This is a genomic window from Rhizobium sp. YS-1r (assembly GCF_000757525.1).
GTDB classification, from domain to species: Bacteria; Pseudomonadota; Alphaproteobacteria; order Rhizobiales; family Rhizobiaceae; genus Neorhizobium; species Neorhizobium petrolearium.
In genome coordinates this window covers 57,672-115,342 of the sequence record NZ_JPYQ01000055.1, presented here as the reverse complement: position 1 = coordinate 115,342, position 57,671 = coordinate 57,672, and the positions used below count along the sequence as shown (strand labels likewise).

The 57,671-nt window shown below is 59.8% G+C and carries 52 protein-coding genes (2 of these 52 cut by a window edge); 29 read left to right on the top strand and 23 right to left on the bottom strand.

The window, feature by feature from the left end; translation table 11 throughout:
• The 5 genes from JL39_RS23410 to JL39_RS23390 form a co-directional block, all read right to left on the bottom strand.
• Positions 1–975, bottom strand: the 5' portion of a protein-coding gene (locus JL39_RS23410) for a 4-oxalomesaconate tautomerase (protein WP_081952967.1). It extends 81 nt beyond the left edge of the window; only the first 975 of its 1,056 coding nucleotides appear in the window; its start codon is at positions 973–975; its stop codon lies off the left edge, out of view.
• Positions 976–1,150: 175 nt separating this feature from the next.
• Positions 1,151–1,822, bottom strand: a complete 672-nt coding sequence (locus tag JL39_RS23405) for a 4-carboxy-4-hydroxy-2-oxoadipate aldolase/oxaloacetate decarboxylase (RefSeq protein ID WP_037156481.1) — start codon at positions 1,820–1,822, stop codon at positions 1,151–1,153.
• Positions 1,822–2,550, bottom strand: coding sequence for a PIG-L deacetylase family protein (locus tag JL39_RS23400; RefSeq protein ID WP_037156479.1), 729 nt, complete (start codon positions 2,548–2,550; stop codon positions 1,822–1,824). Before JL39_RS23400 ends, JL39_RS23405 begins: the two co-directional genes overlap by 1 nt.
• A gap of 17 nt (positions 2,551–2,567) precedes the next feature.
• Positions 2,568–3,524 carry a VOC family protein gene (locus JL39_RS23395; RefSeq protein WP_037156477.1) on the bottom strand — a complete coding sequence of 319 codons (957 nt, stop codon included), beginning with the start codon at positions 3,522–3,524 and terminating at the stop codon, positions 2,568–2,570.
• 269 nt (positions 3,525–3,793) lie between these two features.
• A complete protein-coding gene (locus JL39_RS23390; RefSeq protein WP_037156475.1) occupies positions 3,794–4,468 on the bottom strand; it encodes a TerC family protein in 675 nt (224 codons plus the stop codon).
• A gap of 497 nt (positions 4,469–4,965) precedes the next feature.
• Between JL39_RS23390 and JL39_RS23385 the strand changes: the two genes are divergently transcribed.
• On the top strand, positions 4,966–5,784 hold the full coding sequence (locus JL39_RS23385; RefSeq protein WP_037156473.1) for a sugar phosphate isomerase/epimerase family protein: 819 nt from the start codon (positions 4,966–4,968) through the stop codon (positions 5,782–5,784).
• A gap of 42 nt (positions 5,785–5,826) precedes the next feature.
• Here the strand turns inward: JL39_RS23385 and JL39_RS23380 are convergent, their stop codons facing one another.
• Positions 5,827–6,513, bottom strand: a complete 687-nt coding sequence (locus JL39_RS23380) for a GntR family transcriptional regulator (protein WP_037156471.1) — start codon at positions 6,511–6,513, stop codon at positions 5,827–5,829.
• 242 nt (positions 6,514–6,755) lie between these two features.
• On the opposite strand from JL39_RS23380, the gene JL39_RS23375 reads away from it, so the two are divergent.
• Positions 6,756–8,033, top strand: a complete 1,278-nt coding sequence (locus JL39_RS23375; protein ID WP_037156469.1) for a cysteine desulfurase-like protein — start codon at positions 6,756–6,758, stop codon at positions 8,031–8,033.
• 40 nt (positions 8,034–8,073) lie between these two features.
• Here the strand turns inward: JL39_RS23375 and JL39_RS23370 are convergent, their stop codons facing one another.
• The 3 genes from JL39_RS23370 to JL39_RS30620 are packed head-to-tail and all read right to left on the bottom strand — an operon-like array spanning position 8,074 to position 10,378.
• Positions 8,074–8,583 carry a flavin reductase gene (locus JL39_RS23370; protein WP_052183081.1) on the bottom strand — a complete coding sequence of 170 codons (510 nt, stop codon included), beginning with the start codon at positions 8,581–8,583 and terminating at the stop codon, positions 8,074–8,076.
• Entirely contained in the window at positions 8,580–9,674 is a 1,095-nt protein-coding gene (locus JL39_RS23365) for an LLM class flavin-dependent oxidoreductase (protein WP_037156467.1), read from the bottom strand. Before JL39_RS23365 ends, JL39_RS23370 begins: the two co-directional genes overlap by 4 nt.
• Positions 9,671–10,378, bottom strand: coding sequence for a GntR family transcriptional regulator (locus tag JL39_RS30620; protein WP_052183080.1), 708 nt, complete (start codon positions 10,376–10,378; stop codon positions 9,671–9,673). Before JL39_RS30620 ends, JL39_RS23365 begins: the two co-directional genes overlap by 4 nt.
• A gap of 252 nt (positions 10,379–10,630) precedes the next feature.
• On the opposite strand from JL39_RS30620, the gene JL39_RS23355 reads away from it, so the two are divergent.
• Genes JL39_RS23355 through JL39_RS23345 form a run of 3 tightly spaced genes read left to right on the top strand, consistent with a single transcriptional unit; the run spans position 10,631 to position 13,286 of the window.
• Complete coding sequence (locus JL39_RS23355) at positions 10,631–11,386, top strand: aldolase/citrate lyase family protein (protein WP_037156465.1); 756 nt, start codon at positions 10,631–10,633, stop codon at positions 11,384–11,386.
• 9 nt (positions 11,387–11,395) lie between these two features.
• Complete coding sequence (locus JL39_RS23350; RefSeq protein ID WP_037156463.1) at positions 11,396–12,355, top strand: C-terminal binding protein; 960 nt, start codon at positions 11,396–11,398, stop codon at positions 12,353–12,355.
• A gap of 4 nt (positions 12,356–12,359) precedes the next feature.
• On the top strand, positions 12,360–13,286 hold the full coding sequence (locus JL39_RS23345) for an NADP-dependent oxidoreductase (protein ID WP_037156461.1): 927 nt from the start codon (positions 12,360–12,362) through the stop codon (positions 13,284–13,286).
• A 4-nt stretch (positions 13,287–13,290) separates the two neighbouring features.
• Here JL39_RS23345 and JL39_RS23340 read toward each other — a convergent pair whose 3' ends face one another.
• A complete protein-coding gene (locus JL39_RS23340) occupies positions 13,291–14,097 on the bottom strand; it encodes an aspartate/glutamate racemase family protein (RefSeq protein ID WP_052183079.1) in 807 nt (268 codons plus the stop codon).
• 97 nt (positions 14,098–14,194) lie between these two features.
• On the opposite strand from JL39_RS23340, the gene JL39_RS23335 reads away from it, so the two are divergent.
• Entirely contained in the window at positions 14,195–14,737 is a 543-nt protein-coding gene (locus tag JL39_RS23335) for a winged helix DNA-binding protein (RefSeq protein ID WP_037156460.1), read from the top strand.
• Here the strand turns inward: JL39_RS23335 and JL39_RS23330 are convergent.
• From JL39_RS23330 to JL39_RS23305, 6 genes are all read right to left on the bottom strand, one after another.
• The gene (locus JL39_RS23330) at positions 14,716–15,507 is read right to left on the bottom strand and encodes a cyclase family protein (RefSeq protein WP_037156458.1); all 792 of its coding nucleotides are present in this window, start codon (positions 15,505–15,507) and stop codon (positions 14,716–14,718) included. The genes JL39_RS23335 and JL39_RS23330 overlap by 22 nt on opposite strands.
• Complete coding sequence (locus JL39_RS23325) at positions 15,504–16,748, bottom strand: SDR family NAD(P)-dependent oxidoreductase (RefSeq protein ID WP_037156456.1); 1,245 nt, start codon at positions 16,746–16,748, stop codon at positions 15,504–15,506. The genes JL39_RS23330 and JL39_RS23325 overlap by 4 nt, the downstream gene beginning before the upstream one ends.
• Complete coding sequence (locus JL39_RS23320; protein ID WP_037156454.1) at positions 16,745–17,923, bottom strand: thiolase family protein; 1,179 nt, start codon at positions 17,921–17,923, stop codon at positions 16,745–16,747. The genes JL39_RS23325 and JL39_RS23320 overlap by 4 nt, the downstream gene beginning before the upstream one ends.
• Positions 17,923–18,348, bottom strand: a complete 426-nt coding sequence (locus JL39_RS23315) for an organic hydroperoxide resistance protein (protein WP_280114095.1) — start codon at positions 18,346–18,348, stop codon at positions 17,923–17,925. The genes JL39_RS23320 and JL39_RS23315 overlap by 1 nt, the downstream gene beginning before the upstream one ends.
• A 71-nt stretch (positions 18,349–18,419) precedes the next feature.
• A complete protein-coding gene (locus JL39_RS23310; RefSeq protein ID WP_037156448.1) occupies positions 18,420–20,033 on the bottom strand; it encodes an AMP-binding protein in 1,614 nt (537 codons plus the stop codon).
• Positions 20,034–20,043: 10 nt separating this feature from the next.
• Positions 20,044–20,472: a hypothetical protein gene (locus tag JL39_RS23305; protein ID WP_037156446.1), complete on the bottom strand. Its 429-nt coding sequence runs from the start codon at positions 20,470–20,472 to the stop codon at positions 20,044–20,046.
• A gap of 401 nt (positions 20,473–20,873) precedes the next feature.
• Here JL39_RS23305 and JL39_RS23300 point away from each other — a divergent pair, with 401 nt between their 5' ends.
• From JL39_RS23300 to JL39_RS23285, 4 genes are all read left to right on the top strand, one after another.
• On the top strand, positions 20,874–22,409 hold the full coding sequence (locus JL39_RS23300) for an ABC transporter substrate-binding protein (protein ID WP_052183078.1): 1,536 nt from the start codon (positions 20,874–20,876) through the stop codon (positions 22,407–22,409).
• A 77-nt stretch (positions 22,410–22,486) separates the two neighbouring features.
• A complete protein-coding gene (locus JL39_RS23295) occupies positions 22,487–23,503 on the top strand; it encodes an ABC transporter permease (protein ID WP_037157227.1) in 1,017 nt (338 codons plus the stop codon).
• A 1-nt stretch (position 23,504) separates the two neighbouring features.
• A complete protein-coding gene (locus tag JL39_RS23290; protein ID WP_037156444.1) occupies positions 23,505–24,362 on the top strand; it encodes an ABC transporter permease in 858 nt (285 codons plus the stop codon).
• A gap of 1 nt (position 24,363) precedes the next feature.
• Positions 24,364–26,220, top strand: a complete 1,857-nt coding sequence (locus tag JL39_RS23285; protein ID WP_037156442.1) for an ABC transporter ATP-binding protein — start codon at positions 24,364–24,366, stop codon at positions 26,218–26,220.
• A 30-nt stretch (positions 26,221–26,250) separates the two neighbouring features.
• Here JL39_RS23285 and JL39_RS23280 read toward each other — a convergent pair whose 3' ends face one another.
• The gene (locus JL39_RS23280; RefSeq protein ID WP_037156434.1) at positions 26,251–26,955 is read right to left on the bottom strand and encodes a hypothetical protein; all 705 of its coding nucleotides are present in this window, start codon (positions 26,953–26,955) and stop codon (positions 26,251–26,253) included.
• A gap of 372 nt (positions 26,956–27,327) precedes the next feature.
• On the opposite strand from JL39_RS23280, the gene JL39_RS23275 reads away from it, so the two are divergent.
• Both JL39_RS23275 and JL39_RS23270 read left to right on the top strand, forming a co-directional pair.
• The gene (locus tag JL39_RS23275) at positions 27,328–28,125 is read left to right on the top strand and encodes an ABC transporter substrate-binding protein (protein ID WP_037157224.1); all 798 of its coding nucleotides are present in this window, start codon (positions 27,328–27,330) and stop codon (positions 28,123–28,125) included.
• A 69-nt stretch (positions 28,126–28,194) separates the two neighbouring features.
• Positions 28,195–28,869, top strand: a complete 675-nt coding sequence (locus JL39_RS23270; protein ID WP_037156432.1) for an amino acid ABC transporter permease — start codon at positions 28,195–28,197, stop codon at positions 28,867–28,869.
• Between the two features lie 4 nt (positions 28,870–28,873).
• Here the strand turns inward: JL39_RS23270 and JL39_RS23265 are convergent, their stop codons facing one another.
• Together JL39_RS23265 and JL39_RS23260 are read right to left on the bottom strand one after the other, a co-directional pair.
• On the bottom strand, positions 28,874–29,389 hold the full coding sequence (locus JL39_RS23265; protein ID WP_037156430.1) for a MarR family transcriptional regulator: 516 nt from the start codon (positions 29,387–29,389) through the stop codon (positions 28,874–28,876).
• A 67-nt stretch (positions 29,390–29,456) separates the two neighbouring features.
• On the bottom strand, positions 29,457–31,034 hold the full coding sequence (locus tag JL39_RS23260) for an NAD(P)/FAD-dependent oxidoreductase (RefSeq protein WP_037156428.1): 1,578 nt from the start codon (positions 31,032–31,034) through the stop codon (positions 29,457–29,459).
• Positions 31,035–31,355: 321 nt separating this feature from the next.
• Here JL39_RS23260 and JL39_RS23255 point away from each other — a divergent pair, with 321 nt between their 5' ends.
• The 3 genes from JL39_RS23255 to JL39_RS23245 are packed head-to-tail and all read left to right on the top strand — an operon-like array spanning position 31,356 to position 34,332.
• Positions 31,356–32,141, top strand: coding sequence for a cyclase family protein (locus JL39_RS23255; RefSeq protein WP_037156426.1), 786 nt, complete (start codon positions 31,356–31,358; stop codon positions 32,139–32,141).
• A gap of 60 nt (positions 32,142–32,201) precedes the next feature.
• Positions 32,202–33,791: an NAD(P)/FAD-dependent oxidoreductase gene (locus JL39_RS23250; protein WP_037156424.1), complete on the top strand. Its 1,590-nt coding sequence runs from the start codon at positions 32,202–32,204 to the stop codon at positions 33,789–33,791.
• A 31-nt stretch (positions 33,792–33,822) separates the two neighbouring features.
• On the top strand, positions 33,823–34,332 hold the full coding sequence (locus JL39_RS23245) for a MarR family transcriptional regulator (protein WP_037156422.1): 510 nt from the start codon (positions 33,823–33,825) through the stop codon (positions 34,330–34,332).
• A 1-nt stretch (position 34,333) separates the two neighbouring features.
• Here JL39_RS23245 and JL39_RS23240 read toward each other — a convergent pair whose 3' ends face one another.
• The 4 genes from JL39_RS23240 to JL39_RS23225 all read right to left on the bottom strand — a co-directional run bounded on the left by JL39_RS23240 (position 34,334) and on the right by JL39_RS23225 (position 42,092).
• A complete protein-coding gene (locus tag JL39_RS23240) occupies positions 34,334–35,707 on the bottom strand; it encodes a virulence factor family protein (RefSeq protein ID WP_052183077.1) in 1,374 nt (457 codons plus the stop codon).
• Positions 35,704–38,286: a bifunctional lysylphosphatidylglycerol flippase/synthetase MprF gene (mprF, locus tag JL39_RS23235; protein ID WP_037156420.1), complete on the bottom strand. Its 2,583-nt coding sequence runs from the start codon at positions 38,284–38,286 to the stop codon at positions 35,704–35,706. The genes JL39_RS23240 and mprF overlap by 4 nt, the downstream gene beginning before the upstream one ends.
• A 94-nt stretch (positions 38,287–38,380) precedes the next feature.
• Positions 38,381–39,928, bottom strand: a complete 1,548-nt coding sequence (locus tag JL39_RS23230; protein ID WP_037156418.1) for an indolepyruvate oxidoreductase subunit beta family protein — start codon at positions 39,926–39,928, stop codon at positions 38,381–38,383.
• Between the two features lie 10 nt (positions 39,929–39,938).
• The gene (locus JL39_RS23225) at positions 39,939–42,092 is read right to left on the bottom strand and encodes an indolepyruvate ferredoxin oxidoreductase subunit alpha (protein ID WP_037156417.1); all 2,154 of its coding nucleotides are present in this window, start codon (positions 42,090–42,092) and stop codon (positions 39,939–39,941) included.
• Between the two features lie 329 nt (positions 42,093–42,421).
• Between JL39_RS23225 and JL39_RS23220 the strand changes: the two genes are divergently transcribed.
• From JL39_RS23220 to JL39_RS23155, 14 genes are all read left to right on the top strand, one after another.
• On the top strand, positions 42,422–43,957 hold the full coding sequence (locus JL39_RS23220; protein WP_152601245.1) for an ABC transporter substrate-binding protein: 1,536 nt from the start codon (positions 42,422–42,424) through the stop codon (positions 43,955–43,957).
• Positions 43,958–44,138: 181 nt separating this feature from the next.
• The gene (locus tag JL39_RS23215; protein WP_037156415.1) at positions 44,139–45,146 is read left to right on the top strand and encodes an ABC transporter permease; all 1,008 of its coding nucleotides are present in this window, start codon (positions 44,139–44,141) and stop codon (positions 45,144–45,146) included.
• Entirely contained in the window at positions 45,139–46,035 is an 897-nt protein-coding gene (locus JL39_RS23210) for an ABC transporter permease (protein ID WP_037156413.1), read from the top strand. The genes JL39_RS23215 and JL39_RS23210 overlap by 8 nt, the downstream gene beginning before the upstream one ends.
• A complete protein-coding gene (locus tag JL39_RS23205) occupies positions 46,032–46,892 on the top strand; it encodes an ABC transporter ATP-binding protein (protein ID WP_037156411.1) in 861 nt (286 codons plus the stop codon). The genes JL39_RS23210 and JL39_RS23205 overlap by 4 nt, the downstream gene beginning before the upstream one ends.
• Positions 46,892–47,719, top strand: a complete 828-nt coding sequence (locus JL39_RS23200; protein ID WP_037156408.1) for an ATP-binding cassette domain-containing protein — start codon at positions 46,892–46,894, stop codon at positions 47,717–47,719. The genes JL39_RS23205 and JL39_RS23200 overlap by 1 nt, the downstream gene beginning before the upstream one ends.
• 113 nt (positions 47,720–47,832) lie before the next feature.
• Positions 47,833–50,181, top strand: a complete 2,349-nt coding sequence (locus tag JL39_RS23195) for a bifunctional salicylyl-CoA 5-hydroxylase/oxidoreductase (protein WP_037156406.1) — start codon at positions 47,833–47,835, stop codon at positions 50,179–50,181.
• Positions 50,182–50,191: 10 nt separating this feature from the next.
• Positions 50,192–50,989, top strand: a complete 798-nt coding sequence (locus JL39_RS23190) for an SDR family NAD(P)-dependent oxidoreductase (protein ID WP_037156404.1) — start codon at positions 50,192–50,194, stop codon at positions 50,987–50,989.
• 43 nt (positions 50,990–51,032) lie between these two features.
• A complete protein-coding gene (locus JL39_RS23185; RefSeq protein ID WP_037157218.1) occupies positions 51,033–51,479 on the top strand; it encodes a cupin domain-containing protein in 447 nt (148 codons plus the stop codon).
• A 63-nt stretch (positions 51,480–51,542) separates the two neighbouring features.
• Entirely contained in the window at positions 51,543–52,385 is an 843-nt protein-coding gene (locus JL39_RS23180; protein WP_037156401.1) for an enoyl-CoA hydratase family protein, read from the top strand.
• The gene (locus JL39_RS23175; RefSeq protein WP_037156399.1) at positions 52,385–53,560 is read left to right on the top strand and encodes an acyl-CoA dehydrogenase family protein; all 1,176 of its coding nucleotides are present in this window, start codon (positions 52,385–52,387) and stop codon (positions 53,558–53,560) included. The genes JL39_RS23180 and JL39_RS23175 overlap by 1 nt, the downstream gene beginning before the upstream one ends.
• 8 nt (positions 53,561–53,568) lie before the next feature.
• Positions 53,569–54,000: a thioesterase family protein gene (locus JL39_RS23170; RefSeq protein WP_037156397.1), complete on the top strand. Its 432-nt coding sequence runs from the start codon at positions 53,569–53,571 to the stop codon at positions 53,998–54,000.
• Positions 53,978–54,373: a RidA family protein gene (locus tag JL39_RS23165; protein ID WP_037156395.1), complete on the top strand. Its 396-nt coding sequence runs from the start codon at positions 53,978–53,980 to the stop codon at positions 54,371–54,373. Before JL39_RS23170 ends, JL39_RS23165 begins: the two co-directional genes overlap by 23 nt.
• 6 nt (positions 54,374–54,379) lie before the next feature.
• Entirely contained in the window at positions 54,380–56,341 is a 1,962-nt protein-coding gene (locus tag JL39_RS23160; protein WP_037156393.1) for a 3-hydroxyacyl-CoA dehydrogenase NAD-binding domain-containing protein, read from the top strand.
• Positions 56,342–56,654: 313 nt separating this feature from the next.
• Positions 56,655–57,671 carry the 5' portion of an ABC transporter substrate-binding protein gene (locus JL39_RS23155; RefSeq protein WP_081952963.1) on the top strand. The gene runs 591 nt beyond the window's last position, so only the first 1,017 of its 1,608 coding nucleotides appear in the window; the start codon lies at positions 56,655–56,657; its stop codon lies off the right edge, out of view.

Below are 57,671 nucleotides of genomic sequence, written 5' to 3'. Positions count from 1 at the left end.
CGTGGCAACCACGCTCATCTCCCCCGTCGGATGTTCGATCGATAACAGCTTCTCGTCGCCCTCGGGGATAACGGCCAGTTCGGATGCCGGCCCTTGCGGCAGGAGGCAAGCCGTGGCGACACTGACCGCTCCGAGTACACCGATAGCGTCATGGCAGGAATGCGGGATGAAGGTGCGAGTGGAAATCGCCCCGCCCGCCGTCGGCGCCGACACCATAGTCATCTTCGGCACGGATTTCTTGGTGACTTCGCCAAGGTTCATCATCGGCCCGGCTTTCAACCGGATCGCCTCCAGCTTGGCCCGCAACTCCTGGTTCGCCTCAAGCTCCTTGGGGTTTTCGGTGCCCCTGATGCCAAATGCATCGGCGCGCATCACGACACAGGGCATGCCGTTGTCGATCAGCGTACAGGCGATACCTTCTATCTCATCGACCGAATTTCCGGTCGGCAGCAGTGCACCACAGGAGGAGCCGGCGGTGTCGGCAAAGACGATCGGCACGGGCGCTGACGTTCCCGGCACTCCGTCGATCCCGGCCTCCCCCTTGTAATTCACCCTCCCGCCAGGTGTTTCGATCGTAGCGATCGCGATTTGGCCGGTGTTCTCCATGAAGATGGAGACTTCGGTCTTCTCGCCCTTGATTGGCACCAAGCCGCGCTCGATGGCGAAAGGCCCAACGCCGGCAAGGATGTTGCCGCAGTTCTGCGCATCCGTGACGATCGGCTGATCCACGAAAACCTGCAGGAAGAGATAGTCGACATCGACCCCTTCCCGCTCGGATTTCCGGACCACCGCCACCTTCGACGTCAGCGGATGGGCGCCGCCCATGCCATCGATCTGGCGGGGATCGGGCGAACCCATGACCCGCAGCAGGAAGTCGTCGCGATCGGCCGGCAGGTCCGAGGCGAGGAAATATCCGCCCTTGGAGGTGCCGCCACGCATCCACATGCAGCGGACGCCGGTTTCAGTGTCAGTCATTCTCCAACCTCCTCTTCTCCCCTGTCGGAAAAGGAGAAGCAACTTTCGCTGCCGCGTATGGCGGAAAAGGTTTCAACCTTCTCCGCCGTCATCCTCGGGCTTGACCCGAGGATCTGCGACGGCCGATGTCAGTAGATCCTCGGGACAAGCCCGAGGATGACGCAAAAACGCACGCTTAAATGTACTTCAAGCCCTTTTCGGCGAGCTTGCCGCGCATGTTATAGATATCGAGGCCGAGTTCGCCAGCCGCGAGCCGCTTGCGCTTGTCTTCTTCGGCGGCGACCCGGGTTTCCGCCTTCTTGGCAACCGCTTCGGCTTCCTCGCGGGCAACCACGCAGACGCCGTCGTCATCGGCAACGATCACGTCGCCCGGCCGCACATAGGCGCCGGCGCAGACAACCGGGATGTTGACCGAACCGAGCGTCTCCTTGACGGTACCCTGGGCATAGACCGCCTTCGACCAGACTGGGAACTTCATGGCGGTGAGATCGACCACGTCACGGACGCCCGCATCGATGATCAGGCCCTTGCAGCCGCGCGCCTGGGCGGACGTTGCGAGGAGATCACCGAAATAACCATCCTCGCAGGGGCTCGTCGGGGCGAGCAGCAGGATATCGCCCGGCTTGATCTGCTCAATCGCCACATGCAGCATCCAGTTGTCGCCGGGAGGCGCAGAGATCGTGATGGCACTCGCCGCAAGACGCGCGCCCGGATAGATCGGCCGCATATAGCTGGCGAGCAAGCCCTTTCGGCCCTGCGCTTCATGCACTGTAGCGACGCCGCAAACGGCCAGCCGGTCGATGACCGACTGATCCGCACGCTCGATGTTCTGGACGACGACCGACATCAGAGTTCATCCACAGTACGCGGGAAGACCGACTGAAAGCCTTCGGCATGGGTCGACTTGCGCCCGCCGGACTGGCCGCCTGAATTGCGCATGAAATGGTTGCCCCGGTTCTCGGCGACATTCTTGTAATAATGCCACAGGTGCTCCTGGCCTTCCATGCACTGGATAGCCGCCCACTTTTTCTCCCAGACGGGCGAAATGTCGAGGAAGACGTCCGGCTTCCACTCCATCTGTTCGGTCTGGTGCGGCTCGAAAAGATAGAGTTGCGGCGCGCCAAGAATTTTCTCGCCCGGATTATGGCCCCAGGCCTGGGCGATCATGCGCGCGTCGAGCGCCACCTGCGTCGCATACATGTGGTCGGTGTTGTAGGGATCCCATCTGGAATGGGAGAGCATGAATTCCGGCTGCACCTTGCGGATCACTTCGACTAGCTTGAACTTGGCTTCCTGATCCACGACGAGCGGATAGTCACCAAGATCAAAAAACTGGATATCGGTAACTTCGAGCGCCTTCGCGGCGTTTTCCGCTTCCTTGCGGCGCTCGGTCTTCACCTTTTCCAGCGTCATGCCCGGGTTCTTCCAGAGCTTGGCGCTTTCACCGCGTTCGCCATAGGAAAGGCAAACGACGGTGACTTCATAACCCTTCTCCTCGTGAAGGGCGATCGCACCGCCGCACCGCCAGACGAAATCGGCCGAATGGGCGCTGATGACCAATGCTGTCTTTGCCATGGAAATGCCTCTTGCTCTTACTTTTGGGAGACTGGCGGGGTGCCGTGCGTATGGAAGGTCTCGATGGTCTTCATGCCCCACGCCTGTCCCTTCTTGCGGTCAGCCTCGGTCCAGACGACGGGCTTCCAGTCCGGACGCAGGATAAGCCGCGCACCTGCATTGGCGAGTTCGACGCGGTTGCCAGCCGGCTCCCAGACATAAAGGAAAAATGTGCCCTGAATCGCATGCTTGTGCGGGCCGGATTCGATATGCACGCCGTTTTCCAGGAAGATATCTGCGGCGCGCAGGATGTCCTCGCGCTGGTCGCAGGCATATGTGACATGGTGGAAACGGCCATGAGCACCAGTGTGGTCCTCGGAGCAGGCGAGGTCATAGGTCTTGTTGTTGATGGTGAACCAGCAGCCGCCGAGACGGCCGTTGTCGAGCTGGATCATTTCAGTGACGCGGCTGCCGAGAGCCTTGGTCATGAACTCGCGGACCAGGCTTACATCGGCGGCGAGCAAGTTGACGTGGTCAAGGCGGCGCGGGCATGCGCCGCGGCCTTGGTAGCGCTGGGCAATGTTCTTGAGCGCCGGCTTTTCTTCCGGCGGCGCGACATATTCCTTGGTGTCGTAATAAAGCTCGAAGAGATGGCCGTCCGGACTCTTGAACTGATAGGCCCGACCATGGCCGAGGTCGCCATCGATCCAGCCGACGCCGCAACCCATTTCGTCGATTACCTTGACGCGTCGCTCCAGCGCTTCCGCAGAAGAAGTACGATAGGCGATATGGCCGACGCCGGTCGTATGATGCTTGGTGAGCTTCAGCGTGTGGAATTCATAGTCGTCATAAGCGCGAAGATAGACACTGTTTCCCTCACGGCCGCTTTCGGTAAGTCCGTAGACCCGGACGAAGAAATCGAGCGTTTCGTCAAACCGGTCTGAATAGAGTTCTACATGGCCCAGATGGGCGACATCATAACAGGGTTCGGTCATGGCTTTTCCTAGGTGGTCGTTCACCAGCGCCTGGTGGAGAGGCGTATTCTCCTCCAAAATCGCAGCCGCGCCCTCCACCTCGACGCGGCCCGGCACCCGAGGCGCCGCAGCTTTGTGAAGACATAGAAGCAGATCGGCGACCTGACGAATAGGTTCTACTGCCGCGGCATAAGTTTTGGTTGAGAAGGGGAAAAGCGGTTAGCGCCGGAGAAGATGGGAACGACGCCGAAGGAAAAGACGCGGCGAAAGGATCGCCGCGCCAAGAAAGATCAGTTGCCGAGAACCGGCATGAAGGCCTGCGCCTCACCCCAGACCTCGATCCCGCCGCGCCAGATCATCTCAAGTGCAACGTAGAGAATGACGGCAAGACCGACATACGCGATCCAGCGATACTTGTTGAGCACACGTGCGATGAAACTCGCGGCAACCCCCATCAGCGCGATGGACAGAACCAGACCGAAGATGAGAACCTCGGGATGTTCGTGAGCGGCGCCAGCAACCGCAAGCACGTTGTCGAGCGACATGGAAACATCGGCAATAACGATCTGCCATGCGGCCTGGGCAAAAGTCTTGCGCGGAGCGCCTCCGGCAATCGTACCGTCCTTGTTGAAATCGGTCTCTTCAAGCGCCTCGCTCGCTTCTTCCTCCTGGTGGTGAGGCGTGCGCAGTTCGCGCCACATCTTCCAGCAGACCCAGAGAAGAAGAATACCGCCGGCCAGCAATAGTCCAACGATCTGCAGGAGTTGCGTGGTTGCGAGCGCGAAGCCTATACGCAGAACGGTCGCTGCGATGATGCCGACTAGGATCGCCTTCGTTCTCTGTTCTTTCGGAAGGCCGGCGGCGGCAAGGCCGATGACGATCGCGTTGTCGCCGGCAAGCACGAGGTCGATCATGATAACTTGCAGGAGGGCGGACAACGCCTCCGGCGTGAAAAATTCCATCATTTGGCACCCAATCTCTTAAAAGCGCGGGCGTGCCTATGTCGTGAAGACAGTTCGACGGGGTGCATACGGCTGGCATTCCTGCCTGCCGTAGAATTCGCCACCGCTTCTGTCGGATGACCTCCACGAACACCAGGCACCTAAGTTGGACAATTCCAGTCCGACATCACAGCTCAGATATGAACTGCCAGAGGGGCCCGGTCCTGGTGGCGTGAGATTTAGCGGGACAACTGCAAAAACTCAAGTGGTGAGTTTGCGAGCCAAGTTCCGCTCCCCGAAAATCGGTCGATGGCCCATTGTCACATCTTCAGCGGACAAAAGAACAGCCGCGGCCGATTTATCGACCGCGGCTTGAGATGAGAAATTGACATCGGATACGAGTTTCGCAGTTTCGTGTTACACATGTAATATTGGCGACACAAAACCCTGTCATGGACCCGATACCCCGGGTGTTCTTCCAGTTCCACTTCCCGACATCTCTTCTGTTTGATGGAGTTTTCATGTCTCCCCCTCCCGTGATCGGCGCCGCCATGACGCTCGACGAACTCGAAATCCATCGCAACTGGCTCTTTGACAAGCAGCGCGATCTCGAGCTCCAGGACTTCACTACCGCGGACGTCCTGAACGGCGATTGGGCGGCACTCGCCGAGCGCGCCAGGAAGCTGCTCAACGGCTACCAGGGCCGCCTTGGCATCCACGGTCCGTTCTGGGGCTTCACCATCGCTTCACAGGATCCGGATATCCGTGCTGTCGTCGCCAAACGCATGAGGCAGGGCCTCGATGTCTGCGCTGCCATCGGCGCGACACAGATGGTTTCCCATAGCCCCTATTCCACCTGGTCCTACAACAATCTTGACAACAACAAGGGCGAGCGCGACCGGGTGCTTGAATACGTGCATCTCACTATGCGCGATGCTGTCAAGCAGGCGGAAGATATAGGCGTTGTGATCGTTCTCGAAAACATCGAGGATATTGACCAGTACGCCCGCGTTGCGCTCGCTGATAGCTTCAACTCCCCGGCCGTCGCCGTTTCGATCGATACCGGCCATGCCCATTATGCCCACGGCTCCACAGGCGCGCCACCGGTTGATTATTACGTGAAGGCCGCCGGCGATCGCTTGCACCACGTCCACCTGCAGGATGCTGATGGTTATGCCGACCGCCATTGGGCGCTCGGCGAAGGCAATATCCTCTGGCGTTCTGTCTTCGCCGCGCTTGCCGATCTCACCAACAATCCGCGCCTGATCGTTGAGATCAAGGACAAGTCGAAGATACCTGCTTCGGTGGAGTATCTCGCCTTGCTGGGTCTCGGTCAGTGATCTGCTGACTGAATGAGCATGATCCCGGCGATACCGCCGGGATTATTCCGAACACATATCTCGCAGCAGCACTTGCGTCGCGAGAATATCGCCCACCATCATTTCCCGGGCGAGCACGCCGTTTCGCTCGCGCAATGCCGCGACGATTTGGAAATGATAGGAGGAGAAGGGATGAACGACACCCTTGTCGAATTCCCTTTCCACATAGTTGGTCAGCATCCGCATATAGGGGCCAAAACGCAGCCACAACATTTCAATATGTTGCGGCAGCACCTCCGAGCCCGACATTTCGTAAATGCTGAAATGGAAGGCTTGGTTTTTGCGCAACATACCGTAGACGTCACCGGCCTTGCCGGTCTCCTCATGTTCCCGGGCAAGCGCTTCCAACCGATCCATGTCCTCGTTGATCACACGCGCCGCCGCGAGTTCAGTCGCCAATCCCTCAAGCGCGATTCGCGCTTGGCACAGATCGTCAAGTCGTTGACGTGAAACGGCCGGCACTCGCGCCGAGCCATTGTGACCGATCTCCAGCCCGTTCTCCGCGGCAAGCCGCCGAAGCGCCTCGCGCACAGGCATGTGGCTGGTGCCGAACTCGGTTGCCAGCGAAGAGATGGTAATGGCCTGGGAAGGAGCAAACGAACCCCACATCAGCGCACGGCGCAACTGTTCGTAGACCGTGTCCTGAACCGTCACCCGCGACGTCACCTTCGAAAGCCCGGTATCCGCCATTTTTACCCTCTGCTATCCGTCGAATCACAACCAGGCCTCGCATAAGAGGCCTTGCTCTTCAAGCCTAATTGCCCGTGTGCGCAAGCTTCTTCTCGAAGCGATTCTCTCCTTGATCAAATGCTGTAGGCACAATAAAACACCTAGGATTTGATCAAATGCTCATGTGTCGGCGACGAAGATAACTCGAGGAGAGGTTTTTGTCACCTTCCGCCTTCCTCCAATCCGATACCCGGGAGAATTCCATGGATACGCGCGTTTCAGCCGGCGACAACATCGCCAAGGCTTTTCCAGTCGACAAGATTCGAGCCAAGTTTCCGGCACTACAGAAATACCGGGACTTCATCTTCTTCGAAAATGCCGGCGGCGCCCAGGTACCCCAGGCGGTAGTCGATGCGGTCGCGAATCATCTCGTGGATTGTAACGTGCAGCGCATGGCGCCCTATCTGCACAGTCAGGGCGTCGATCAAACGGTTGCAAACGCCCGTATCAGCGTCGGCATTCTTGTGAACGCCTACCGACCGGAGGAGATTTCATTCGGCCTCAATGCCACATCCTTCATCCGGCTCGTCAGCCTCGGCATCGCCAAGATGCTGCAGGAGCGTAACGAGATCATCGTCACCGACATGGACCATGACGCCGACATCGCCACCTGGCTGGCGCTCGAAGCCGAGGGCGCCAAGATCGTCTGGTGGAAAATGCGCGATGACGGCATGCTACACACCGATGATCTGAACCCGCTTTTGAACAACAGGACACGCCTCGTTGCCTGCACGGTCACAGCCCATTCGATCGGCACCATCGTCGATGTCGCAACCGTCGGCAAGCTTGCCCATGCGGCCGGGGCTGAGGTCTTCCTCGACTGTGTGCATTACGGCCCACATGGATTGATCGACGTGCAGGCCTGGGATTGCGACTATCTTGTCTGCTCCGGCTACAAGAACTTCTCCCCTCATATGGGGTTCCTCTGGGGCCGCTACGACGCGCTCGTCAAACTGCCGACGTTCAAGGAGGATTTCATCCCGAACGTGCCCCCTTACAAGATCGAGGTCGGCACTTTCACCTATGAAAACGTCGCCGGCATGGACGCCGCCGTTCGTTATCTCGAAGAGATCGGCCAGGAATTCTTGGGCACAGGTCAACATTCCCGCCGTGATGCAATCGCAGCCGCCATGGGCGCAATCCGAGCTTACGAACAGACATTATCGAAAAAGATGCTCGCGGTTCTCAAGAAGCATGGCGCCGCGATTTATGGAATTTCCGATGAGAGTCAGATCGAGAAGCGCGTCCCAACCATCTGCTTCAACATTCCCGGGTTAAGCCCGCAATACATCGCCGCCGAACTTGGTAAAAACAATATCGGCAGCCGCGATGGTCACATGTTCGCGCCACGCCTGATGAAACGACTTGGCTTGGCCATGGAGACAGGCTGCATGCGCGTTTCCATGGTCCACTACAACAAGGTGGAAGAGATCGACCGCTTCGACAAGGTGCTTGGCGAGATTATCGCCAACACGAACTAAAATCGTGAGGTCCGGCAGAAGCGCTTCCGCCGGACCTCTTTCATTTGATGTGATGGTAGCGCCGGCGGAAATAAATGAGCGCTTCTTCGTCATCCGCGCCATGCGCGATACCAACGACTCGGCAGAACAGAACGTGATGCGTCCCGCTTTCGATGGCGCTCTCCACCTCGCAGTCGAAAGATACGATTGCATCCGTCAGCCGCGGTGAACCGGTGGTGCTCATTATCCAATCGCCGACAGCAAATCGGTCTTCCTGCGGCGTCGATCCACCGAACAGTTTCGACATTGCTTCGTGACCGGACGCCAGCGTATTGACGCAAAGCACCCGATTCCTCTCGAACATGCCGGCCACCGAACTCGACCGATTGAGGCAGACGAGGAGCGTCGGCGGCCGATCTGTTACGCTGCAGACGGCAGACGCTGTGAAACCTGCGAGGCCACCCGGCCCATCGGTTGTCACTATATTGACTGCTGCGGCCAACCGCGACATCCCATCGCGGAAGGCAAGCCGCGTTGCCTCGACCTCATCATGAATGGAATTGATCGTCATTCGACTCGCAGCCCCGCTTGCCTGAGCAATGGCATCACTCGATCACAGAAAAAGGGTAGTTCATAGGTATAGTTCACGAATGACAGGGCGATGCCTGAATAACCCTGCTCGGAAATTGCAATCATGTCCTCGGCGATCTTCTCCGGCGTGCCTATCAACGGATAACCGCCGGCACCGCCGGCAAACCGCTTGCGGTAGCGGTCGTAGGCATCCTTGTCATGCGACTGAGAGAATTCCTTCTTGCCGGCCATATGCGCATCGACCGCCTCGTGGTCGGCAAGTGTCACAGCGTAGCGTTCGTAATAGTCTTCCGCCTCCTGTTGGCTCTCACGGCAGACGACGTGGCAGACCGTGTAGGCGCCAACGTCCCGTCCGAGCTTGTCCGCTCGCCTTCTGATGTCCTCCACATGTTTTCCGGCCTCGGAAATCTCCGTGAAGGTTGTAAAGAGATAGTCACAATTCTTGGCCGCGAAATCCCGGCCCGGCCCGCCGAAGGCCGCATTCATGGTGACCGGCCGAGGCGCCTGAAGACTAGCAGGACGACTGACGACATCCTTCAGCTGATAATAAGTGCCATCATAATCGAAGGGTGCATCGGAGACATAAGCACGCTCCATGATCTGCAGCCATTCGTCTGCCTGGTCATAACCCTTTTCCACCAGCGGCACACCGAACATACCGAATTCCTTCGGATTCCAGCCGCAGACGATGTTGAGCCCGGCGCGACCGCTGCTGATATGGTCGACGGTCGCGAGCGCCTTTGCTGCATAAAGCGGATGCACGAGCGGCACATGCACAGTCATGAAGAGGCCGATCCGCTCCGTAACGGAGGCAAGTCCTGCCGCCCAAGTGAACGTCTCGAAGGACCATTCCCGCACCCTGTTCTTGCCACCGAAACCCTTCCAGCGGGCGATCGGCAAGAAGAAGTCGAGCCCGCCGCGATCGGCAATCTGAATTGCATTGAGATTGTCCTCCCAGCGGGCCTGCCATCGCTCCGGCACGTCAGTGATTGCCAGGCCACCATCCGCATTGGCGGAAAACACGCCGAGTTTCAGTTTGCTGGGACCTTTCAGCGGATGCTGCTTGATCATGCTGTTCCTCTCCTGGTGTTTCTTCTTCGGCCGGGGCGTGTTTCCGCGGCTTCCTGCAACTGGCGCCGGCGAACGGAGAGATAGGCCTCCTCCGCCGCGAACATGAAAAGCGTCATGCGGTCCTGGACCATCAGGGGGTCACGGGCGAGAAAAGCCGAATAGATCCGGGAAAGGCCGTCGATATATCGCTCAGCCGTCGCGGGATCGGTGAATGTACCGAGCCGCACCGACTGGAAATAATCCATGAAACGGGAGATGGTTGCCGCCATATGCGGGTTCGACACTGCCTTCAGCCAGGCATTGCGAAATTCCACATTCGCCGCCAGCAATCCCGAGATATCGTTGCTGTTGAGCATCTGTTCTACTCGGTTCATCGCTGCGGTGAGTTCTTCCTCGATATCCGATGTCATGTCGCGGGCCGCACTCGCGGCTGCCCGAGGCTCGAGCTGGCGCCGCACCTCGAATAGCCCGGAAATATCTTCGAGCGACAATTCCCTGACGGCGAAGCCACGCGTGGTGCCGATCAAATAGCCCTCCGCCACCAGGCGTAGCAGCGCCTCGCGGGCCGGCATGCGGGAAATCCCATTTGTCGCGGCGATCTCCGTGTCAACCAATCTAACGGATGGGGAAATCGCGCTCCTCTGCAGCTTCGACCGCAGGTCGCAATAAACCGTATCCACCAGATTGTCGCTCGGTTTCACCATCGAAATCTCCGTGTTTATTCGTATACGGTTTATTTCAAGTTTCAAAGGATTATTGTTACAATGGCTCATCCATCAATTGATTTCGCCATATTCCGTATACTGATCTACCCACCGCAGCCGGGTGAATTTAGTCTTCACCATTTCCGTTATTCGGCTTGCAGCTTCAATAATTTTAGGCTTAAACTTTCCTTTGCCCACCAAGAGGCCCTGCACCACCAGCCCGTAAAGAGAATAAATTTCCAGAGGATTGTCATGAGCGATTTCCGCAAGAAGTGCATCAGCTATGAACGGGTGATCGGAACCTTTGCCGCCATTCCCCATCCCGTCGCGATCGAAGTAACCGCCGCGACCGGGCTCGACTTCCTGTGCATCGATGCCGAACACTCGCAGATCGACCGCGAACTGATCGAAAATCTCGTGCGGGCTTCTGATGCTCATCACATACCGGCGCTGGTCCGGGTTCCGAGCCACGCATCGGAATGGATCGCCTCGGCGCTCGATGCCGGTGCTGCGGGCGTGCTGGTTCCACGCGTTTCGACCTCCGCTCAGGCCAAAGCCGCCGTGATGGCGACCCGCTATCCGCCAGTTGGCGAACGTGGGGTCGGCCCTGGCCGCGCTTCCGCCTATGGCTACCGCATTCCCGATTACCTGAAGGCCGCCAACGAGAGCCTCGTGCTGGCGATACAGATCGAGACGGCGGAAGGCCTTGCGAATGTCGAGGAAATCGCTGCAGTCGAAGGCGTCGATATAATCTTCATCGGCCCTGGGGACCTCTCCGTCTCGATCGACGCGATGGGTCCGGCAGGCGCGGAAAAGCTTAACGCAGCGATCACCACCATCACCAACGCCGCCCGCGAGGCCGGCAAGGCGGTCGGTATCTTTCGCCCTTCAGCCGATGATGTCGGCAAATGGGCGGAAGCCGGCATTTCCTTCTTCATGCTCGCCAGCGACACGATGTTTCTCGGTGCAAGCCTTGCTGCCGGTGTCGCTGCCGCCCGCAACGCATGAGGTCTGGCCATGAAGATCATCAAGACAGATGGCATGCTCGCCGTCGAACCGGAACAACTCGCCTATCTCGAAGGTCTCGGCGCCGAGTTCATCGAAAAGACCCTGCTGACCGAGGAGGCATTGATCGCCGAGGCGAAGGACGCCGAGGCGCTGATGGTGCTGCGTGAGCCGATCACCGCCCGCGTTTTATCGGAGCTCAAGAACCTCAAGGTTATCGGTCGTTTCGGCGTCGGCCTGGATTCGATCGATGTCGAGGCAGCCACACAAGCTGGCGTCCAGGTCACCTACGTGCCGGATTCCAATATCGATGAGGTTAGCACCCATGCGCTGGCGCTGATCCTGTCACTAGCCCGGAAGCTCAAAGTCTATGACAGCGCCGTGCGCCAGGGCCGCTGGCTCGCGATGGACGACGGCGCCGGCATTACGAGACCGAGCGAGCAGATACTTGGTCTCATCGGCTTCGGACAGATCGGTCGCCTGACAGCAGCAAAGGCAAGGGCTTTTGGCTATGAAATCATCGCCTACGATCCATATATCTCGGCCGAACGAATTTCGGCCACCGGCGCCCGACCGGTTTCCCTGGATGAACTATTCGCTCAAGCCGATTTCATCTCGTTGCACATTCCGGCAACGCCCGAGACCCGCAAGATCATCTCGGCCGAAGCACTTAATAAGATGAAGAAGGGCGCATATGTGATCAATGTCTCGCGTGGCGGGCTCGTAGACGAAGCGGCTCTTGCGGAGGCAATTCAGAGCGGCCACATTGCCGGCGCTGGCATAGACACGTTCGAAAAGGAGCCCCCCGCACCGGACAACCCACTGCTCGCACTGGATCAGGTAATCGTCTCACCCCACGCGGCCCATTACTCGACGCAGAGCTACACCGAAGTCCGCAGCAAGGTATTTGCGGATGTCGCAGCCGTGTTGAAGGGCGAAAAGCCGAGATACCCGGTCAATTTCAAGGAATGACACCATGAAGGCCATTCAATACAGCGAGCACGGCCCGGCCGATGTGATGCACTACATCGACCTGCCGGATCCGGTCGCCGGGCCTGGCCAGGTCCTCCTGAAGATCGAGGCCGCAAGCGTAACGCCCTTCGACTGGAAGCTTCGTGCCGGGTATCTGCAGAATCATTTCACCCTGCCCATGCCGAGTGTGCCTGGCCGCGATGCCGGCGGTACGGTGGTCGCAGTCGGTAACGGCGTAACCGAATTCACGGTTGGCGATCGAGTTGCCGTCATGGCCGGCGTCTTCGCTCAGGGCGGGTATGCGGAAATGATCGCTGTCGATGAAAAACATGCTGTCGCTATCCCGGAAAGGCTTTCGACTGTGGAAGCCGTGGCGCTGACCAATGCTGGCCTCAGCGCCTGGATCGCGCTGCGCGCCGCAGAGGTCAGATCCGGCGATAAGGTGCTTGTGCATGCCGGCGCCGGTGCGGTGGGCGGCCTACTCGTCCAGCTCTGCCACCACCTCGGTGCAGACGTCACCGCCACCTGTCGATCGACCAACCGGGACTACGTGCTGGGCCTCGGCGCAAACCGCATCATCGCCTATGACCAGGAAGACTTTTCCGAACTCCTGAAAGCTCGGGATGTCGTCTTCGACCTCATGGGCGGTGAAGTCCACGACAAGTCCTACAAGGTCCTGAAGAAAGGCGGCCACCTCGTCTGGCTGGTCGCCGATCCGATCAGGGATCGCGGCGCCGAATTCGGCGTCACCGTCACCCGCGCCATGGTGAGCGACGACAAGTCCGCGCTGCAATCGATGATGGAACTCGCCGGCGCCGGAATACTGAAACCCCAGGTCGCGCGCACCATGCCGCTTTCTGAGGCCGCCGAAGCCCATCGGCTGATTGAAAAAAGCGCCATTTCCCGTGGACGCCTGATGCTGACGATGTGATCCCCTAGTTGCCGTTCGGGAAGAGCGGCGCTCCCCGGCCCCGGGCAACGAAAGTCCGAAAATCTTCGATCGCATGCTCGTTGGCGAGTGCGCAGAACGGCCCGCGGCTCACCTCGATACCATTGATATTCTGTAGCCGCACATCCATTTCGGCGCTTTTCAACGTTACGGCCGCCGTATTGACGACCGGCGCGTGCAGCACCTTGAAACCGTATTCGCCGCCGACCAGCAGGCCCGGCAACACACCCGCGGGCACGACCACATCCGCCCCCTCGCGAACCAGTGGTTCGGCACGGGCTGTGAAGCTCGCAAGCATCCGCTTCCGGGCCTCATTGTCTCCTGCAAAAGCGGCGCTGAAATCGGATGGCTCGCAGTTCAGCCCGGCCACGTGCTTCACACGATTGCCAAGGCCATAGAGATCGGCCTGTTCGTAGTGCCAGACCTGGAAAACGTCATCGAGTGTGATAAGCGCCATGCGTCGGCCGAGCCGGGCAGCGTAATGCATGCAGACCTCGCCCGCGCCGATCACCGGGATTGTGAGCGCCGACTTGAGCTCATAGAGACCTGGGTCCTGAAAATGGCCGATGACCACCGCATCGTAACCGCGGCTCGCCGCTTCCAGCCCGTTATCGATCGCGATCGCCGCACAACGGAATTCCGCTAGCCGCCCGAAATGTCTGTCCGGCGGGCTGATGCCGAAGACATCGACCGTTGTGCCCGGCTCGGCAATCCCGTTCAGATAATCCGAGAGCCGCGTCATATAGGCGGCACTCGCGGTGGCATCGATAAAGCTCTGCCAGAAGATGCGCATATTCTCCTCTTTTCTTCGCGTTTTCTTTGCGATTTTGCCTCGTCAAAACATCGATTTAAGGCTTTACTCCATGCACAGAATCAGCCTGGAGGGCCTCATGATTTCGCCGACCTCGCCCGAAAGTCCCCTGAGCGACGCGACCGTCGAAATGTCGGAGGCTGCGCTCACGGAATTCGAATGGTCGCTCTGGCGGATTTCCGCCGCCTTCCTGCGCTGGCAGTCGGAATGCTCGAGCGAGCTTGCGGGAGCCGGATTGAGTGGCCTTGATACTGCGATCCTGCACACGATCCGTTATCGCAACAAGCCGAAAGGGCTTGGAGAAATCTCCCGCCTGCTCGGCCGTGACGACACCGCCAATATTCAATACGCCATCAAGAAGCTGCAGACCCTGCAACTGATCGAACGCGTCAAGGGCCGGTCGCGCAAGGATACGCTCTATGTGCCGACCCGAAAGGGCACTAAACTGACGCAGGACTACCGATTGCTGCGTCGGCATTTGCTGGTTTCGTTGATCCAGAAGATGGATCATGCGGAAAAAGGGCTTGGAAGTGCGACGGAAATGCTGGAACTGCTGACGAGTTTCTACGACACTGCCGCCCGGCGCGTGGCAAGCGGATCTCATCCGGTGGAGCGCTCCTGAACCAAAGCCAGCACGCGCAGCGGACTTCCCGAGCCGTTTTGGATTTTGAGTGGGGCCGCGACGATCATGGCGCCAGTCGGCGGCAACTTGTCGAGATTGGTTAAGCACTGCAGCCCATAACGTCCCGTGCCGTGCAGGTAATGATGGGCGGGATAGGGCGGCGAGAAATGCCCGGCCTGTCCCGCATCCGTACCGATCGTCTCGGTACCGAACCCGATAATGCCACGCTCTTCGACCAGAAAGCGCATGACCGCGGCATCCGGTCCCGGTGTATGAGCGCCATCCGCTCCGAGGTTGGCATAGGCGGCGCCCCTCTTCTTCGACCAGTCTGTCCGCAAAAGCACCCAGGACCGAGCGGGAATGCGGCCGTGCTTCTCCTCCCATGTCGTCACCTCGGCAACCGTCAGCAGAAAATCCGCCTCCTTTGCTACTTCGGCTGAGCAGTCGATCACGCAGGCCGGCGCAATCATGTCGGCCGGCGGCAGGGTATCGACGGTATTGAGTGGAAGATCGCGACCGGTATACCAATGGACCGGCGCGTCGAAATGCGTGCCGGTATGCTCGCCGAACGAAAGGTTGTTCCAGTACCAGGCAGGCCCTGAGGCATCATAACGCGAAATCCGCTCCATGCGGAACGGGGCCGATTGACCAAGCTCCGGCGGCATGACGATGACCGGAAAATCCGGCGATAGCGTATGAGTGAGATCGATGACACGCACCGCACCGCTCGCCAGTGCTCGGGCAAATGCGTCCAGAATATCCCCGCTCATTGACCAGCCTCCCGTTCGACGGCTTTTGGATTGTCGAAGAGCCGCGCCTCGATATCCTTGGCCACGTCCCCGACATAAATATCCTCGATCCCGCATTTCAGCCCGTCGACGATTGCGTCCGCCAACGCCTTCGGTGCGACTTTGGGCGGCGGCACGGTCTGGAACCATTCGGTATCAAGTGGGCCGGAAAAGGCATTGATCACCCGGATGCCTCCAGGCCGCAGCTCTGTGCGCAGCCATTGCGACAGCGACAGGCAAGCGGCATGCGCGGCGGAATGGACTCCGAATTGCGGCGCATTGCTGAGCCCGTGGACTGAGAGCACATTGACCCAGGCAACGGCTCCGGTCGGACCATCAGCGCCCCGAGAGCGCATCACTGGCCCGAAGGCCTGCGCCAGCCGCATCAGGCCCATCACCGTATGGTCGAAGGAATCCCGAGCTGTATTGGCTGCGCCCGCATCGAAGAGGTGCGCAGGACGGACGTGATCGGCCGTGTTAACCAGGATTTCCACCTTGGCGCCGATATCCATGGCAAGCTCTTGGACCGAACGCTCATTTGTAAGGTCCAGGTTGACGAGTTCGATGCCGTCGATCGCCTCAAGTGACTTCTGTTCGTTGAACGGCTTCCAGCGATCCGAAACGCCTATAAAAATCTTAGTCGCACCCGCCTTCTTCAAGGCCTGCGCCAGCGCTACAGCCGCCGGACTGCGGCCATCGGTGATCAGCACCCGCCGATGCTTGGGATCGGCGGTCAACTCCCGCCACTGAAGGTCGTCTTCCATGTTTGGCGTCTCCGGAATAGGCTTGGCGAAGAACACTGCTTGGCCACCCCTGTCGAGCTGCAGCGACAGGACCACTCGATTACCTGGCCCGCCACAATCGCCATGTAGATGCGTCACGATGCTCGGTCCGCAATCGAGCTTCACCAGGCCGGTCCGCCAGGGCGTGTGTTCACGGTAGTAGGGATCGCTGGTCACGTCGATCCTGGTTTCGGAGAGCAGAACCCCGCCGGTCGGTGTATCCTGAAGCCTCAGGTCGGATGACAGGCAGTTCGGGCAGGCTTCACGGGGAGGATAGGTATATTGTCCGCATTCACTGCAGCATTGCAGCATGAACCGGCCGGACGCAGCCGCAAGCGTCAATTCATGCGCCTTTCGGCTGCGCGCCGACGGCGGCGACAACGGCTGGCGCGTGCGGGCAAGCGGATTCTTGCGTTTCGGTTTTGCGAGCGGTTCGGTCATGACGCCCTCGCCAGTATGGCCGCCGCAGAGGCAAGCCCACGATCGTAGTTGATCATGCCGAAGCCGGAAACGAGACCGAGCTTCGCATCCTTCACCTGCGTGCCACCTGCCGCATCAAGCAGTTGACGCATCGCCTCGGTGATCCCGAGATGTCCGCCGGCCGCACCTGCCTGCCCAACGGAAAGCTGACCGCCAGACGTGTTATGCGGGAAGGAGCCATCGATCGTGAATGTGTGCTGGCGCACAAAATCCGGCCCCTCACCCTTGCCGCAAAAACCCAGATCCTCGAACTGCACCATCGAAATGACCGCGTAGTCGTCATAGGTCTGGACAAAATCCATGTCGTCCGAGGTCACCCCGGCCATGCCATAGAGCTCGTCCCGATCAACCACCCAGCCGCCTCGTACCTGTACCGGATCATCCGGAAACGCATTGTGCCGCTCGATGGCGGAAAGCAGTCGTACGAACGGCAGCCCGAGCGATTTCGCCGTGTCTTCCCGCATCACCAGAAACGCCTCGGCCCCCGCGCAGGGCATAACGCAATCGAACAGGTGGAACGGTTCGGCGATCGGTCGTGCCGCCATATATTGCTCCAATGTCAGAGGCTTCGTCATCAGCGCATGCGGGTTTTTGAGTGCGTTATCGCGCTGGGCGACGCAGAGCTTGCCGAAATCCTCGCGCGTCGCGCCGTAGCAATCCATGTAGTGGCGGGCGATCAGAGCGAAACTGGCATTCGGGCCGCCGGCGCCATAGGGATAGGAAGCGTCCTGCGCAAAACGGGAGAAGTTGGCAAGCGTCTTGCGGAAGGTATCGACCTGGTTCGTATCTGCGGCGACACAGGCGACGATATCTGCATCACCCGCCTGCACTGCCCTCGCCGCCCGCCGGATCGAAACGATGCCGGCCGCGCCACCCATCGGCACATGATCGATCCATCGCGGCGAAAGCCCGAAATGCTGGGTCAGTGCGATCGCGCTGTCCGGCCCCATCGTGAAGCTCGAAACTGAAAAGCCGTCGAAATCCCGATGACTGATGCCAGCACCCTCTGACAGCGCCCGTAGCGCCCTGCCCATCCACCAATGCGCGCTTTCAACGGAATAGCGCTGATAGGGCACCGTCACCGGCACCGTCAGCACCACGCCATCATAGGGTTTTCGCGCGCGGGAAAAGGCCATCAGGCGACCGTCAGCTGGACATCGACATTGCCGCGTGTGGCGTTCGAATAGGGGCAGCGCTCGTGTGCGCCGGCGACGATCTCTTCGGCCACCGCCCGATCGATGCCCGGCAGGGAGGCGACCAGTTCAACTGCTAGCGCATAACCGACCGGCACCGGCCCGATGCTCACCTTGGCCGTGATCGAGGTATCATCCGGCAACGCAACCTTCCTGTTGCGGGCAACCAGCTTCACCGCGCCGAGGAAGCAGGCTGCATAACCGGCAGCGAAAAGCTGTTCCGGATTGGTGCCTTCGCCACCTGGCCCTCCCAGACCCTTCGGCACGGAAAGATTGACCGAAAAGCTGCCGTCGACACTCCGGGCTTTGCCTTCGCGCCCGCCATGGGCGGTAACGGCGGTTTCGTAAAGGATCTTGTCTGGGATCACGCGAGCCTCCATATAGAAATTTAAGCTTTTATTCATAGCATAGAAGAAAACGACCCAACGCGGAAGCGGCGTCAGCCAGCCTTGCGGATCGACGCCTTCAATTTGCGCAGATCAATTGCCGAACCTTCTTCGACCGCTTTCGCCGCCATCGTCTTGATCTCACCACGCTGCAGTTTCTGGGTAGAGCTCACCGGCAATTTGTCGATGAAGACCACGTAACCCGGCAGTTTATGATAGGCGATATGGGCGCCCGCCCTCTCGACGATCTGCCTCGCCTTTTCGGCCGGTTCGCCCACTTTGGTCTTCTCGCTTTCGACGATGAAAGCGAACACTTCCTCGCCGCGCAGGTCGTCCAGCACCGGCGTTACGGCAGAAGCCTTCACGCTCGCATCCTTGGCAAGCGCCGCCTCGACTTCCAGCACGGCGATGTTCTCACCGCTGCGCCGCACGATGCTCTTCTTGCGATCGAAAAAATAAAGGAGCCCCTTTTCGTCGGCATGGACAACATCACCGGTATGGAACCAGCCGCCCTCCCAGGCCTCCTCGGTCGCTTTTTCATCCTTCAGGTAGCCGCTAAAGAAACCATCCCGCGGGTTTGCGCCCTTTGCACGTACGAGAAGTTCACCCGGCTCGCCAAGCTCTACATCATTCCCCGCATCATCGACGATACGGAAATCCATGCCGGCGCGCGGCCGACCGATGCAGCGAAGCCCCGGCGTATAGTCGTCCGCTGCTGTTGTTGTTACGGCCCGTCCGCCCGTCTCGGTCATTGCCCAGGCCTCGACGATCGGAATGCGATAGCGCTCCTCGAACTCGATTTTATGGCGCGCATCCACACCAGGCCCCAACGCAAATTTCACCTTGTGCGCACGCTCCGCTTTAACGATTGGGAGCTGGAGCAGGATCGCCGGGATGACGCCCAGACAATGAATGATGGTCGCGCCGGAATCGGTTATCGAAGCCCACCAGGAACTTGCATGGAACCGGTCGAGCGGTACGATCGCACCACCCTTCATGATCATGCCGACCGCCGTGCAGCCGAGCGCATTCATATGGAACATCGGCAGCGGCGTCAGCGCCACTTCCGCTCCCTCGCCCATTTCGGCAATGCCGCCCTGGGTCGTGTACCATTCGGCGACAGCGATAAAGTAGCTGTTTGAAAGAATGCAGCCTTTCGGCTTGCCGGTGCTTCCGGATGTGAAGAGCAGCGCACATTCCTGGTCCGGCCCGCCCGGGCGCGCTTCGTGGGGTTCCTGAGACGACGGGATATCGTCGCCGGGGACAATTACCGACACCTTCCCGGGCTTGATGTCGCGCAATTCGCCCAGCCGCTCGGCAATCACGACCATCAGCGATGCTTCGGCCATGTCGAGCTGAAAGAGAAGCTCGTCGCGGCGCAAATCCGGATTGATCGGCACGATCGACACGCCGATTGCATTCAGCGCCAACCAGTAGTCAAAGAATTCCGGCCGGTTTTCGAGGAGCAGCGCGATGCGCGAGCCAATCCCATATCCCGCTTCTGCGAACTTCCGCTTCAGAAGGCTAATCCGCGCGAAAACCTCACCATAGCTGTAGCGAAAACCCTCCGGCGCATAGGGAAGCTTGGCGCTTGCCGGCGCAATAAGCATCGGCGCATCGGGATTTTTCAGCGCCTGGTGTTCGAACAGCAGGTAGGGAGAATACATCGTCTTGTCCTCAACCTCTTTCCAGCAGGCCCTTGATCAGGAACATCTCGGCCTCATGGATCGTCCCGAACTGGATCCATTCCGCATCCGTCTGCGTTTCGAGCCGCCAGGTGAGCAGCGTCACCACGCATCTATCCGGCCCCATACGGAGAAGCTCACCCGGAATGACCCGCGACATGTTGCGGAACTGCATAGCCTCCTTCGTCGCGCCGACTTCGTAGTCCACCTGCAGCCGGGTGTGATCAACATGGAGACGCACATAAGTCGGCTTGCCGGTGAACGTCGATGTACCGCGGAAGAGTCCAGGCTCCACCTCGGTGCGATTCAAGCTGCCCCATGCCCACTGACCCTGTTTCAGACCGTCGGACATAAGCTCGAAGGCGGCCACCGCCGGGCGGTTCACCATGACGCTGCTGGAATGGCAATGCGGATCGATCATGGCGTCCCTTTCTAAACCTGTGGAGCTGTCTCTCTAAAAGACATTTTAAGCATAAAATAATTGGAAAGAACGTCAATGATTTTTATGACGAAGGCTTCGAGTTCAGTCGTCTGCAATTGACAGCTGCTCTGAATTTCAACCAGGCGGCATCTTGAAAGCCATGATTTCCGGCATTTTGCACGTTCTGGTCGATTCGATTCTCGCTTCCCCGCGATCTTAAATTTTAGGCTTGAAGTAATTTATACGTCGTTCTACGATCCCCTCAATTGTCGAGGGGACGGCCGCAAAGAACGGCACCAAACAGAACCATCAGAAGCCCCTGACAGGATTGCAGGCTTGCGTTTCACAAACCGCCGCAGGTCCATCGGCCCGTGCCGATGGGCAGAACCAGAGGGATCGTCATGACTTTTGAAATTGACCGCAGAAATCTCCTGCAGATGCTCGGCCTCGCCGCCGTGGGCGGCTCCGTGCTCTCGCAGGCCACCTTCGCTTTCGCTGCAGATACCGACAACGTCACCATCGGCTGGCCGAGCGACGTGCCGTCCTGGGATCCGAACCTGCGCTTCGTGCCGGATGCGCAGCCGATCTTCAAACTTGTCTTCGACCAGCCACTCGACCAGGCGCCCGACCTGAAGCTCATTCCCAATCTCATCAGCAAATGGGAACTGAAGCCGGACGGTCTCTCGATGCCGTTCGAGATCCGTAGCGACGTGAAATTCCACAATGGCGATCCGATGACGATGGAGGACTTCAAATACACCTTCGTCGAGCGCGTGAAATCCGGCCTGAAACTGGATATTGCCAATTCCTGGCGCACGCTGACGGATATCGAAATTACTTCGCCGACGAGTGGCGTGATGAAATTCTCCGCCCCGACCCCGACCGCACCGCAATGGCTTGCCTTCCTCGGCAGCTATCTTGTGCCGAAGAAATATGTCGAATCTGTTGGTCCCGAAGAATTCGCCAAGAAGCCGATCGGCACTGGTCCCTACAAGCTCGTGGACTATCAGATGAACTCGCGCATTGTGCTGGAGCGCAACGATGACTATTTCGGTGCCAAACCGAAGGTCAAGCGCGTCACGATCGATATCATCAAGGATCCGTCGGCGCGCACCGCAGCCATCCAATCCGGCCAGGTGGACTTGACCGTCAACATCCCGGTCCGCGAAGCCGAACGCCTCGGCAAGACCGAGGGCCTGACCGCCGAGATCAATCCCTTCACCCGCCTGATCCTGCTGCAGATGCGCAACGACAAGGGCTTCAGCGACATGGCCGTGCGCCTTGCTGCCCATCATGCGATCGACAAGTCAGCGCTCTCCAAGGCCTTCTACGGTGGTGCCGCCGTACCGCTCTCCATTCCGGCGACACCCGGCACGCCAGGTTACCTGCCTGACTACAAGTTCGCTTACGATCCGGAACTGTCGAAGAAACTGCTGAAGGATGCCGGTTACACGGCCGACAAGCCGGCGACCTTCACGCTGGCTGCCACCAACGGCCAGTTCCCGAGCGATTTCGATATTGCCCGCGCGCTCGTCCAGATGTGGCAGAAGGTCGGCCTCAAGGTCGAGCTGCAGCAGATCGAATATTCGAAGTATTTCGAGCTGAACCGCGGCGGCCAGTTGCCGGAAGCGACCCTCTACAGCTTCGACAATGCTACCGGCGACCCCGAAATCTTCTCTGGCTATCTCATGAACCCGAAGATGCCGTTCGGTGCCTGGAAGGGTCAGGAGATCGGCGACAAGATCCTCAAGCTCTTCGTCGAGCCGGTTTATGAAAAACGCATTGCCGGCTACAAGGAAGTGGCCAAGGAAGCCGTCGAAACCGGCGCCAATATTCCGATCCTGCAGAGCGTCCAGACACTGGTGCGCAAGAAGAACCTCAACTACGTCAAGTACGGCAATGCCTGGGTTCTGGGCAGCACCATGTCCTGGTCCTGATGCCGACCTGATGAAACTGTTCGGGGTCCGGGCCTGTCCGGCCCCCTTTTCCTGATATCGTAATACGGGGCATGCGCATGTTTGCGACCATTGCCAATTTGCTGGTAAAGCGCGTGCTGACCGCGATACCGATCCTTCTCGTTGTTTCCGCGCTTCTCTTCTGCATCCTGCGCATCCTGCCGGTCGATCCGGCCGCCATGTCGCTGCCGCCGAATGCCACGGTCCAGGAGATCGAGGCGATGCGTACGGAAATGGGGCTCGACCGGCCTCTCTACGAACAATACGGCATCTGGCTCAATCAACTCCTGCATGGCGATATCGGCCGTTCCATCCATTTCCGCCAGGATGTGACATCGCTGATCGGCGGCACGCTGCCAGCCACGATTGAGCTTGCCGTCATCGCCATGATGGTCGCTACCGTCTTCGGCCTTGCCGGCGGCTTGTTCCTTTTTTACGTGCGCGGCACCCGCGCCGAAGCCGTGATGGATTTCATCTCCATACTGCTGCTCTCTCTACCGGAGTTCCTCTGGAGCCTTTTCCTGCTCCTGATTTTCGGGGTCTTCTTCGAGATTCTGCCGTTCACAGGGCGGCTGAGCCCCGGTTTCGAACGACCGGTTGTCACAGGCTTCCTGCTGATCGACAGTCTGGTCACCGGCAATATCTCGACCTTCTTCAATGCGCTGGAGCATATGATCCTACCCTGTCTCGCGCTCGGCATAGCGCTTTCCCCCTCCCTGATGCGCGTGCTGCGCTCCAGCCTGCTCGACGCCTATCAGGACGACTATATCCAGCAGGCGCGGCTGCGCGGACTTTCGGAAAAACGTATCCTGATCCGCCACGGATTGAAGAACGCCATCCTGCCGACACTGAGCCTCATGGGTGTCCAGTTCGGTTTCCTCTTTGGAGGCACGTTGCTCGTCGAGATCATCTATTCCTATCCGGGCATGGGCAATCTGATGGTCGATGCTATTCGCAACGCCGACCTGCCGATCATCCAAGGGGCGGGGCTCACCTATTGCATCGCGGTTCTGGTGATCAGCATCGTGGTCGATAGTCTCTACCTAATCCTCAACCCGAAACTGAGGATGCGCTGACATGCAACCACTTCCCCTCTGGCTGAAATCCGGCCGCGTTCAGACCGGCCTTGTCATCATCTCCATCCTCGGCATCTGCGCTGTCTTCGCACCCTATCTCGCGCCGAACGATCCGAACGAGCAGAACCTTCTCGCCATCCTCACGCCGCCCGCCTGGGCCAATGGCGGGGACCCGATGTTTCCGCTCGGCACCGACAGCCTTGGCCGATGTATTCTCTCTCGCCTGATCTTTGGCGCCCGCGTTGCCCTCACCGTCGCCTTCACCGCATCGGTCGGCGCCATGATCCTCGGCGCGATCTTCGCCCATGTCGCCGGCTACTTCGGCGGCTGGGTGGATTGGCTGATCGGCCGCGTCGTTGAAATCTGGCTCTCCTTTCCGCCGGTCATCCTGTCGCTGATCCTCATGGTCGGCCTCGGCACCGGCCTGCGCAACGTTGTGCTGGCAATCATCCTCGTCGACTGGACCCGCTTCTGTCGGGTGCTCAGAAGCGAGGTGATCGTGCTGCGACGCCGCGACTATGTCGCCGCCGCCCAGCTTGTCGGCTTCTCACATTGGCGCACCATTACCCGTGAGATACTGCCGGGCACATTGCCACTTTTGATTACCCTCATGAGCCTCGAAATGGGTGTCGCCGTCATCGTCGAGGCGATCCTTTCCTTCGTCGGCATGAGCGTCGGTTCGGAAACCCCCGCCTGGGGTCAGATGATCGCCGATGCCCGCCAGAATATCTACGAAGCACCGTTCAACCTGATCGCGCCGATTTTTGCGATCTTCTTCGCAGTCTTCGGTTTCAACATCCTGGGCGATGGGCTGCGCCGCACGCTCGACACGCGCCTGACGCAGACGGAGCGTACCTGATATGGCCATTCTCTCCGCACAAGGTCTCTGCGTTGAATCGCTCGGCGGCAAGGAAAGCTTTCCGGTCCTGACAGACCTCAACTTCTCGCTGGGACCAGGCAAGATCCTCGGCCTCGTGGGTGAATCCGGCGCCGGCAAATCAATGATCGGCCGCACCATCTCGCAATACCTGCCGAAAGGTTTTGCGGTCACCAGGGGCACGCTGGAGTTCGATGGCGAGGATCTGGTGAGCATGGTGCCGGAACGCCGCCGGAACCTTCTCGGACGTGACATCGCCTTCATACCGCAGGAGCCGCTCTCCGGCCTCAACCCGGTCTTGAGCGTCGGCCAGCAGATGAAGGAGCACCTTCTGCGCATCGGCCTCGCCCCCGGCGAGAACTGGCGCGAGCGAGCACTGAAGGAATTCGAGTCGGTACACCTGCCGCATGGCTCGGCACTGCTGGAAAAATACCCGCATCAGCTTTCCGGCGGCATGTGTCAGCGCATTCTGATCGCCATGGCCTTTGCCAGCCGGCCCCGCCTGCTCATTGCCGACGAACCGACGACCGCACTCGACGTGACGATCCAGGCGCGTATCGTCAAGCTGATCGCAGAGATGCAAAAGCGCGACGGCACCGCGGTAATCTTCATCACACATGACCTCCGTCTCGCCTCCCAGATCAGCGACGAGATCATGGTGCTATATGCAGGCCGCCCGGCCGAACGCGGTCCCGCCAAACAGCTCTTTTCGGCGCCGGCGCACCCTTACACGCGCTGTCTGCAGCTTGCCAATCCCACGATCAGTGGCCCGCGCCGCGGCCTGTTCATTCTGCCCGAGCGCATGCCGGGCTTGCGCGTGCTGAAGGAGCTTAAGGGTTGCCGTTTCGCGTCACGCTGTCCAAACGCCGTCGAAGCCTGCACCGAAAGCGAACCGCCGCTCGCCGATATCGGCCCGAACCATATCGCCGCCTGCATCCGCACCGAAAAGACGCCGGAGATCATGCCACCGCTTCTAGCCCCCGGCCGCGAGATCGTCTCGACGAAAATCCACCTCAACGGAGAAAAACTCACCAAGGCCTATACGACCGCCTGGAGCCCGTTTGCCAGGCGCAGCAGCTTCAAGGCCGTGAACGGCGTCGACTTTACCCTCGGCGAAGGCGAATTCGTGGGAATTGTCGGCGAGAGCGGCAGCGGCAAGAGCTCGCTCGCCCGCCTCGTCGTCGGCCTCGACACCCCGACCGAGGGCAGGATCACGCTTGCCGGCCGCGATGTGACGGCCAACGGCAATGCGGAAAAAGCCTATCGCCGGGAATATATCCAGATGGTGTTCCAGGATCCGCAATCGGCGCTCAATCCGCGCAGGCGCATCGGCAGCATCGTCACTCAGGCGAACGAGGCCAATGGCCTGCACAACAGCTCGCGCGAACGCATGAGCCGCGCCGCCGAACTTCTGAAGGAGATCGGCCTGCCGCCTGACGCAGCCATGCGTTTCCCCTCCCAGCTTTCCGGAGGCCAGAAGCAGCGTGTCAACATCGCCCGCGCCCTTTGTACTTTGCCGCGCATCCTCGTTGCGGACGAGATCGTCTCCGGCCTCGACGTCTCAGTCCAGGCCCAGCTTCTCGACCTTCTCCTGAAGCTGCGCGATGAGCACGGCTTTTCGATGCTGTTCATCAGCCATGACCTTTCCGTCGTCCGTTACCTCTGCGACCGGGTCATGGTCATGTATCGTGGAGAAGTCGTCGAAAGCGGCAGAACGGAAACCGTCTTCGCCGATCCGCAGCATGCCTATACCCGCAGCCTGCTTGCCGCAGTACCTCCGGATGACGTCAATCTGGAATGGTCGCCGGTTTTGGCAGAAGCAGGATATCAGGTCGAGTAATTTATTCTTCAGGCCCGGCGGAACCGCGCTTCACGGAACAATGATCCTGGTCTCCATCGGGTAATGGGAATTGCCGCCTTCGAAGGGCGGGAAGGTCTTGAAATCTTCGCGCATGGCAACACGCGCCGGTGATTGCAGCGCCGCCTGCAATGCCACTTGGCTGTCAAACATCACCCGGTTGCGCTGCATATGGTTGACCCGCTCCCACGGCAGAAAGCCGCACCAGTCGATGCGCGACAGGACCTCGATCTGCCTGATGCCCGGGAAAGTGCGCATGACCTGCGGATGATGGCTGACATAGTGATGCATCCAGACGTTCAGGTCCTCGGCCGGCCCGGTATAATGCACCACGTAGGAACAGGGATTTCCGTTCTTCTCAATATCGAGCTTGCCGTCATCGACCGGAAAATGCCGGACATACATTGCCTGCTGTGTCGCCTTCGCCCCGCGGATACTCGCAAGCACGCCGGATGCTGCAAGCTGCTGCAGGTGACCCGTTGGCGCTATCGCCTCTTCGAGCTCGGTGAGCTCGTTGAAATAAAGCTGCATGCCGAAGACAGGGGACGGCTCATCCTTGTTGTACATGTCCTTTGTAACCTCGGGTGTATAGAGATTGGCCGAGATGAGGCCAGGCGTCAGCTTGATGATCTCGGCGACGGTCTCGACATCCGCCTTGCTCACTACGAGTTGGCTTCCGTCCACATTCTCGAAAAACGCGAAATATGCAAAACGCATGGCTGGACTTTCCCTGCTACATTGTGAGGTCGCAACACATGCGGGGCGGCCTCCGCTTCTCCGTCAATGCTCGACTATCGAACCGGCGGAAGGAAAAAACAAGCTTTAAACCTAAACTATTTCGCGGCTCGATTTTTCCCGGAATTGGTTGGATCCTATATGATTTAAGCTTCAATCTTTTCGCTTGAAAGTCGCCGGGTTTTCGAGCACGATCCGCTCATTCGCGCCGTAAACGAGGATATGAAACGCTGCCGGATTGCTCTTGGGGAGAGCCCGTTTCGTTTATTCCATTTATCGACGACAAGAAAAAACCGTATCCGGTCCGGCGGAGAATACTCCCGGTCAAAACCAGAGGGAAGGAAATCTATGATCATGCCCTTTTTTCGCCGCGCCTTTATAGGCATTGCAGGCGCAACAACCCTGTTCATCGCCAGCGCTGGCTTTGCTTCGGCCGAAGCGCTCGTCGTTGGCTCCTATCCGAGCAACCCGCCCTTCGAATACAAGACCGCCGACGGCAAGTTCGAAGGCTTCGAAGTCGACATCGTCAATGAAGTGGCAAAACGCCTCGGCATGACGGTCGAGATTTCCGACCTCGGCTTCCAGGCACTCTTCGCCGCGACGGCCTCCAAGCGCATCGACGTGGCAATCTCCTCGATCACGATCACCAAGGAACGCCTCGGCAGCCAATCCTTCACCCAGCCCTACTATGATTCCGACATGGGGATCGCCACCCGCAAAGAGGCCAAGCTCGCCGCGGTCGAGGATCTCAAGGATAAGGTCGTCGGCGTTCTCGCCGGCTCCACCGGCGACAAATGGGCCAAGGAAAACAAGGAAAAATACGGCATCAGCGACATCAAGAGCTATAACGCCCAGCAGGACTTGCTGATGGACCTTTCCGCCGGTCGTGCTGATGCCGCCGTGAGCGACGTGCCGGGTATGGAATATGCTTTCCTTAAGATGAAAGACCTCGTGGTCAAGGTCCGCATCAAAACCGGGGAGCAATACGGCCTGATGATGACCAAGGATCATCCGCTGCTCGGCAAGGCGAACGATGCGCTTACCGCAATGAAGAAGGATGGCACCCTCATCGCCATTCATAAGAAATGGTTCGGCACCGATCCCGCCGCAGACTCCGCCACTGCCACCGAACAGCCGCTGCCGAAGCCTTAAGCCGGCTTCCATCGAACAAATTCCATCCATGCCGGCCGGAAACGGCCGGCATTTTCATGAGAGACGGACATGACCCTCCTCGATACGTTCTTCAATCTCGGGGTTCTCGGCGATGCGTTTCCGGCGTTGCTGCGCGGGCTGGTGAACACCTTCCTGCTCGGAATTGCCGGTATCGGCTTCGGCATTCCCTGCGGCCTCGTGATCGGCTTGCTGCGCCTCTACGGGCCGAAACCGCTACGCTATGCCACGGTCTTCTATATCGACATCTTCCGTGCGACGCCCATGTTGGTCGTGCTGATGCTGATCTATTTCGCATTGCCTTTCATCGGCATCCGCCTGTCATCATGGACCTGCGCGATATTGGCCTTCACGATTGTCATGGCCGCCTACATGGCCGAGGTCTTCCGTTCCGGCATTGAGAGCATTCCGAAGGGTCAGTTCGAAGCCGCCGCGGCTCTCGGTCTCTCCTTCATCGTAACGTTGCGCAAAGTCGTATTGCCGCAGGCGGTTCGCATCGTCATCCCGCCGACTACCAACAATTGCGTCTCGATGTTCAAAGACACATCGCTTGCCTCCACGGTGGCTCTGGCGGAGTTGATGAAGGAGGGCCTGGATGCGCAGGCGCTATATGCCAACCCGACGCCGCTGATCGGCGCAGCCCTGATCTACATCGCCTTTCTTTGGCCGATGGTGCGGTTGGTGAGTCTGCTCGAAAAGAAATTCAGCAAGGAAAAGAAGCGGTAAAGCCCTATTCGAAGGCCGCGCCCGAGAGATGGTTGCTGGCCGAGACTTTGACTGCCCCAATTTCCGACCAAAGCCCCGAGATCATACGAGGATCGACGTCCGCCATCATCTCCTGTAGCCAGCGCTCATGCGCGGCGGCCATCGTAGCAAAGAATATCGTACCATTGTCGGTGAGCTTCGCGACGGTAACGCGCCGGTCGGCATCCGGCGTCAACCGCTGGATGTAGCCATCCGCCTCCAGCCGTTCGACCAGACCAGTGACATTGCCATTCGTGACCATCGTGCGCTTGGAAAGTTCACCGAGGCGGAGCCCGTCCTTCTCACGATAGAGCTGTGCCATGAGATCGAATTGCGGCAGCGTGGCGCCGAACTCGGCCCGAAGCCGCCGGCGGATTTCCTGCGAAATCAGTTTGGTCGTAGACAACATGCGCAGCCAGAGACGCAATTCCGGCTTGGAACGCCCCTGCACGCCATGGACGATAATCTCCAGGTCGACATTGATTACGTCCGCTTCTGCCATCCCAATACAGCCCTTTCACTCGACCAAGCTCTAGAAGCTGATATTTGAAATGTCAAAGGAATCGTGTTCAGCTCTTGCCGGCCAGCATCTTTGCCAGCATGAATCCCGATCCGGCCCCAGTTCCAGCGCCCGGCCAGGTGGCGGCGCCGCAGAGATAGAGCGACTTCACCGGCGTTTTGTAACGAGAATAACCGGCGACCGGCCGGAACAGGAAATTCTGGTCGAGATGATGACTGCCGGAAAGATTGTCGCCGCCGATCAGGTTCGGATTCTCCCTTTCGAGATCAAGCGGGGAAAACACTGCGCGGCCGAGGATTTTCGCCTTCGTACCAGGGGCATAGTCCTCCAGAATGTCCAGCACCCGATCGGCATAGGCTTCCTTCACCTGATCCCAGTCGGTTCCCGCAATCGTGCCGGAAGCATCGCCGCGGATCCCCGCCGGCAGTACGCGAACCTGCACCCAGAGCACATGCTTGCCCTCCGGCGCGCGCGAGGGATCGAGCGCCGTGGGCTGGCCGACCACCAGCGCCGGTTCAGTCGGCAACAAGCCTGCCATAGCCTCAGAATAGACCCGCGACATCATCGCCAGGTCCGGCGCCACATGCACATAGGCAAAGTCCTTCAATGCCTCGCCGGCTTTCCAGTCCGGCAGGCCATCCATTGCCAGATGGATCATCATCGTGCCCGGCCCGGCACGGAATCTTTCGACCTTGCGATCGAATGACTCACGGGCCGGATCGGCATCGACCAGCTTGCCGAACAGCAGTCTCGGATGGACATTGGAAATGACCGCCTTGCGGGCGGAAATCACTCCGCCGTCTGATAGCTTGACGCCTGTTGCTGTGCCCTTCGACATCTCGACCCGCTCAACCGGCCTGCCGAGCATCAGTTCGCCGCCTTTTGCCTGCAGCAATCCAGTCATGGCTTTGATGATCGTATCGGCACCGCCTTGGCCGATCACCATGCCAAAAGCCTGGTTCGCCATGCTTTCGAGATACGGGAACAGCGCTCCACCGGCGACATCCGGCCCAAAATCGAGGTGCAAACCCCAGGCACTCATCATCGCTTTGACCTTGTCATTTTGGAAGCGGGCATCGAGGAAATCGCGAGGTGAGGCGAGCAGCATGCGTGCCGTGTCATAAAGCCAGCCAGTGCCCTTTTCACGCCAAGCCTTCCAGAGCACTTTCGCCGCAGCAAGCGACGGCATGGGCGAACCAAGCAACCCGAAGATATGCGGGGCGTCCGAGCCGAATTCGGCGAAGAGTTCTCGCCATGCCGCCGCATCCTGCGACGAGATCGACTCGATCGCCCCGACTGTCTCTTCGAGATCGGTCGAGACGCCGAGATGGGTGCCGTCTCTGAAAACGCTCGAGAAACAGCGTTTGGCGGGTACCAAGCCGAGCCCGTGGGCGATCAGTTCGTCTTTATATGTCGCAAAGAACGGTGAGCCGGCAAACATCGACAGATTCATGGCCGCGAGATCGTGCCTGAATCCCGGCAGCGTCAAATCACCTGTCTTCACCGCGCCGCCCGGCTCCTGCTTGCCTTCTATGACGGCTACCGACCAGCCTCGTGCGGCGAGGTGAATGGCGCTTGCGAGCCCATTGTGACCTGCCCCAATCACCACCGCATCATATGCCGTCATCACCGTTCCCCTAGATCCCATTATTTATCCATATGCATACATTTTCCGGAATCGGCATCAAGGGGTCGCAGCCTGAGAACAGCACGACGACACGCAGGATAGCCTCTTTTCAACGCAAGATGGAGCCACTTATTCCGGAGGAATCCATGAACTCCGTGCTCGAACGGAGCACGCAAATTTTTGCGCGCGGTAGCGACGCTCGATTGCTTGCATCCTCATATTTTCTGAAATAGGCTCGCCCATCGGTTAGCGGCATCCGGCGGAGGAAACCGGCCTGCCGCCCTGCTCACGAAACCGGTCATTCAAGGGGAACTCGGCATCATGTCTTCCAACACGCTTTCCAATCTCGCTTCCGCTCTTCTTTCCGGCTCGGTCAAGGTGGTCGACCTGACAGCGCCGCTTGGCCCGGATACGCCGGTGCTCTATTTGCCGCCACAGTTCGGCAAGAACACGCCGAAAGTCGCGGTCCACACGATCTCCGCCTACGATCAGGACGGTCCGTTCTGGGCCTGGAATTGGCTGGAGCTCGGTGAGCACACCGGCACACATTTCGATGCGCCCTGTCATTGGATCACCGGCAAGGACAACCCTAACAACACAACAGACACCATTCCGCCGCAGAACTTCGTGGCGCCGGTCAACGTCATCGACCGCTCCATGGAAGCCGCTGAAAACCCGGATTACCTGCTGACCGTTGACAGCATCAAGGAATGGGAAGCCGAGCACGGCGAGATCGAAGCAGGCAGCTGGGTGCTGATGCGCTCCGATTGGTACAAGCGCAACGGCTCTACCGAAACCTTCCTGAACGCCGACGAGAACGGCCCGCATTCGCCGGGGCCGACCGCCGAAGCGATCGAATACCTGCTTTCCAAAGGTATCATCGGCTGGGGTCAGGAAACGGTCGGCACCGATGCCGGTTCGGCCGGCGGCATGAATCCGCCTTTCCCGGCGCACAACCTCATGCACAAGAACAACAAATACGGCTTGGCTTCGCTGTCCAACCTCGACCAGCTTCCGCCCAAGGGGGCGGTGCTGATCGCAGCGCCGCTCAAGTTCGTCAAGGGCACCGGCTCACCGGTCCGCGCACTGGCTCTTATCGCCGGCTAAATCTTTGAGGGCTGGATCGTTCGCGGTCCGGCCTTTTCCATATCCGGCAAAGAGGGCGCTATGGCGGATTTCGATTACATCGTCGTCGGCAGCGGCATCAACGCTTTGGTCGCTGCCGCCATGCTTGGAAAGAAGGGCAAACGAATCCTCGTTCTCGAACGAAACGACGGCATCGGCGGCTGTCTGCGAACCGAGGAAATCACCGAGCCAGGCTTTATTCACGATGTGATGGCAACCACAATGGTGCTTTTCCTGACCTCGCCTGCCTATGGTGTGCTGGGCAAGGACCTGGAAGATCACGGCCTGGAATTTGCTCACGCCGACCTGCCGACCGGCGTGCTGCGACCGGATGGTTCTTCGGTGATCTTCTCAAAGGACCGGCAGCGCAACATTGCCAACTTCGAGGCGCTGGCTAAAGGCGACGGCAAGGCTTTCGACCGCGAGATGAATGCGCTGGGTGCGGACGCAGCCTTCCTCTTCTCACTGCTGGGCGGCGCGCTCTGGTCCGGCACGACGCTGAAGACCGTCGCAAAGCAGGGCTGGGGTAAAGGCCTCCGCCAGCTTGCCGCCTGGTTCGGAGACGCACTGAAACCTGCCCGCGGTTACCTTGAAACCACCTACAGGTCCGAGGCTGCGCATGCGCTCTGGGCACCCTGGGTGTTGCATTGCGGGCTGGCGCCGGAAAGCGCCTATTCGGCCGAGATGCTCAAAGTCATCGGTTTTGCAATCGAGCTTGCCGGCTGCCCGATCGTCAAGGGCGGAGCAGCCAATCTCGTAACCGCTTTCGAACGCTTGATCGCGAATCAGGGAGGCACGATCCGCACCGGCGCAGATGTCGAGCGTATCCTTGCCGGCCAGGGCAACAAGGCCGCCGGTATCCGGTTGGCAAGTGGTGAGGCGATCCAGGCGACGTCCGGCGTCATCTGTTCCACAACGCCAAACCAGATCTACGACCGGCTACTGAAGGACTGGCCACAGCCGATACCAGCCGAAGTCGCCGATGGCGTCGCCCGCTATCGCTACGGCAAAGGCGACATGCAAATTCACTATGCGCTTTCTGCGCCACCTCGTTGGAAGGGCGATCCCGATCTCGGCAAAGTCGCGCTGCTGCACCTGACGCCCGGACTCGATGGCGTTTCACGCGCCACCAACGAATGCGAACGCGGCCTTCTGCCCGCCGAGCCAACTGTCTGCGTCGGCCAACCCGTGAGTTTCGACCCCTCACGCGCGCCGGAAGGCAAATCGATCCTCTGGCTTCAGCTTCCGGAGGCTCCGCGCGTTATCAAGGGCGATGCAGCCGGTGAGATCCCCGTACCTGCAGATGGCAGTTGGACAGAGGCAGTGCGTGAACATTATGCAGACCGCATCGAAGCGATCCTTTTCCGTCACATTGAGAACTTTGCCGATATCAAGCTTGCCCGCCGTGCTTATTCTCCCGCCGATCTTGAGGCGATGAACATGAACCTTGTCGGTGGCGACCCCTATGGCGGCTTTTGCGGCCTGGATCAGTTTTTCCTCTGGCGGCCCTTCAAGTCGTCTGTTAACCACCGCACCCACGTGCCGGGTCTTTATCATATCGGCGCCTCGACCCATCCAGGTCCTGGGCTTGCCGGCGGCTCCGGTTTTCTGCTTGCATCGTCGTTGCGCTGAAACGCAGCGGCCGAAAATATAAAGAGGGCTCATGGCAGAACGGTTTTCAGGTGTGGTGTTACGCCGGCATCAGGAAGGTGATCAGGTGGGTCGGCCCACGATGGGGGAAATCGGCCTCAATCACTTCGCCCCCTATCTGATGAACCGCATCATCACCCGCTGGAACTCTAATATGGCGGAGGAGTTGCGCGAATACGAACTCTCGACTGCCAAGATGCGCACGCTGGCTGTCCTGAGCGTCTCCGCCTCACTCACCATCAACGAACTTTCCGTATTTGCCGTCATCGAGCAGTCGACAATGAGCCGCACGCTCGATTCTCTCGAGGATCAGGGTTATATCCGCCGCACGCCGCGGCCGGAGGACATGCGCATCCGCGACGTGACGATCACCGAAGACGGACGGGATGCCTTCGCTCGCTTCTGGCCGACCATGTACGATTCGCTGCTACAGATGTTCGACGGCATAGACGAGGAGGAGTATCGTGCCTTCACAGGCACGCTGCATAAAATACTCCTGAACATCCGCAAGCACGAGATATGACCTATCTGTTTGCAAGCCGTGCTTGCAGGCTGTCGCGGATGCGTTTGCCGAGCGCCTGATAATTCTCATCGAAATGGTGCCCGCCTTCGATCGGCACGACCTCGACGCCGCGGTCCTTCAGCGTTGGGCACGGGTCATCGTCTTCGTCCGTGCCATAGACACACTGGATAATTTTCGGATTGATCTTTGCGATGTCGTTCATCGGATCGCCGCCTTTGCCAGCGGCGGCGACACCGAGCCAACCTGTGACGGAAATCTCGTAGTCCACTTGATGAGACAGCCCGAGCAGCGTGATCTGCCTCACCCTTTCCCGATCGGCCACCGGCAGGAGATTGTAGGTGGCGGGCAGCACATCGGCTCCAAAAGAGTAACCGATCAGCAGCACGTTCTGGACGCTCCACTGCCGGCGATAGTGCTCGATGATTTTTGCCAGATCATCCGCCGCTCCTTGCGGTGTGCGTTCGGACCAGAAATAACGCAGCGAATCTACCCCAACTGTCGGGATGCCTTGAGACTGCAGGTAACCACCCACCTCGCTATCAAGGTCACGCCAGCCGCCATCACCGGAATAAATTACCGCCATCGTGTTCATAGCCGGCTTTGCATCGAGTACCGTCAGCGGCAAGTCGAGCGGCTGGCCGCTTTGGCCTGCCACCGCAATATGAGCCAGCAGAACCTCTGACAAAGCCTCTTCCGCAGTCGAGCCGGAATCGGCAAGTTCCACCTCCGGATGCTCCTGCTTCAGCCGCTGGCCATGCGCCCTGCCGGCAGCATCAGCAGACGCGGTGGAGATGATTGTTACTGCGGCCGGCAGGGCTCCATCGTCAAACCCATAAACCGTGCGATCGCCAATTTTCTGCTTCGAGGCGGGAGTGCAGAGTTCCTTGGCGAGCGGGATGCCGGCTGCCGGGTCGACAGCGATCGCCTCGCCTATAGTTGCATTCGGGCTCTGGGAGATCATGGCAAGCGCAAGTGCCCCGCCTTCTCCGATCCCGGCCACGATCGGATGACGATAATCCGGATTGCCGATCCGTCGCTGCACCTGCTGAGAAACATCCTCGATGTCGGATACCATATAGACGCATTCGCCATCATCGGCAGCAAGCGATTTGATATATGCCGGAAAATCGATGCCGACCACTGCGGCGCCGGCATTCAGCAGAGCTTGGGCCTGCGTCTCCTCCCGCACGCCCCAGCCCTGCCCGTCCGAGATCAGGAAAACGATGCCCTGGAGATCATCTCCGCTCTTCGGCACCATGATACGCGGCGACCGGATCAGGCCGGTATGATAATCCTGCTGCTGAGCGACGGCGGTCGTGACGCAGGAGAGCCAGCCAACAAGCGCGATGATGCAAAAAAACCGCAGGAACATCATTTACCAACCACTCCTCTCAAGCCGCCGCCGATCAGAAGCGTCGCGTCCATCATCACGATGGCAGGGCTGACTCCGCCCGCCACGGCGAGGTAGCGCGGCTCCCAGCTGGGATGGAACTTCGACTTGAAAGCTTTCAATCCTTTGAAGTTGTAGAACCGTTCGCCGTGCTCGAATACGACGCTGCCAATCCGGTCCCATGCGAGCGCGACTTCGCGCGTGGACATTCCCGAAAGTGGCGCCATGCCGAGATTAAAATGTGCATAGCCGGCATCGCGCAGATATTCCATGACTTTCACGAACAAAAAATCCATGGATCCTTTCGGTGCTTCCGGCGAAAAGCGCATCAGATCAACCGTTCCTTCCTGTTTCGTATCGGTGATCAAAAGCGTCGCGAAAGCGACAATTCGACCTTCCTTACGCAAAACCGCCACCGATTGCGAAGCGACATAATCATCTCGAAAAGCGCCCAGCGAGAACGTCTTTTCGCGCGTATTGTGTTCCGCAAGCCAGGCATCGGAGACCTGCCTGAGTTCCTCGATTGAAGCCATCACCTCCGGCGCGTCGATGACCGAGAACTCCAGCCCCTCGCGCATGCCTTTGTTGACAGCCTGCCGCAGTCCGGCGAGACGACCGCCTTTGAGATCGAAATGCGAAAGATCGATAATCGCAAGTTCGCCAAGCCTGAAGGCCCTCAGCCCGGCATCGGCGCAATGGGAAAGCAGGCCGGGTGATATTTGATAAAACACTGCACGGCCCCCCCGACTGCGCGCCTCTTCGACAAAACGCCAGACGAGATCTGCCGTCTCCTCTTGCGGTCCGACGGGATCAAAGAGGGCGATCCAGGACCGTCCCTGGATGCCGTACATGAGAAAGGCACGGCCACTCTCGGAGAACATCAGGCGCTTGTCTCCCATCCGGACCAGATTGGCATCGGCGTTGTCCTGCGCCATCACGATCTGGATTGCCCGTCCGAGATCGTCCGCGGTTGATGGCGGCGAGCGCCGGGTGGCCGGCCGCAACAGACTGTAAAAAGAGATGGACGCCGCGAAGATCGCCAGGCCGAGAACAGCACGCAGGCCGCGTGGCGCCTCTTCGGAAACCTCGAACTGCCACCAGAGCTCGTGGCTGTATTCCACCTCGCGGTAGACGAAAAGCAGCACTGTGGCGGCCGTAGCCACGATAATGAGCATGGCGGCAATCCAGCTCGGCGATAGCACCTGCCCAAACAGCGATGCCCGGCGGTTGAACTGTTTCGCGCTGAGAATAAGACCGACCAGCAGAATGACGAGGAAGATGGCTTCAAAAGGAGCGATCGCGCGCACGAAAGCGAAGACGAGTGCAAGAGCAGCGCAGACCATGCCTGTCCACCAGGCTCCATCCAACCGCTGGCCTATGCCGCGCGCTGCCACAAAGAGGATGAGGCCAAGGATGCTGGAAAGGAAATGCGTGCCCTCCACGAACGGCAGCGGCAAATAGTAGGAAAGGAAATTCAGGTCGGAATCCGGCGTCGGCGTCACGCTTGAAAAGATCAACATTACGCCGGCGATTATCGCAAAGGCGGCGAGCAGCGGCGGCACCAGCCGGAATTCCAGCTTGCGTAACGTGGAAGCCACCGGATGATGGGCAAGCTGACGTATCTCGACGCCGATGACCACGAGCGTCGCGATGAGCAGCGGCAGAACGTGATATACGACACGGTAAAGAACCAGGCTGCCGAGCACTTGATCGACGCTGACCGTATTGCCGAGTGCTGCGATGATCACGGTTTCGAAGACACCAAGGCCGGCAGGCACGTGGCTCAGGACTCCGAGGCCGACGGCGGTGGCATAGATGGCGAGGAACGAAGGCCAGCCAATATTCGTCTGCGGAAGGAGGACATAGAGGACGGAGGCCGAGGCGGCAATATCAAGCGCTGTGATGAGGAACTGCTGCGAGGACGTCCGGGTATCCGGCAGACGGATGCTCAGACCGCCGATCGAAATCGTCCGTCCATCACGCCCCGATATCACCAGGACGGATAGCATGATGATGATCAGGATTGCTCCGGCACGGATCCAGCCACCATCGGCACCCAGAATCGCTCCGATCCTTGGTGCCGTGACGAGCGAGGCCAATGCCGTGACGGCGAGCAATCCGATCCCGAAGGCCAGTGTCACGAAGGCAATGACACGACCGATATCATCCGGTGAAAGGCCAAGGCGGGAATAAGCGCGAAAGCGGATAGCACCGCCGCTCAGGGCTCCGAATCCGGCCGTGTTGCCGACCGCATAGGCACTGAAAGCGGTCATCGCGACCGGTATAAACGGCAGGGTGCGGCCGATGTAGGCGAGCGCATTCATGTCGTAGCCGACTAGCGCCGCAAAACTCAGCATGGTGAAGAAGACAGCAAGCCCGATTTCAGGCCATCGCGTATTGCCGAGCGCTTCGATCACATCGTCATAGCTTACCTCGGTGGTGAGATTATAAATGGCGAATGTTGTGAAGGCGAACACCACCACCACCGCCAGCGCGACGATGTAAGAGCGGTACGCCTCGATGATATCTCGAAAGCGGCCAGGCTGACGATCCGTGGTTGTCATGGTGATTTACCGGTGCCGAGGAACTGCGCATCCAGATTTTGGTCAGATGCGCAGCAAAAGCAACGGGATCGCGGCTTTAATGTGTCTGATATGCTTAAAGCGTGGCGACCGTCTTCAAGGCGCCGTCAAGCGCGATCCCGTTCTCGTCGAGCAGTGCAGCCTGACGCAAACGTTTCATCCAGATCGCACCGTCCTCGCGGTCGCTAAGTGTCATCAGCGCCGACATCACCCGGTCGAACTTCGAAAGTCCCCGCGCATGGGTATCGGAATAGCCCTTCACCAGCCGACGATTGTTGATCACTTCGACTGCAAGATCATAGTTCCGCGAGAGCAGCGGAGTCGCCGCATTGAGCCAAGCCTCGAGGTGCTCCGTCTCGCGCAGGTGCCGCAACGTGCCGCGACGGATACGGCGCAGCGCCGCGAGCGTATAGAGCGTCAGGAACCAGAAGAGGGTGCCGGTTTGCACCCGGCGGCCCTTGTTGATGCGTCGGTCGAGCCAGGAGAAAAGCTTTGGGCGCTTCTCGACCCAGAGACCAAGCCCCTTCGGCATCGTGCCACAGACCTCGTCCATGCGCGGATGCATGTATTCGGTCATGTAGAGGATCTGGTCCTGCTTGACGCCGACCTCCTTGCGTACCCGATCGAAGCGGCTGCCGCGGGTCTTCAGGTCGGCAACACGGATCACGTCGTCATAAGCCATCGCAACGGCGACATATTTCGCCGACTGAACTGTGAAGGCATAATCCTTCTCCTCGCCGCCATTGGCACAGTCGAGGGCATGGAGCTGACCCACACGATCAAGATACTCGCCGGCATACGCCGGATCCTGGAAATCCGCGAGCTTCTTGACGCCGGCAAACAGCAACGGCAAGGCGACTTCCGGAAATTCGGCACGCAGGCGATGCACCAACCGGTCGAGCTCCGGATGACCGGCCGTTTCCGGCATGGCGTCGAAACGCTTCGGCGGCGAGGCGCTTATCTCGTCCCGTGGCCTCGCCCTGGCCCGGTCGAACGCGGCATTGAAGGCCTTCAGGCTCGCCTCGATGCCTTTGCCTCCACCACGGATCGTCGCTTCGAACGCATCCTTGGAAAAGGGCAGGACGTCGGCTGCAGCCAGTGCGCCGAACATCGAGGCGGAAATCACGCTGCCGTTCTTGAGCGCCAGCGTATCCATGTCGAAAGCAATCGTCCGTTTGGCGGCGAAATCCGTGGCGCCGACCACAACCGTCGGATCGCCGATGCCGTCCCCCGGCTTTTCCTTCTCGCCGACTGCAAACGAGCGGTGCGTCGAAGCGATCAACACCGTCTTGTCCGGCGTCACGAGGCCACGAAGAACCGAACGGCCAGCCTCCATCAGCTCGGCGGCGAGCACGACATCCACATCGCCCGGTGTCGGCATCAGGGAGAAGATCGGCGAGACACCATCCCTGGCCGGCAGCATCTCGATGTAATAGATCGTGGCGCCGGTGCGCTGGGCGACGCCCGGCACTGAGGTGGATTGCGCCATCCAGCCCTGCTCTTCAGCAAGCGCAACGATCCAGTCGGCGAGCACGCCACCGCCCTGGCCGCCCATGGCGAGAATGGCGAGCGTCAGCGGCTTGTCGGAAGCGATCAGCGTCTTCAGGTTCACGGTTTCGTTCATAACCTTGTCCTTAATCCGCGAACACGATGCGACCGGCAGCGCGGCGGGCCTGGAGCCACCCGATGACCTTGTTACGCATATGGGAGACGAACCTGTCCCAGCCGGTCGGGTTGTGGATGACATCGGCGCGATAGAAGGACGGACAGAGGACCGCAGCCTCCGAAACCTCGCCGCAATTGCCGCAGCCGACACAGCTATTGTCGATCGCCGCAACCGGATCATCCTTCAGGGGATCATCGGTATGCTTGACCGAAAGCGACGGACAGCCGGAAAGCCGGATGCAGGCGTGATCACCCGTGCAGACGTCTTCGTCCACCCCGAACCGTTCCTTCACCATGCGCTTGCCATCCTTCACCGCCTTGGCGAATTGCGGCTTCACGCGGCGCTGCTTGTTCAGCATGCATTCGGAGGAGGCCACGATGATCTTCGGCCCCTTCTCCTTGGTCGTCAGCGCTTCCTTCAACGTGTCGCGCATCTTGGCGACGTCATAAGTGCGGTCGATCTGGCGCACCCAGGTGGCGCCGATGCCTTTCACGGCATTGACAATGGAATTGTTCGTCTTGCGGTTTGGATTGATAGCGCGCGATGAAAGGATGTCCTGCCCGCCGGTCGCCGCCGAATAATAATTGTCGACGACGAGAATGACGCCGTCCTGTTTGTTGAAAACCGCGTTGCCGACCGAGGTGGCAAGACCATTGTGCCAGAAACCGCCGTCACCCATGACGGCGATCGAACGCTTGTCCGCCTCGACATTGAAAGCCGAGGCGGAAGCCGGGCCGAGACCATAGCCCATCGTCGTGCCCCCTATATTGAAGGGCGGCAGGATCGAGAAGAGATGGCAGCCGATATCCGCCGAGACGTGATGCTCGCCGAGTTCCTTTTCGACCAGCTTCATGGCCGCGAAAATCGGACGCTCCGGGCAGCCAGTACAAAAGCCGGCCGGACGGGCGGGCACGACTTCCGCCAGCGCCTTGACTTTCGGATCATTCAGGATCGGTGTCGGGTCCGGAACTGGCGGCTGGTTGCCAAGCAGGATTCGGTCATACATTTCGATAAAGGTTTTCAAACCCTTCATCATCACCGGTGCGGTATATTCTCCACCAAGCGGCAGGATATCCTTGCCGTGGAGCTTCGTCTGAATGTCCCGGCGACGCAGGAGCGTATGCATCGTCTGCTCGATATATTCCGGAGCGCCTTCCTCCACCATGATCACGGCCTTCTTGCCGACACAGAAATCGACGACCTCCTCGTCGATCATCGGATAGGCGACGTTCATCACGTAGAGCGGGATCGATGAATTGCCGTAGACGTCAGCCAGTCCGAGTTGCTGCAGGGCGCGCATGACGCCGTTATACATGCCACCCAGCATGATAATGCCGATTTCACCCTCTTCCGGACCGAAGAACTCGTTGAGCTTCTTCTCCTTGATGAAGTTGACGGCTGCCGGCCAGCGGCGCTCCAGCTTGTCCTTCTCGTGAATGAAGTTTGCCGGCGGCAGCACAATACGGTTCACGTCGCGCACTGGATTTTCGAGCGCCTGCTTCAGCGTATAAGTCGGCCGCTTGTTGTCCTTGGCAACGAACTGGCCATGCACATGGCAGGCGCGGATACGCACTTCCAGCATGACCGGCGTGTTCGATGCTTCAGAAAGCTGGAAACCATCCTCGACCGCCTGAACGATTGAAGGCAGATTCGGCCGCGGATCAAGCAACCACATCTGCGATTTCATGGCGAAAGCGTGGGAACGCTCCTGCATGATCGAAGAGCCCTCGCCAAAATCCTCGCCGAGAATGATCAGCGCGCCGCCGTTGACCCCGCCGGAGGAGAGGTTCGAGAGCGCATCCGAGGCGACGTTGGTGCCGGCCGTCGATTTCCAGGTCACGGCGCCGCGCACCGGATACATGACCGACGCCGACAGCATGGCGGCAGCGGCGGCCTCGGACGCGGACGTCTCGAAATGCACGCCGAGATCTTCCATAACATCCTTGGCGTCGGCCAGCACGTCCATCAGATGCGAGATCGGCGAGCCCTGGTAACCGCCGACATAGGAGACGCCCGATTGCAGCAGCGCCTTGGTGATCGCCAGGATGCCCTCGCCCCGAAAGATTTCACCTTCTCTAAGCTTCAGATCCTCGACTTCGCGGGCAAATGATCGCTCAGCCATGGCAGTTCCCCTTCGCCTCGTCGGCCTCAAGCTATAAACATTTGCAAAACCATATTTTTGACGTCATGCATTTGTCAATTCACAATTTCCACTAAGGCGTCCAGCTGAATTTTGGGATTCTGATGAGTCACAAGCGTCACTTGTCAGAACATTTATATATGCAATTGCATATTATTGGATCGTGCAGGAATAAAAAACACTTGTTTTGGCCGCAAATAACCCTTGCCGCCATTCGACACTTATTTTAACGTTAAACCATTCAAACGAACGAGCCCGACACGGACGGCCTGTCCGCAAGTTTGGCCGAGTGGGAACAATGGAGTTAGATCATGATGACGCTCTCCCGGCGCCAGGCATTGGGCCTGGGCACGGCTACTTTTCTGACAGGTGTATTTTGCGGACGTAACGCAGTTTTTGCGCAGGACAGTTCGACGCTGACCATTGCCTATAACGTCAACCTGCCCTCCTTCGATCCGACGGTCGGCCCGTCAGCTGTCAACCCGACAATCCAGGCGATCTACCGCTCGATCTTCGACCAGTTCATCGGCCAAGGCCCGGATCTTTCTTTCCAGCCCGGCCTTCTGACCGCCTGGGGCTGGAACGACGACAAAACGCAGATCTGGATGGACGTCCGCGAAGGTGTCAAATGGCACGACGGCTCCGACCTCACGCCGGAGGATGTCGTCTGGTCGCTGGAGCGCGCAGCCAAACAGGAAACCGGCAATCCGATCCAGTTTGTCTGGTCGACTGCCGGCAACTACAAGATCGATGGAAAGCGCATAACCGGCGACGTGAAACAGTTCGATCCGACTTTCTTCAAATGGATGGCCTTCCTGACCGGCTATGTCATGCCGAAGGCCTATTACGAGAAGGTCGGCGCGGAGGGGTTCGAGAAGAAACCGGTCGGCACCGGCCCCTACATGGTTGATGCCTATGAAGGCAATGCCTTCCTGCGCCTCAAAGCCAACCCGAACTATTACGGCGGCAAGCCGGCCTTCGACACGGTCGTTTTCAAGTTCGTGCCGGATGCAACCACCCGTGTGGCAGAAATCGAGTCCGGCTCGTCCGACATCACGCTCGAAATTCCCTATGAAGAATACGACCGCCTGAAGGGGAAGGCCGGATTGAAAGGGGCCGTCACGCCGATCTCCGACATCGGCATGATCTTCCTGAACAACATCGACGCCATGCTCGACAAGAACGTGCGCCTCGCCGCCCATCATGCGATCGACAAGAAAGCGATCGTCGATCGGCTGCTGCGCGGCTATGGCGTGCCGATCGATACGCTCGAGGCACCGGAATACGATGCCTATGACGCGTCCATCAAGGTCGGCTATGACCAGGCAAAAGCCAAGGACCTGCTCAAAGCTTCCGGCTATTCCACCGACAAGCCTGTCAAATTCAAGATCCAGACGACGCGCGGCTTCAAGCCGAAGGATTACGAAATGATCCAGGCGATCGTCGGCATGTGGCGCCGCGTTGGCATCGAGGCGGAGATCGAGGTCTACGAGATCGCCAAGCATTACGAACTGCGGGCCGCCGACCAACTGGCGCCCGCCGCCTTCTACAACTGGGGCAACGCGATCGGCGACCCGACGACCTCCACCGGCTTCGCCATGTTCGGACCCTCGCCGCACTCGGTCTGGAACACGGAAGACCTCGACAACATGATCATGCTGCTCTGGGGCGAAAAGGACGAGAAGAAGCGTATCGACGGCTGGAAGGCCGTCAGCAAATACATCGCCGAACAGGGCTACGTCATCCCGTTGCTGCAATACGTCCAACCGATCGTCTACAAGGAGAAGCTGAAGATCGTGCCGAACGTTTCCGGCGCGCTGCAGCCGACGCTGGTGTCAAAGGTCTAAACGGCATTTTGCCACAGGGGTCTCGTGGCCCCTCATCCGCCTGCCGCCACCTTCTCCCCGTACGCGGGGAGAAGGGATAGCCGCACCGCCTGCCAAAGTCCCAGCGTCGCGTGAGGCACGTTCCCTCGCCCCGCTTGCGGGGAGAGGGCAAGGGTGAGGGGCAAAGGACCCGCATGAACCGATGATCGCAATATCCATCCTCAACAGACTGATCGTGGCGACCGTGACGTTGCTCGGCGTCGCCGCGATCGTCTTCGTGCTCCTGCGGATCGTGCCGGGCGATCCGATCGCGATGATGATCGCGCCGGGAGCCAGTCCCGCCGACATCGCCGCACTGCGCGCCAGATACGGCCTTGACCTCAGCTTGCCGGCGCAGTTCGGCGTCTGGCTTCAGTCCGTGTTGATGGGCGATTTCGGCACCTCAATCTCGCTCCGCCGCGACGTGCTGGAACTGCTGCTTGGGCGCTTGCCCGCCACCCTTGAGCTCGCTTTCGCGGCCTTGATCGTCGCCTTGGCTGTCGGCGGCGCGGTCGCTGTGGTCGGCACGCTCTTCCGGCGCACGCCGCTGGAACCGGCAATCGACGCGACCAATGGCGTATTGCTCGCCGTGCCGGATTTCGTATGGGCGCTTGCGCTGGTTCTGGTTGTTGGCGTCTTCATCCCTATCTTCCCCCTCTCCGGCCGCATCGACCCGACGCTATCGATCGATTTCTTCACCCCCTTCTATCTCCTCGAAGGCCTCATCAGGTTCCGCTTGGACGTCTTCTTCGATGTTGCCGCCCATATGGTGATGCCGGTCCTGGCACTCGCCCTGCCGCTTGCGACCGTTATCACCCGCATTCTCAAGGAAGCGCTGCTGGAAGCGATGGTACAGGATTACGTGCTGCTGGCACGGCTGAAAGGCATGTCGGAATTGCGGCTCGTGCTGCAGGAGGCGCTGCGCAATGCCGTCGGCCCCGCCCTCTCGCTCACTGGCGTACAATTCACCTTCCTCGTCGGCGGCACGGTCATCGTCGAGCGCATCTTCGCCTATCCCGGCATCGGTAACATGGCGATTGACGCCGTCATCAATCGTGACCTGCCGCTCATCCAGGGCCTCGTTCTGGTCTTTGGTGCGATCTTCATCGTCATCAACCTCGCCGTAGACCTGCTTGCCGCTGCGCTTAATCCGAGGCTCCGCCATGGCTGAGCCCATCGCCATCACTGGCCCGGCGGCCAAGCCTCGTCGCACCCCGTCACGATTGCGGAACCTGTTCGCCGAACGACAAGTGCTGTTCGGCGGCGGCTTCATCCTGCTCCTGGTCGTCATCGCGATCCTCGCGCCTTTCATCGCGCCAAAGGATCCGCTGGAACAGGATCTGATGCTGGGCTCGCTGCCGCCCGCCTGGCTCGACGGTGCTGAACCCGGTTACTACCTTGGCACCGATGACCTCGGCCGCGACGTCCTATCCCGCCTGATCTACGGCAGCCGGATCGCCTTGCTCGTCGCTTTCGTCTCGGCGAGCCTCGCGGCGCTGATCGGCACTGTGTTCGGCCTGCTGGCCGGCTGGTATGGTGGATGGGCGGACCGCATCATCTCAAGGATCGTCGACATCTGGATGGCCTTCCCGCCGGTCCTGCTCTCCATCCTGCTCGTCGCAGTCTTCGGCTCCGGCGTGCATTCGGTGATCGCTGCGATCGTCATTATTGACTGGACCCGCTTCTGCCGCGTCGTGCGCGCCGAAACGCTCGCCCAGTCACAACTCGATTACGTGACGGCCGCCCGTACCGCAGGCTTCCCGCGCATGAAAATCCTAACGCGGGAAATCTTCCCCAATATCGTGCCGATACTGATCGCGCTGGTGAGTCTCGAAATGGGCATTGTCGTCGTTGTCGAAGCTATCCTCTCCTTCGTCGGCCTGTCGGTCTCGTCCGACACACCCACCTGGGGCGGCATGATCGCGCAGGGGCGCCAGCTCATCCACCATGCCTGGTGGCTGCTTGTGGCGCCGCTCGCGGTGCTGTTCACCACGGTTCTCGCGTTCAATCAGCTCGGCAGCGGCCTGCGCCGGGCGCTCGATCCGGTGCTCAGACGATGACGGAAAACCTGCTCACCATAACCGGTCTTTCCGCCGTTTCCGACCGCGAAGGCGGCATGCCGGTCCTGCGCGATGTCGGCCTGACGCTGAAGAACGGTGGCGTCCGCGGCCTCGTTGGCGAAAGCGGCGCCGGCAAATCGACGATCGCCAAGGCCATACTCGGCATCCTGCCACGAACGGTGCGTGTCACAGGCGGCTGGATCAATTTCAAAGGCCGCGACCTTTTGAGCATGAAGCCGCCGGAGCTGCGCAGCATTATGGGCTCGGAAATCGCACTGATTCCACAGGATCCACAGACGGCCCTTAATCCTGCCCGCCGCATCGGCGCACAGCTCGCGGACGGTCTGAAACTGAAGCGCGGCATGTCCGCCAGAACAGCAGAGGCCTATGCGCTGCAATTGCTGGCCGACGTGCAGATCCGCGATCCCGACCGGGTGATGAAAAGCTTTCCGCATCAGCTCTCCGGCGGCATGCGCCAACGTGTGTTGATTGCCGCTGCCTTCGCAGTCGAGCCGGAACTGGTCATCGCTGACGAACCGACGACCGCGCTCGACGTGACGGTACAGAAAGAAATCCTCCGCCTTATCCGCCACATGCAGGAGGCGCGCGGCACCGGCGTGCTCTTCGTTACCCATGACCTCGGCATCGTGGCGCAGATCTGTGACAGCGTCACGCTGCTTTACGCTGGCAAGGTCATCGAGGAAGGACCGGTGCGCAACGTGCTGGAAAACCCGAAACACGCCTATACAAAGGCGCTGATTGCTGCAGGCCCCCGTTACGACCGGCCGGATGCGGGACTGGAGCCCGTGCCGGAAGCCGTCTTCCGCGAACTTCGCCAGGAGATCGGGATCAGTTGATGGATCAGAACCTGCTCGTCGCCACCGGCATCAAAGTCACCTACGCCAAGCACGCCGGCCTGTTCGGCAGCAAACCCTCGACGCCCGTCCTGCACGGCGTCGATATCCGCATCGGCAAGGGCCAGACGGTCGGCATCGTCGGCGAATCCGGCTCCGGCAAAACGACGCTCGGCCGTGCCCTACTCCGCCTCGTCGATGTCTCCGCCGGCAAGATCGCCTTCGACGGTCGTAACATTACCCATATCCCGGAAACCGAGATGCGGCCGCTGCGCCGGCGCATGCAGATGATCTTCCAGGACCCCATGGCGTCGCTGAACCCGCGCCACACGATCCGCCGCATTCTGACGGGTCCGCTCCTGCTGCATGGCCTGGCCGGCGACGCGGCAACGGCGCTGGAACAGGTAAAATCCGTGCTTGACCGCGTATCCCTGCCCGCCGCTTGCGTCGAGCGATACCCGCACGAGCTTTCCGGCGGCCAGCGCCAGCGCATCGGCATTGCGCGTGCCGTCCTGATGCAGCCCGATTTCGTACTGGCCGATGAAATTGTCTCCGGCCTCGACGTCTCCACCCAAGCACAGGCGCTGAAACTGTTGAAGGGCCTTTCCCGCGAACTCGGACTTGCCATGGCCTTCATCAGCCATGACCTCTCTGTCATTCGAGCCGTCTGCGACTATGTCTATGTGATGCGGCTCGGAAAGGTTGTCGAGGAAGGGCCCTGCGAGCAGGTTTTTGCAAGCCCTTCCGCTGCCTACACCCGCGCGCTTCTCGATGCGATCCCGCTTCCGGAATACGATCCGGGCTGGCTGGAGCGAAGAACCGAAACCTGAACAGGCGCCCGACAAAACCAGACTCGGGGGGAAATTATCAGCTTGACGCCCTGCTCGAACGCCATATAGTTTAAACTTAAAATAATGAGACGGAACATCAGGAGGATTTGGATATGCGCATCGTCTGCATCGGTGGTGGTCCCGCAGGTCTCTATTTCGCGCTCCTGATGAAGAAGTTTCATCCCGAGCATTCCATCTCGGTGATCGAGCGAAACCGACCCTATGACACGTTCGGCTGGGGCGTCGTCTTCTCCGACGCAACCATGGTTTCCATGCGCGCATGGGATCCAGAAAGTGCGGCCGAGATCGAGGATGCCTTCAACCATTGGGACGATATCGAGCTGCTCTTCAAGGGCACGCGCCAGCGCACCTCCGGCCACGGCTTCGTCGGCATCGGCCGAAAGAAGCTTCTGAACATCCTGCAGCGCCGCTGCGAGGCGCTCGGCGTGGAACTGGTCTTCGAGACGGAGGCCAATGGCGATCTTGACTATCCGGATGCCGACCTGATCATCGCCTCCGACGGCTTCAATTCAAAGATCCGCAACCGTTATCCGGAAGTCTTTCAGCCTGACCTCGTTGTGCGCCCGAACCGATATATCTGGCTCGGCACCCACAAGCTCTATGACGCCTTCACCTTCGACTTCCGCAAGACGGAACATGGCTGGTTCCAGGCGCATATCTACAAATTCGACGACAAGACCTCGACCTTCATCGTCGAGACGGCCGAGGAGACTTACGAAAAGCACGGCCTCGGCCAGATGGACCAGCAGCAGTCCATCGACTTCTGCGAGAAGCTGTTCTCGGAGGTACTCGAAGGCTCCGAGCTCATGACCAATGCGCGCCATCTGCGCGGCTCGGCATGGCTCAACTTCAACCGCCTGATCTGCGGCAAGTGGAGCCATTTCAACGGCAATTCACATGTCGTGCTGATGGGTGACGCCGCCCACACCGCCCATTTCGCGATCGGCTCGGGCACCAAGCTCGCGATCGACGACGCGATCGAGTTGACCAACCAGTTCAACAAGCTGGGCCACACCAGGAACAATATCCCGCAGGTTCTCGAAACCTACGAGGAAATTCGCCGCGTCGACGTCGCCCGCATCCAGAATGCGGCCCGTAACGCCATGGAATGGTTCGAAGTGGTCGGCCAGCGTTATGCCGACACGCTGGAACCGGAACAGTTCATGTATTCCATGCTGACCCGCTCCCAGCGTATCAGCCACGAGAACCTGCGCCTGCGCGATCCGAAATGGCTGGAAGGCTACGAACGGTGGTTCGCCAGGAAGAACGGCCTCGATGTGAGCGGCAACGGCCGCACCCTGCCGCCGATGTTCACGCCCTATTCGCTGCGGGAAACCCACCTGCCGAACCGCATCGTCATGTCGCCCATGGCCATGTATTCGGCGAAGGACGGGTTGATGGACGATTTCCATCTGGTCCACCTCGGCTCCCGTGCGCTCGGCGGCGCCGGCCTCGTCTTTGCAGAAATGACCTGCGTTTCGCCGGATGCACGCATCACACCCGGCTGCCTTGGCCTCTGGAACGACGAGCAGGCGGTGCGTTGGAAACGCTTCATCGACTTCGTGCATGACAATTCCACCGCAAAGGTCGGCATCCAGCTCGGCCATGCCGGTCGCAAGGGATCGACCAAGCTCGCCTGGGAAGGTATCGACCAACCCCTGGAGGACGGCGGCTGGCCATTGATTTCGGCATCCGCCATCCCCTATCTCAAGCACAGCCAGGTGCCGAAGGCGATGGATCGCGCCGATATGGACCGGGTGAAGGCCGATCACGTCCGCGCCGCGAAATATGCGGCACAGGCAGGCGCCGACTGGCTGGAACTGCACTGCGCCCACGGCTACCTTCTGTCGAGCTTCCTTTCGCCGCTGACAAACCTGCGGGATGACGAATATGGTGGCAGCCACGAGGACCGGGCGCGTTATCCGCTGGAAGTCTTCAAGGCGATCCGTGAGGTTTGGCCGCAAGACAAGCCGATTTCCGTACGTCTGTCCTGCCATGACTGGTTCGAGGGCGGCAACACGCCGGAAGATGCGGCAATCTTTGCGAAAATGTTCAAGGAAGCCGGCGCTGATCTGATCGACTGCTCGTCCGGCCAGGTATGGAAAGAGGAAAAGCCGGTCTACGGCCGCCTTTTCCAAACGCCGTTCTCCGACAAGATCCGCAACGAGATCGGTATCCCGACGATTGCCGTCGGCGCAATCTCCGAGGCGGATCACGCAAACTCGATCATTGCTGCCGGCCGCGCCGATCTCTGCGCGGTGGCCCGTCCGCATCTCGCCGATCCGGCCTGGGTGTTGCACGAGGCGGCGAAGATCGGCCTGACGAACATTCCCTGGCCGAAGCAGTATTATTCCGGCAAGGCGCAGTACGAAACCAACCTCGCCCGCGCTGCGGCGGCGGCAGCCCCTCCGGCGGTCGGCCCGGCTGTGGTGGCGAAATAAGGATCGCGTCATGAGCGAAGCGATTTCGGACAGGCTTGCCAACCGCCATGCCCTCGTCACCGGCGCGGGCAGCGGCATCGGTGCGGCGATCGCTACGGCATTGGTGGAGGCCGGCGCGCACGTGACGCTGGCGGGCCGCCGGGCGGAACCGCTGGAAGCGCTGGCCGCAACGCTTGGCACAGAGAGGACCTGCGTCGCAGACGGCTTCGACGTCACCGACGAAATGGCGATCGACAATGGTCTGAAGACGGCGCGGGCCGCTTTCGGCCCCGTCGACATCCTCGTCAACAATGCAGGCGAAGGCCCGAGCGCGCCGTTCGAGAAGACATCGCTCGATATGTGGAACCGGGTCATGTCGGTGGATCTCACCGGCGTATTCCTGGTCACTCAGGCCGTGCTGCCGGACCTGAAGGCCCACGGGACCGGGGGCCGAATCATCAATATCGCCTCGACGGCCGGCCTGACCGGCTACGCCTATGTCTCCGCCTATGTCGCCGCCAAGCACGGCGTCATCGGCCTCACCCGCTCGCTCGCGCTGGAATTGGCGAAGACCGGCATCACCGTTAACGCCGTCTGCCCCGGCTTTACCGATACGCCGCTGATCGCCCGTTCGATCGAGACGATCGTCGCCAAGACCGGCCGGACCGCAGAACAGGCGCTGAAGGAATTCACCAAGAGCAATCCGCAGGGGCGGTTGGTGAGGCCGGAAGAGGTCGCGGACACGGTTCTGTGGCTGGCATCGCCCGGCGCTGCAGCGATCACCGGGCAGGCAATTGCGGTTGCCGGGGGAGAAATCCTGGCAGGCTAGTCGGCCCGACATGAACCAAGGAAACGAAACCTGGGAGATCACGATGGAACTGGAAAAGGGCATTACCGAGAACGGCAGCGGATATAGGGGTATCACCTGGAACATCCTGGGCCAGGTCTATTTTCCAAAAGCCGTCTGCGACGACACCTTCGCCTTTGAAACCAACAGTCTGCCGGGGCAGTTCGTACCGGTGCACATTCATCCGACCCAGGATGAATTCATCCTCGTGCAGGAAGGTGAGCTCGATCTTAAGCTCGACGGCCAATGGGTCAAGGCAAAGGCCGGAGATCTTGTCCGTATGCCGCGCGGTATCCCGCACGGTTACTTCAACAAGTCCGACAAACCGTGCCGGGCGCTCTTCTGGGTCTCGCCGGCCCGCAAGCTCCACCAGCTTTTCGAGGCGTTGCACGAAATGACCGATGTGGACGAAATCGTGAAAGTTTCCGCCGCACACGAGGTGGATTTCCTGCCGCCTTCGGCCAACGACTGAGACACAGAAGACAATTCCGGCCACCTGAAAAGGCGATCAGTCGATTACGGGAGAGGAAGAAGCATGAGCGACGCGATGAACGAAATGAAGCGCGGCTTTCGCGATTACCAGCCCAAGCATTTCCTCTGGGAAGTGAGCGAAGGCGGCCGCGTCGCGACGATCCGCTTGGACCGGCCCGAGCGCAAGAATCCGCTGACTTTCGAAAGCTATGCCGAGCTTCGCGATCTCTTCCGCGATCTTGTCTACGCATCGGACATCCGCGCGATCGTGCTGACGGGCGCCGGCGGCAATTTCTCCTCCGGCGGCGATGTCTTCGAGATCATCGAGCCGCTCACTCACATGGCCATGCCGGATCTTCTGGCCTTCACCCGCATGACCGGCGACCTCGTGAAGGCGATGAAGAAGTGCCCGCAACCGATCATTGCAGCCGTCGATGGTATCTGTGCCGGCGCCGGCGCGATCCTCACCATGGCTTCCGATATGCGGCTTGCCACACCGGAAGCGAAGACGGCTTTCCTCTTTACTCGCGTCGGTCTTGCCGGCGCGGATATGGGCGCATGCGGGATCCTGCCGCGTATCATCGGCCAGGGCCGCGCCGCCGAACTGCTCTTCACTGGCCGCACGATGAACGCCGCCGAAGGCCAGGCCTGGGGTTTTTACAATGCCCTGCACGCCGCCGATCAGGTCGAGGTGGAAGCCGTCAAGCTTGCCCATTCGCTGGCGGCCGGACCGTGGTTTGCCCATACGATGACGAAAACCATGCTGAACCAGGAATGGGCGATGGGTATCGACGAAATGATCGAATCCGAAGCTCAGGCCCAGGCGATCTGCATGGTGACCAAGGACTTCCGCCGCGCCTTCGAGGCTTTCGCCGAGAAACGCAAACCAGTCTTCGAGGGTAACTGATGGCGGCTCCCACCACTCTCAAAGGGCCGACTCGCGATTTCCTCGGCTGGCCGTTCTTCGATGACAGCCACAAGGCGCTAGCCGAAAAGCTCGATGCCTTCGCGGCCTCCGGCGCACTGAGCCATATCGACCATTCGGACACGGACGGCGCCTGCCGCGCGATCGTCAAGGCGCTGGGGGAAGCCGGCCTGCTGGATGCCGCAACCGGCGCCGGCGGCAGCCAGCCGATCGATAGCCGCGCTGCCTGCCTCACCCGCGAAACGCTTGCTTGGCATGATGGGCTTGTCGATTTCGCTTTCGCGATGCAGGGCCTCGGCACCGGTGCAATCGGCCTTTCGGGCACGGACGACCTGCGCCGCACCATACTGCCCAAAGCGCAGTCCGGCGAGTGGATTTCCGCCTTCGCGCTCTCCGAAAAGGACGCCGGTTCGGATGTCGCCGCGATGGCCTGCTCGGCCCGCAGGCAAGGCGACCACTATGTACTTGATGGCGAAAAGACCTGGATTTCCAACGGCGGCATCGCCGATGTCTACACGGTCTTCGTCCGTACCGGTGAGGCGCCCGGCACGCGCGGCATTTCAGCCTTTGTGGTCTTCGCCGACGATCCGGGCTTCTCGATCGCCGAGCGCATCGAGGTGGTCGCCCCGCACCCGCTGGCGACGATCCGCTTCGAAAACTGCCGCATTCCGGCCTCGCGGATGCTTGGTTCTCCTGGCGAAGGTTTTAAAATCGCCATGCGGACGCTCGACATTTTTCGCGCATCCGTGGCAGCTGCCGCCTTGGGTTTCGCCAAGCGGGCGCTCGATGAGGCGGTCGCCTATGCCAAGGCGCGGCCGATGTTCGGCAACCACCTTTCCGACTTGCAGCTTACCCAGGCCGCTTTCGGCGACATGGCAGCCGAGATCGATGCGGGCGCTCTTCTGACCTACCGCGCCGCCTGGCGCCGCGACGTGCAGGGCCTGCCGACCACCAAGGAAGCGGCAATGGCGAAGATGGTAGCCACCGAAAATGCACAAAAGGTCATCGACCGCGCCGTGCAGATTTTCGGCGGCCGCGGCGTCAGGAGCGGCGAAATCACGGAGAGTCTTTATCGTGAGATCCGGGCGCTGCGCATCTACGAGGGCGCGACCGAGGTGCAGAAGCTCATCATCGCCCGCGAACTGTTGAAGGCGTGAGGGCAACCATGGCTTATACCATTTCCCGCCGGTTGAACTTCGGTGATTGCGATCCTTCCGGTATCGCTTATTTCCCCTCCTACCTCGATATCCTGGTTGGAATTTACGAAGAGTTCTTCAGGGCGATCGGCTTTCCCTGGCCGGAGTTGATCAACGAGCGGAAGATCGGTCTTCCGACGGTCACTTTGGATCTCACCTTCAAGAGCCCCGGCTTCCACGGCGACATGATGGATTTCACTATCAAGGTGATGCGGATCGGTACCAGTTCGGTCGATCTCGAACATGAGGTGCGCGCGGGCGATCGATTGCTCTGGACCGCGAGGCAGCGGCTGGTCGCGACCTCTCTCGAAACACACAAGGCCTGCCCATGGCCGGACGATATGCGCACTGCGTTTACACAGCATTTGGAGAAGAAAGATGCACATGATTCTGCAGCCTGAAGGCTGGGCAAAACCGATCGGCTACGCCAATGGCGTGGCCGCCACCGGCCGCCAGGTCTTCGTCGGCGGGCAGGTCGGCTGGAATGCCCAATGCCAATTCGAGACGGACGACTTTGTGGGCCAGGTGCGTCAAACGCTCATGAACGTCGTTGCCATACTGGCAGAGGCCGGTGCGCGGCCTGAACATATCACGACCATGACCTGGTACTTCACCGACAAGGCGGAATATCTCGGTAATCTGAAGGGTATCGGCCAGGCCTATCGCGAGATCATGGGCAAGCATTTTCCGGCCATGGCCGCCATGCAGGTCGTTGCTCTGGTGGAAGACCGTGCCAAGATCGAGATTCAGGCAACAGCAGTCATTCCGGAGTAGGCAGCCATGAACGACGCGATCGAATTTTCGTCCACGGTCTCGGCTATGACCCGAGGCGGGATTCTGGTCGTTACCATCGACAATGCGCCGGTCAACGCGACGTCTGCCGACGTCCGCAGCGGGCTTGAAAAGGCGCTTGTCCATGCGGAAGCGACAGCCGATGTGGCAGGCGTCGTCATCACAGGCGCCGGTAAGACCTTCATCGGCGGCGCCGATATCAGGGAATTCGGCAAGCCGGCTATAGAGCCGACCTTGCCGGCTGTTATTGAGAAGATCGAGAAGCTGTCGAAGCCGGTCGTCGCGGCGCTCAATGGGGCAGCCCTCGGTGGTGGCCTGGAAGTTGCACTCGCCTGCCATTATCGAATTGCCTCTTCCGCTGCTCAAGTCGGTCTGCCCGAAGTCAAGCTCGGCATTGTTCCCGGCGCCGGCGGCACCCAGCGTCTGCCGCGCCTGATCGGCATCCCGGCCGCATTGGATCTCATCACCTCGGGCCGTTCTGCAAAGATCGACGAAGCTCTCTCGCTCGGGATCATCGATGAAATCGCCAAGGCCGATCTCGTCGAAACCGCCATTTCGGCAGCGCAAAAACTGTCAGGCAAACAGCTCCGTCGCACGGGCGAGTTGAGCATAGCCACCAATGAGGCGGCCGAAATCGAAAGAGCCGCCGCTAGAATTCTCGGCAGGGCGCGCGGTCAGAAGGCACCGGCCGAAGCCGTGCGTCTGATCACGTCGTCTAACCGCCCCCTCGCCGAAGGTCTGACTGACGAGCGAGCCACCTTCCTGACCCTCCGCGATAGCCGCGAAGCTGCAGCACTCCGCTACGTCTTCTTCGCCGAACGGGAATCCTCCAGGGTCGAAGGGCTCGAAGGCATTGAGCCTCGCCCAGTCAAGACGATCGGCATCTGCGGCCTCGGCCTGATGGGCAGCGGCATTGCTGTCGCCGCCCTCGCAGCGGGTTACACGGTCATCGGCCTCGACCAGACGGTGGAGGCTGCCGAAAAAGGCCGCGAGCGCATTGTCGGCCTGCTGGAACGCAATCTCGCTTCCGGCCGTCTCGATCAGGACGGTTTCGAGGCGCAAAGGGCCCGGCTTTCGGTGACGGCATCGGACGCCGACCTCGCCCCCTGCGATCTCGTCATTGAAGCCGTTTTTGACGATCTCGCCGTCAAGATCGACATCTTCCGCCGTCTCGACAAAGTCATTCGTCCGGGTGCAGTGCTGGCGACCAACACGAGTTATCTGAACCCGGACGAAATTGCCGCCGCGACCGCTTATCCGGAGCGGGTGCTCGGCATGCATTTCTTCTCTCCGGCGCATGTCATGCGGCTGCTGGAAATTGTCCGTTGCGCCAGAACCGCGCCGGATGTTCTGGCGACCGGGCTCGCCGTCGCCAAGAAGCTCAGAAAGCTGCCGGTCGTCGCCGGCGTTACTGAAGGCTTCATCGGCAACCGCATCTTCTCCGCCTATCGCCGCGAGGCCGAGTTCCTGCTGGAAGATGGGGCTCTGCCACACGAGATCGATGCGGCGCTGGAAGATTACGGTTTCCCTATGGGCCTTTTCGCCGTCTACGACATGGCAGGGCTTGAGATCGCCTGGGCGCGCCGCAAGCGCCAGGCCGCCGCCCGCGATCCCGCTACACGCTACGTCGGGATCGCCGATACGCTCTGTGAAATGGGGCGGTTCGGCCAGAAGGCCGGCCGCGGCTGGTATGCCTATCCGGATGGCAAGCGCACCATCGATCCGGATGTGACCGCGATCATCGAAGCCGCCCGTACCCAAAAGGGCATTACACCGCGCGCATTCCCGAAAAGTGAGATTCAAGAGCGGATGCTGAAGGCCATGGCCGCCGAAGGCGAAGCATTGCTGGCCGAAGGCATCGCCGCACGGCCGAGCGACATCGACCTGGTGATGATCAACGGCTACGGCTTTCCAGCCCATAAGGGCGGCCCGATGTTCGCCAGGACCTGATCTGCAAATCTCTGTCTTTGAAATAACACATTGAAATCTCTTGCGTCCTGCCTCCTGCTAATGCAGGCGGGATGGTCGCCTGCTGCCGCACACTTCCTCGCCAAAAGAGTTTCGCTCATTTGATCAAAATTGCTTGCATGTTTCCTCAAAACGCCTATTGTTTGCCCAAGCCTCGCAAGTAGGCAACTCCAAGCAACGACAGGGAACGCTGCATGTCCTCATCTGATGAGCTTCCTTTGCTGAGATATTTTAAATTTAAAATATCTGCCGCGTCGTTGCCGCATTCCGACTCTCTCGTGGCGCATAGGAGATCATGATGCCTTTCTCGTTTCCCGCATTCAAACGTAAGATGCTGCTGGGCACGATCGCCGCGGCCGCCCTGACGGCACCGCTGGCCACCAGCGTCCAAGCCGCGGATTTCAAATTCGCCGGCCCGCTGGATGCCTATACGCTCGATCCGCATGCTGTCTCGAATACCCTGATTTTCGCCGTTCTCGCCAATGTTTATGAACCACTGGTCCGCCGCAACGCCGAACAGAAGATCGAGCCGGCACTTGCGACCGAATGGAAACAGACGGACGACACGACCTGGAAATTCACTCTGCGCCAGGGCGTAAAGTTCTCGAACGGAAATCCGTTTACCGCCGATGACGTGGTCTTCTCGCTGACCCGCGGCCAGGCCGGTGGCATCAAGGCAAACCTGAACTCCATCGCCTCGATCGAAAAGGTTGACGACTATAAGATCCGTATCAGGACACGCGCCGTCAACCCCATCCTTCCGAACCAGATCACCAACTGGTACATCATGGACAAGGAGTGGGCCGAGGCGAACGGCGCCGTACAGCCGGGTGCCGCCAACAACGCCACCGAGACCTTCGCCAACCGCAACGCCATGGGCACCGGCCCCTACGTCATCAAGGAGCGCGATCCGGGCGTGAAGACCGTCTTCGCCACAAATTCTGGCTGGTGGGACAAGAAGGCCGGCAATATCGATAATGCCACCTTCTTCGTGATCCCAAATCCTTCCACTCGCGTCTCGGCCCTGATCTCCGGCGAAGTGGACCTGATCGACGGCGTACCGCCGCAGGATGCCGAACGTATCGACAAGGCCGATGGCCTACATGTCAAGGCCGGGCCGGACCTGCGCACCATCTATGTCCAGCCGGATGTTGCACGAGACAGCCTGATCTTCGGCAGCGAGAAGGCCAAGAACCCTTTCAAGGAACTCAAGGTCCGCCAGGCCATGGAACTGGCGATAGATACCGGGGCGATCCAGAAGCGCATCATGCGCAACTATTCGGTTCCCGTCGGCCTGCCGATCGGTAAGGAG

Bases quoted from the DNA above. Each gene is read 5' to 3' on its own strand.
- JL39_RS23405 (WP_037156481.1), bottom strand. From the start codon at position 1,822: ATGTCGGTCGTCGTCCAGAACATCGAGCGTGCGGATCAGTCGGTCATC.
- JL39_RS23400 (WP_037156479.1), bottom strand. From the start codon at position 2,550: ATGGCAAAGACAGCATTGGTCATCAGCGCCCATTCGGCCGATTTCGTC.
- JL39_RS23395 (WP_037156477.1), bottom strand. From the start codon at position 3,524: ATGACCGAACCCTGTTATGATGTCGCCCATCTGGGCCATGTAGAACTC.
- JL39_RS23390 (WP_037156475.1), bottom strand. From the start codon at position 4,468: ATGATGGAATTTTTCACGCCGGAGGCGTTGTCCGCCCTCCTGCAAGTT.
- JL39_RS23385 (WP_037156473.1), top strand. From the start codon at position 4,966: ATGTCTCCCCCTCCCGTGATCGGCGCCGCCATGACGCTCGACGAACTC.
- JL39_RS23380 (WP_037156471.1), bottom strand. From the start codon at position 6,513: ATGGCGGATACCGGGCTTTCGAAGGTGACGTCGCGGGTGACGGTTCAG.
- JL39_RS23375 (WP_037156469.1), top strand. From the start codon at position 6,756: ATGGATACGCGCGTTTCAGCCGGCGACAACATCGCCAAGGCTTTTCCA.
- JL39_RS23370 (WP_052183081.1), bottom strand. From the start codon at position 8,583: ATGACGATCAATTCCATTCATGATGAGGTCGAGGCAACGCGGCTTGCC.
- JL39_RS23365 (WP_037156467.1), bottom strand. From the start codon at position 9,674: ATGATCAAGCAGCATCCGCTGAAAGGTCCCAGCAAACTGAAACTCGGC.
- JL39_RS30620 (WP_052183080.1), bottom strand. From the start codon at position 10,378: ATGGTGAAACCGAGCGACAATCTGGTGGATACGGTTTATTGCGACCTG.
- JL39_RS23355 (WP_037156465.1), top strand. From the start codon at position 10,631: ATGAGCGATTTCCGCAAGAAGTGCATCAGCTATGAACGGGTGATCGGA.
- JL39_RS23350 (WP_037156463.1), top strand. From the start codon at position 11,396: ATGAAGATCATCAAGACAGATGGCATGCTCGCCGTCGAACCGGAACAA.
- JL39_RS23345 (WP_037156461.1), top strand. From the start codon at position 12,360: ATGAAGGCCATTCAATACAGCGAGCACGGCCCGGCCGATGTGATGCAC.
- JL39_RS23340 (WP_052183079.1), bottom strand. From the start codon at position 14,097: ATGCGCATCTTCTGGCAGAGCTTTATCGATGCCACCGCGAGTGCCGCC.
- JL39_RS23335 (WP_037156460.1), top strand. From the start codon at position 14,195: ATGATTTCGCCGACCTCGCCCGAAAGTCCCCTGAGCGACGCGACCGTC.
- JL39_RS23330 (WP_037156458.1), bottom strand. From the start codon at position 15,507: ATGAGCGGGGATATTCTGGACGCATTTGCCCGAGCACTGGCGAGCGGT.
- JL39_RS23325 (WP_037156456.1), bottom strand. From the start codon at position 16,748: ATGACCGAACCGCTCGCAAAACCGAAACGCAAGAATCCGCTTGCCCGC.
- JL39_RS23320 (WP_037156454.1), bottom strand. From the start codon at position 17,923: ATGGCCTTTTCCCGCGCGCGAAAACCCTATGATGGCGTGGTGCTGACG.
- JL39_RS23310 (WP_037156448.1), bottom strand. From the start codon at position 20,033: ATGTATTCTCCCTACCTGCTGTTCGAACACCAGGCGCTGAAAAATCCC.
- JL39_RS23305 (WP_037156446.1), bottom strand. From the start codon at position 20,472: ATGATCGATCCGCATTGCCATTCCAGCAGCGTCATGGTGAACCGCCCG.
- JL39_RS23300 (WP_052183078.1), top strand. From the start codon at position 20,874: ATGACTTTTGAAATTGACCGCAGAAATCTCCTGCAGATGCTCGGCCTC.
- JL39_RS23295 (WP_037157227.1), top strand. From the start codon at position 22,487: ATGTTTGCGACCATTGCCAATTTGCTGGTAAAGCGCGTGCTGACCGCG.
- JL39_RS23290 (WP_037156444.1), top strand. From the start codon at position 23,505: ATGCAACCACTTCCCCTCTGGCTGAAATCCGGCCGCGTTCAGACCGGC.
- JL39_RS23285 (WP_037156442.1), top strand. From the start codon at position 24,364: ATGGCCATTCTCTCCGCACAAGGTCTCTGCGTTGAATCGCTCGGCGGC.
- JL39_RS23280 (WP_037156434.1), bottom strand. From the start codon at position 26,955: ATGCGTTTTGCATATTTCGCGTTTTTCGAGAATGTGGACGGAAGCCAA.
- JL39_RS23275 (WP_037157224.1), top strand. From the start codon at position 27,328: ATGCCCTTTTTTCGCCGCGCCTTTATAGGCATTGCAGGCGCAACAACC.
- JL39_RS23270 (WP_037156432.1), top strand. From the start codon at position 28,195: ATGACCCTCCTCGATACGTTCTTCAATCTCGGGGTTCTCGGCGATGCG.
- JL39_RS23265 (WP_037156430.1), bottom strand. From the start codon at position 29,389: ATGGCAGAAGCGGACGTAATCAATGTCGACCTGGAGATTATCGTCCAT.
- JL39_RS23260 (WP_037156428.1), bottom strand. From the start codon at position 31,034: ATGACGGCATATGATGCGGTGGTGATTGGGGCAGGTCACAATGGGCTC.
- JL39_RS23255 (WP_037156426.1), top strand. From the start codon at position 31,356: ATGTCTTCCAACACGCTTTCCAATCTCGCTTCCGCTCTTCTTTCCGGC.
- JL39_RS23250 (WP_037156424.1), top strand. From the start codon at position 32,202: ATGGCGGATTTCGATTACATCGTCGTCGGCAGCGGCATCAACGCTTTG.
- JL39_RS23245 (WP_037156422.1), top strand. From the start codon at position 33,823: ATGGCAGAACGGTTTTCAGGTGTGGTGTTACGCCGGCATCAGGAAGGT.
- JL39_RS23240 (WP_052183077.1), bottom strand. From the start codon at position 35,707: ATGATGTTCCTGCGGTTTTTTTGCATCATCGCGCTTGTTGGCTGGCTC.
- mprF (WP_037156420.1), bottom strand. From the start codon at position 38,286: ATGACAACCACGGATCGTCAGCCTGGCCGCTTTCGAGATATCATCGAG.
- JL39_RS23230 (WP_037156418.1), bottom strand. From the start codon at position 39,928: ATGAACGAAACCGTGAACCTGAAGACGCTGATCGCTTCCGACAAGCCG.
- JL39_RS23225 (WP_037156417.1), bottom strand. From the start codon at position 42,092: ATGGCTGAGCGATCATTTGCCCGCGAAGTCGAGGATCTGAAGCTTAGA.
- JL39_RS23220 (WP_152601245.1), top strand. From the start codon at position 42,422: ATGATGACGCTCTCCCGGCGCCAGGCATTGGGCCTGGGCACGGCTACT.
- JL39_RS23215 (WP_037156415.1), top strand. From the start codon at position 44,139: ATGATCGCAATATCCATCCTCAACAGACTGATCGTGGCGACCGTGACG.
- JL39_RS23210 (WP_037156413.1), top strand. From the start codon at position 45,139: ATGGCTGAGCCCATCGCCATCACTGGCCCGGCGGCCAAGCCTCGTCGC.
- JL39_RS23205 (WP_037156411.1), top strand. From the start codon at position 46,032: ATGACGGAAAACCTGCTCACCATAACCGGTCTTTCCGCCGTTTCCGAC.
- JL39_RS23200 (WP_037156408.1), top strand. From the start codon at position 46,892: ATGGATCAGAACCTGCTCGTCGCCACCGGCATCAAAGTCACCTACGCC.
- JL39_RS23195 (WP_037156406.1), top strand. From the start codon at position 47,833: ATGCGCATCGTCTGCATCGGTGGTGGTCCCGCAGGTCTCTATTTCGCG.
- JL39_RS23190 (WP_037156404.1), top strand. From the start codon at position 50,192: ATGAGCGAAGCGATTTCGGACAGGCTTGCCAACCGCCATGCCCTCGTC.
- JL39_RS23185 (WP_037157218.1), top strand. From the start codon at position 51,033: ATGGAACTGGAAAAGGGCATTACCGAGAACGGCAGCGGATATAGGGGT.
- JL39_RS23180 (WP_037156401.1), top strand. From the start codon at position 51,543: ATGAGCGACGCGATGAACGAAATGAAGCGCGGCTTTCGCGATTACCAG.
- JL39_RS23175 (WP_037156399.1), top strand. From the start codon at position 52,385: ATGGCGGCTCCCACCACTCTCAAAGGGCCGACTCGCGATTTCCTCGGC.
- JL39_RS23170 (WP_037156397.1), top strand. From the start codon at position 53,569: ATGGCTTATACCATTTCCCGCCGGTTGAACTTCGGTGATTGCGATCCT.
- JL39_RS23165 (WP_037156395.1), top strand. From the start codon at position 53,978: ATGCACATGATTCTGCAGCCTGAAGGCTGGGCAAAACCGATCGGCTAC.
- JL39_RS23160 (WP_037156393.1), top strand. From the start codon at position 54,380: ATGAACGACGCGATCGAATTTTCGTCCACGGTCTCGGCTATGACCCGA.